The sequence below is a fragment of the Paracidovorax konjaci genome, from assembly GCF_900112675.1.
Lineage (GTDB): Bacteria > Pseudomonadota > Gammaproteobacteria > Burkholderiales > Burkholderiaceae_C > Paracidovorax > Paracidovorax konjaci.
This window is the reverse complement of record NZ_FOMQ01000003.1, coordinates 169543-225786: the sequence shown is the minus strand read 5'-3', so window position 1 is coordinate 225786 and position 56244 is coordinate 169543. Positions and strand designations below refer to the sequence as shown.

At 66.7% G+C, this 56244-nt stretch carries 54 protein-coding genes and 1 tRNA gene (2 of these 55 cut by a window edge); 43 read left to right on the top strand and 12 right to left on the bottom strand.

The window, feature by feature from the left end:
* The 9 genes from BM144_RS05545 to hutG form a co-directional block, all read left to right on the top strand.
* On the top strand, positions 1 to 856 hold the 3' portion of the coding sequence (locus tag BM144_RS05545; RefSeq protein WP_092950301.1) for an ABC transporter permease. Its footprint begins 29 nt before the window's first position; 856 of the gene's 885 nt are visible here — the last part of the coding sequence; its start codon lies beyond the left edge, outside the window; its stop codon occupies positions 854 to 856.
* Positions 856 to 1662 carry an ABC transporter ATP-binding protein gene (locus BM144_RS05540; protein ID WP_092950300.1) on the top strand — a complete coding sequence of 269 codons (807 nt, stop codon included), beginning with the start codon at positions 856 to 858 and terminating at the stop codon, positions 1660 to 1662. Before BM144_RS05545 ends, BM144_RS05540 begins: the two co-directional genes overlap by 1 nt.
* A gap of 112 nt (positions 1663 to 1774) precedes the next feature.
* On the top strand, positions 1775 to 2629 hold the full coding sequence (gene hutC / locus BM144_RS05535) for a histidine utilization transcriptional repressor HutC (protein ID WP_434802647.1): 855 nt from the start codon (positions 1775 to 1777) through the stop codon (positions 2627 to 2629).
* 95 nt (positions 2630 to 2724) lie between these two features.
* Positions 2725 to 4320 (top strand): histidine ammonia-lyase, encoded by a 1596-nt coding sequence (gene hutH, locus BM144_RS05530; protein WP_245783550.1) that lies wholly within the window; start codon positions 2725 to 2727, stop codon positions 4318 to 4320.
* Positions 4321 to 4349: 29 nt separating this feature from the next.
* Positions 4350 to 6089, top strand: coding sequence for a urocanate hydratase (gene hutU, locus BM144_RS05525; RefSeq protein WP_092950297.1), 1740 nt, complete (start codon positions 4350 to 4352; stop codon positions 6087 to 6089).
* Positions 6086 to 6826, top strand: coding sequence for a HutD/Ves family protein (locus tag BM144_RS05520; RefSeq protein WP_245783549.1), 741 nt, complete (start codon positions 6086 to 6088; stop codon positions 6824 to 6826). Before hutU ends, BM144_RS05520 begins: the two co-directional genes overlap by 4 nt.
* A 44-nt stretch (positions 6827 to 6870) precedes the next feature.
* Positions 6871 to 8157, top strand: a complete 1287-nt coding sequence (gene hutI / locus BM144_RS05515) for an imidazolonepropionase (RefSeq protein ID WP_092950296.1) — start codon at positions 6871 to 6873, stop codon at positions 8155 to 8157.
* Between the two features lie 21 nt (positions 8158 to 8178).
* Positions 8179 to 9606: a formimidoylglutamate deiminase gene (locus BM144_RS05510; protein WP_092950295.1), complete on the top strand. Its 1428-nt coding sequence runs from the start codon at positions 8179 to 8181 to the stop codon at positions 9604 to 9606.
* A 49-nt stretch (positions 9607 to 9655) separates the two neighbouring features.
* Complete coding sequence (gene hutG, locus BM144_RS05505; protein ID WP_092950294.1) at positions 9656 to 10480, top strand: N-formylglutamate deformylase; 825 nt, start codon at positions 9656 to 9658, stop codon at positions 10478 to 10480.
* A gap of 120 nt (positions 10481 to 10600) precedes the next feature.
* On the opposite strand, the gene BM144_RS05500 is transcribed toward hutG, so the two are convergent.
* Positions 10601 to 12553: a phosphatase PAP2 family protein gene (locus tag BM144_RS05500; protein ID WP_092950293.1), complete on the bottom strand. Its 1953-nt coding sequence runs from the start codon at positions 12551 to 12553 to the stop codon at positions 10601 to 10603.
* Positions 12554 to 12840: 287 nt separating this feature from the next.
* Between BM144_RS05500 and BM144_RS05495 the strand changes: the two genes are divergently transcribed.
* Positions 12841 to 13098, top strand: coding sequence for a hypothetical protein (locus BM144_RS05495; RefSeq protein WP_092950292.1), 258 nt, complete (start codon positions 12841 to 12843; stop codon positions 13096 to 13098).
* Positions 13099 to 13128: 30 nt separating this feature from the next.
* Here the strand turns inward: BM144_RS05495 and asd are convergent, their stop codons facing one another.
* Positions 13129 to 13986, bottom strand: coding sequence for an archaetidylserine decarboxylase (asd, locus tag BM144_RS05490; protein ID WP_092950291.1), 858 nt, complete (start codon positions 13984 to 13986; stop codon positions 13129 to 13131).
* 506 nt (positions 13987 to 14492) lie between these two features.
* On the opposite strand from asd, the gene infA reads away from it, so the two are divergent.
* From infA to BM144_RS05470, 4 genes are all read left to right on the top strand, one after another.
* A complete protein-coding gene (gene infA, locus BM144_RS05485; RefSeq protein ID WP_092950290.1) occupies positions 14493 to 14744 on the top strand; it encodes a translation initiation factor IF-1 in 252 nt (83 codons plus the stop codon).
* 105 nt (positions 14745 to 14849) lie between these two features.
* A tRNA-Pro gene (locus BM144_RS05480) sits at positions 14850 to 14926 on the top strand.
* A 255-nt stretch (positions 14927 to 15181) separates the two neighbouring features.
* The gene (locus BM144_RS05475) at positions 15182 to 15769 is read left to right on the top strand and encodes a GDSL-type esterase/lipase family protein (RefSeq protein ID WP_092950289.1); all 588 of its coding nucleotides are present in this window, start codon (positions 15182 to 15184) and stop codon (positions 15767 to 15769) included.
* Positions 15770 to 15849: 80 nt separating this feature from the next.
* A complete protein-coding gene (locus tag BM144_RS05470) occupies positions 15850 to 16635 on the top strand; it encodes a heparan-alpha-glucosaminide N-acetyltransferase (RefSeq protein WP_092950288.1) in 786 nt (261 codons plus the stop codon).
* A gap of 207 nt (positions 16636 to 16842) precedes the next feature.
* Here BM144_RS05470 and BM144_RS05465 read toward each other — a convergent pair whose 3' ends face one another.
* From BM144_RS05465 to BM144_RS05445, 5 genes are all read right to left on the bottom strand, one after another.
* Positions 16843 to 17628, bottom strand: a complete 786-nt coding sequence (locus BM144_RS05465; protein WP_092950287.1) for a foldase protein PrsA — start codon at positions 17626 to 17628, stop codon at positions 16843 to 16845.
* 73 nt (positions 17629 to 17701) lie between these two features.
* Positions 17702 to 17941 (bottom strand): BolA family protein, encoded by a 240-nt coding sequence (locus BM144_RS05460; protein WP_092950488.1) that lies wholly within the window; start codon positions 17939 to 17941, stop codon positions 17702 to 17704.
* 38 nt (positions 17942 to 17979) lie between these two features.
* Positions 17980 to 18543 carry a septation protein A gene (locus BM144_RS05455; protein ID WP_092950286.1) on the bottom strand — a complete coding sequence of 188 codons (564 nt, stop codon included), beginning with the start codon at positions 18541 to 18543 and terminating at the stop codon, positions 17980 to 17982.
* A gap of 55 nt (positions 18544 to 18598) precedes the next feature.
* Positions 18599 to 19012, bottom strand: coding sequence for a peptide-methionine (R)-S-oxide reductase MsrB (gene msrB, locus BM144_RS05450; RefSeq protein ID WP_092950285.1), 414 nt, complete (start codon positions 19010 to 19012; stop codon positions 18599 to 18601).
* The gene (locus tag BM144_RS05445; protein WP_092950487.1) at positions 19009 to 20505 is read right to left on the bottom strand and encodes a protein adenylyltransferase SelO; all 1497 of its coding nucleotides are present in this window, start codon (positions 20503 to 20505) and stop codon (positions 19009 to 19011) included. Before BM144_RS05445 ends, msrB begins: the two co-directional genes overlap by 4 nt.
* Positions 20506 to 20687: 182 nt before the next feature.
* On the opposite strand from BM144_RS05445, the gene BM144_RS05440 reads away from it, so the two are divergent.
* The 20 genes from BM144_RS05440 (at position 20688) to BM144_RS05345 (ending at position 43199) form a co-directional block, all read left to right on the top strand.
* Positions 20688 to 22328, top strand: coding sequence for a 3-(methylthio)propionyl-CoA ligase (locus tag BM144_RS05440; RefSeq protein ID WP_092950284.1), 1641 nt, complete (start codon positions 20688 to 20690; stop codon positions 22326 to 22328).
* Positions 22329 to 22477: 149 nt separating this feature from the next.
* The gene (locus BM144_RS05435) at positions 22478 to 23713 is read left to right on the top strand and encodes a branched-chain amino acid ABC transporter substrate-binding protein (protein ID WP_092950283.1); all 1236 of its coding nucleotides are present in this window, start codon (positions 22478 to 22480) and stop codon (positions 23711 to 23713) included.
* Positions 23714 to 23829: 116 nt separating this feature from the next.
* Positions 23830 to 24783 (top strand): branched-chain amino acid ABC transporter permease, encoded by a 954-nt coding sequence (locus tag BM144_RS05430; protein ID WP_092950282.1) that lies wholly within the window; start codon positions 23830 to 23832, stop codon positions 24781 to 24783.
* A 6-nt stretch (positions 24784 to 24789) separates the two neighbouring features.
* A complete protein-coding gene (locus BM144_RS05425; RefSeq protein WP_092950281.1) occupies positions 24790 to 26121 on the top strand; it encodes a branched-chain amino acid ABC transporter permease in 1332 nt (443 codons plus the stop codon).
* Positions 26121 to 26906: an ABC transporter ATP-binding protein gene (locus tag BM144_RS05420; RefSeq protein ID WP_092950486.1), complete on the top strand. Its 786-nt coding sequence runs from the start codon at positions 26121 to 26123 to the stop codon at positions 26904 to 26906. The genes BM144_RS05425 and BM144_RS05420 overlap by 1 nt, the downstream gene beginning before the upstream one ends.
* 1 nt (position 26907) lies before the next feature.
* Positions 26908 to 27603, top strand: a complete 696-nt coding sequence (locus BM144_RS05415; protein WP_092950280.1) for an ABC transporter ATP-binding protein — start codon at positions 26908 to 26910, stop codon at positions 27601 to 27603.
* A gap of 185 nt (positions 27604 to 27788) precedes the next feature.
* Complete coding sequence (locus BM144_RS05410; RefSeq protein WP_092950279.1) at positions 27789 to 29021, top strand: SpoIIE family protein phosphatase; 1233 nt, start codon at positions 27789 to 27791, stop codon at positions 29019 to 29021.
* A gap of 46 nt (positions 29022 to 29067) precedes the next feature.
* The gene (locus BM144_RS05405; RefSeq protein WP_092950485.1) at positions 29068 to 29628 is read left to right on the top strand and encodes a SiaB family protein kinase; all 561 of its coding nucleotides are present in this window, start codon (positions 29068 to 29070) and stop codon (positions 29626 to 29628) included.
* Positions 29629 to 29662: 34 nt separating this feature from the next.
* A complete protein-coding gene (locus tag BM144_RS05400; protein WP_092950278.1) occupies positions 29663 to 30052 on the top strand; it encodes a DUF1987 domain-containing protein in 390 nt (129 codons plus the stop codon).
* Between the two features lie 4 nt (positions 30053 to 30056).
* Positions 30057 to 30809: a GGDEF domain-containing protein gene (locus BM144_RS05395; RefSeq protein WP_092950277.1), complete on the top strand. Its 753-nt coding sequence runs from the start codon at positions 30057 to 30059 to the stop codon at positions 30807 to 30809.
* Positions 30806 to 32677 carry a putative bifunctional diguanylate cyclase/phosphodiesterase gene (locus BM144_RS05390; RefSeq protein WP_245783547.1) on the top strand — a complete coding sequence of 624 codons (1872 nt, stop codon included), beginning with the start codon at positions 30806 to 30808 and terminating at the stop codon, positions 32675 to 32677. The genes BM144_RS05395 and BM144_RS05390 overlap by 4 nt, the downstream gene beginning before the upstream one ends.
* A 226-nt stretch (positions 32678 to 32903) precedes the next feature.
* A complete protein-coding gene (locus tag BM144_RS05385) occupies positions 32904 to 35003 on the top strand; it encodes a 3-hydroxyacyl-CoA dehydrogenase NAD-binding domain-containing protein (protein ID WP_092950276.1) in 2100 nt (699 codons plus the stop codon).
* Positions 35004 to 35046: 43 nt separating this feature from the next.
* Positions 35047 to 36222, top strand: coding sequence for an acetyl-CoA C-acyltransferase (locus tag BM144_RS05380; RefSeq protein ID WP_092950275.1), 1176 nt, complete (start codon positions 35047 to 35049; stop codon positions 36220 to 36222).
* A gap of 216 nt (positions 36223 to 36438) precedes the next feature.
* Positions 36439 to 38301 (top strand): acyl-CoA dehydrogenase, encoded by a 1863-nt coding sequence (locus tag BM144_RS05375; protein ID WP_092950274.1) that lies wholly within the window; start codon positions 36439 to 36441, stop codon positions 38299 to 38301.
* 101 nt (positions 38302 to 38402) lie between these two features.
* Positions 38403 to 39194 (top strand): SDR family oxidoreductase, encoded by a 792-nt coding sequence (locus BM144_RS05370; RefSeq protein ID WP_092950273.1) that lies wholly within the window; start codon positions 38403 to 38405, stop codon positions 39192 to 39194.
* Positions 39195 to 39287: 93 nt separating this feature from the next.
* Positions 39288 to 39704 carry a PaaI family thioesterase gene (locus tag BM144_RS05365; RefSeq protein WP_092950272.1) on the top strand — a complete coding sequence of 139 codons (417 nt, stop codon included), beginning with the start codon at positions 39288 to 39290 and terminating at the stop codon, positions 39702 to 39704.
* A gap of 114 nt (positions 39705 to 39818) precedes the next feature.
* Positions 39819 to 40835, top strand: a complete 1017-nt coding sequence (locus BM144_RS05360) for an NADP-dependent oxidoreductase (RefSeq protein WP_092950271.1) — start codon at positions 39819 to 39821, stop codon at positions 40833 to 40835.
* Complete coding sequence (locus tag BM144_RS05355; RefSeq protein ID WP_092950270.1) at positions 40835 to 41308, top strand: GNAT family N-acetyltransferase; 474 nt, start codon at positions 40835 to 40837, stop codon at positions 41306 to 41308. The genes BM144_RS05360 and BM144_RS05355 overlap by 1 nt, the downstream gene beginning before the upstream one ends.
* Before the next feature lie 35 nt (positions 41309 to 41343).
* Complete coding sequence (locus BM144_RS05350) at positions 41344 to 42297, top strand: glutathione S-transferase family protein (RefSeq protein WP_092950269.1); 954 nt, start codon at positions 41344 to 41346, stop codon at positions 42295 to 42297.
* The gene (locus BM144_RS05345) at positions 42294 to 43199 is read left to right on the top strand and encodes an SDR family oxidoreductase (protein WP_092950268.1); all 906 of its coding nucleotides are present in this window, start codon (positions 42294 to 42296) and stop codon (positions 43197 to 43199) included. The genes BM144_RS05350 and BM144_RS05345 overlap by 4 nt, the downstream gene beginning before the upstream one ends.
* A gap of 58 nt (positions 43200 to 43257) precedes the next feature.
* On the opposite strand, the gene BM144_RS05340 is transcribed toward BM144_RS05345, so the two are convergent.
* From BM144_RS05340 to BM144_RS05325, 4 genes are all read right to left on the bottom strand, one after another.
* Entirely contained in the window at positions 43258 to 44016 is a 759-nt protein-coding gene (locus tag BM144_RS05340) for a 3-hydroxyacyl-CoA dehydrogenase (protein WP_092950267.1), read from the bottom strand.
* A gap of 183 nt (positions 44017 to 44199) precedes the next feature.
* Complete coding sequence (locus tag BM144_RS05335) at positions 44200 to 45255, bottom strand: extracellular solute-binding protein (RefSeq protein WP_092950266.1); 1056 nt, start codon at positions 45253 to 45255, stop codon at positions 44200 to 44202.
* 251 nt (positions 45256 to 45506) lie between these two features.
* Positions 45507 to 45812, bottom strand: coding sequence for an SWIB/MDM2 domain-containing protein (locus BM144_RS05330; protein WP_092950265.1), 306 nt, complete (start codon positions 45810 to 45812; stop codon positions 45507 to 45509).
* A 175-nt stretch (positions 45813 to 45987) separates the two neighbouring features.
* A complete protein-coding gene (locus BM144_RS05325) occupies positions 45988 to 46911 on the bottom strand; it encodes an EamA family transporter (RefSeq protein ID WP_092950264.1) in 924 nt (307 codons plus the stop codon).
* A gap of 93 nt (positions 46912 to 47004) precedes the next feature.
* On the opposite strand from BM144_RS05325, the gene BM144_RS05320 reads away from it, so the two are divergent.
* The gene (locus tag BM144_RS05320; RefSeq protein WP_092950263.1) at positions 47005 to 47496 is read left to right on the top strand and encodes an Lrp/AsnC family transcriptional regulator; all 492 of its coding nucleotides are present in this window, start codon (positions 47005 to 47007) and stop codon (positions 47494 to 47496) included.
* A 20-nt stretch (positions 47497 to 47516) separates the two neighbouring features.
* Here the strand turns inward: BM144_RS05320 and BM144_RS05315 are convergent, their stop codons facing one another.
* Entirely contained in the window at positions 47517 to 48479 is a 963-nt protein-coding gene (locus BM144_RS05315; protein WP_092950262.1) for a DMT family transporter, read from the bottom strand.
* A 66-nt stretch (positions 48480 to 48545) separates the two neighbouring features.
* Between BM144_RS05315 and BM144_RS05310 the strand changes: the two genes are divergently transcribed.
* The 8 genes from BM144_RS05310 to pheT form a co-directional block, all read left to right on the top strand.
* On the top strand, positions 48546 to 48980 hold the full coding sequence (locus BM144_RS05310; RefSeq protein ID WP_092950261.1) for a gamma-glutamylcyclotransferase family protein: 435 nt from the start codon (positions 48546 to 48548) through the stop codon (positions 48978 to 48980).
* A 248-nt stretch (positions 48981 to 49228) separates the two neighbouring features.
* Positions 49229 to 50548: an isocitrate lyase gene (aceA, locus tag BM144_RS05305; RefSeq protein WP_092950484.1), complete on the top strand. Its 1320-nt coding sequence runs from the start codon at positions 49229 to 49231 to the stop codon at positions 50546 to 50548.
* A gap of 287 nt (positions 50549 to 50835) precedes the next feature.
* Complete coding sequence (gene thrS / locus BM144_RS05300; RefSeq protein ID WP_092950260.1) at positions 50836 to 52755, top strand: threonine--tRNA ligase; 1920 nt, start codon at positions 50836 to 50838, stop codon at positions 52753 to 52755.
* A gap of 69 nt (positions 52756 to 52824) precedes the next feature.
* The gene (gene infC / locus BM144_RS05295) at positions 52825 to 53421 is read left to right on the top strand and encodes a translation initiation factor IF-3 (protein ID WP_092950483.1); all 597 of its coding nucleotides are present in this window, start codon (positions 52825 to 52827) and stop codon (positions 53419 to 53421) included.
* Positions 53422 to 53595: 174 nt separating this feature from the next.
* On the top strand, positions 53596 to 53799 hold the full coding sequence (gene rpmI / locus BM144_RS05290; RefSeq protein ID WP_011795946.1) for a 50S ribosomal protein L35: 204 nt from the start codon (positions 53596 to 53598) through the stop codon (positions 53797 to 53799).
* A 23-nt stretch (positions 53800 to 53822) separates the two neighbouring features.
* Positions 53823 to 54185: a 50S ribosomal protein L20 gene (rplT, locus tag BM144_RS05285; RefSeq protein ID WP_092950259.1), complete on the top strand. Its 363-nt coding sequence runs from the start codon at positions 53823 to 53825 to the stop codon at positions 54183 to 54185.
* Positions 54186 to 54295: 110 nt separating this feature from the next.
* The gene (gene pheS / locus BM144_RS05280) at positions 54296 to 55348 is read left to right on the top strand and encodes a phenylalanine--tRNA ligase subunit alpha (RefSeq protein WP_092950258.1); all 1053 of its coding nucleotides are present in this window, start codon (positions 54296 to 54298) and stop codon (positions 55346 to 55348) included.
* Between the two features lie 67 nt (positions 55349 to 55415).
* On the top strand, positions 55416 to 56244 hold the 5' end (the start) of the coding sequence (gene pheT, locus BM144_RS05275) for a phenylalanine--tRNA ligase subunit beta (RefSeq protein ID WP_092950257.1). It continues 1613 nt past the right edge of the window; only the first 829 of its 2442 coding nucleotides appear in the window; the start codon lies at positions 55416 to 55418; its stop codon lies off the right edge, out of view.

The window sequence follows — 56244 nt, the reverse complement described above, 5'->3', positions numbered from 1 at the left end:
CGCCGCTGCGCCGGTGGCGCCGCCTGTCCCGCCAACGCGCCTGGGCGGCGTCACGCTGCCTGCGCGCCGCCGTCCCCGCCGCTTCGCTCCGCTCGAGCCGGTGGCGCCGGGGGCGCGCACGGCGCTGGGCGCGGCCTTCTTCGTGCTGTTCGTGGCCGTGTGGGCGGCCTTCACGCTGGGCGGCTTCGTGTCGCCCACCTTCCTGGCCAGCCCGCTCACCATGCTGCGCGAAGGCTGGCTGCTGTTCACCGAATACGGCTTCCTCAAGGACATCGGCATGACCGTATGGCGCGTGGTGGGCGGCTTCGTGCTGGCCGCCGTGGTGGCCGTGCCGCTGGGTATCTGCATGGGCGCCTGGAAGCCGGTGGAGGCATTCTTCGAGCCCTTCGTGTCCTTCTGCCGGTATCTGCCGGCTTCGGCCTTCATCCCGCTGCTGATCCTCTGGGCCGGTATCGGTGAGGCGCAAAAGCTGCTGGTGATCTTCATCGGCTCGGTCTTCCAGATCACGCTGATGGTGGCCGTCATCGTGGGCGGCGCACGGCGCGACCTCGTCGAGGCGGCCTACACGCTGGGCGCGGGCAGCCGCGGCATCGTGCTGCGGGTGCTCATTCCGGGCGCCGCGCCCGGCATTGCCGAGACGCTGCGCCTCGTGCTCGGCTGGGCCTGGACCTATGTGATCGTGGCCGAACTGATCGGCTCGTCATCGGGCATCGGGCACATGATCACCGACAGCCAGGCACTGCTCAATACGGGGCAGATCATCTTCGGCATCATCGTGATCGGTGTCATCGGGCTCGTCTCCGACTTCCTGTTCAAGGCCGTCAACCGGCGCCTTTTCGCCTGGAGCGCGCTCTGATGAATGCCCATTCTCCGAATCCCGAGCGCGAGTTGCTCTCCATCCGCGGTGTGTCTCGCACCTTCACCGGCACGCGCGGGCAGGCCACGCAGGCGCTGCTCCCCGTGGATTTCGACGTGCGCGAAAACGACTTCGTCACGATCCTGGGGCCCTCGGGCTGCGGGAAATCCACGCTGCTGCGCATCGTGGCGGGCCTGGATTTCCCGAGCGGCGGCGATGTCGTGCTGGATGGCCGGTCCGTCGAGGGCCCCGGCGCCGACCGGGGCATGGTGTTCCAGAGCTACACGCTGTTTCCCTGGCTCACCATCGAGCAGAACATCCGCTTCGGCCTGCGCGAGCGCGGCATGGCGCCTGCCCAGCAAAAGGAGCGCAGCGACTACTTCATCGCCAAGGTGGGGCTGCGCGGCTTCGAGAACCACTATCCCAAGCAGCTTTCGGGCGGCATGCAGCAGCGCACAGCCATCGCGCGCGCGCTCGCCAACGACCCGAAGATCCTGCTCATGGACGAGCCCTTCGGCGCGCTCGACAACCAGACCCGCGTGCTCATGCAGGAGCTGTTGCTGGGCATCTGGGAGGCCGAGCGCAAGACCGTGCTGTTCGTCACCCACGACATCGACGAGGCCATCTTCATGGCCAACCGCGTGGCCGTGTTCAGCGCGCGGCCCGGGCGCATCAAGACCGAGCTGGCCGTCGACCTGCCGCACCCGCGCCACTACACGGTGAAGACCACGCCCGAGTTCATGGAACTCAAGGCCCGGCTGACCGAGGAAATCCGCGCCGAATCGATGGCCGCGGGGCCGCACTGACGGGCGATCCGCGAGAATGCCGTCCCCATGGTTTTCCGCCGGCCCCCGCCGTGCGGGCTGCACCGCAGCAGTGCGCAGCGCAGCACGGAGGTGAATGATTTTGAGTGCCCCAGTGTCCCGGTCCCCGCGGTCTTCCCGTTCTCCCGCGCCTGCGCCGCAGGCCTCTTCGGCGCGGCGCGGCGCGCGCGGAGGGAAGGCCGCGGCCGGCACGCCGCCCGAGGCGGGTGCAGGCACCGGTGCCGATGCCGCCGTGGCCCTCTACCAGCAGGTCAAGGATTTCATCGCGCGCAAGATCCAGGACGGGTCCTGGCGCGCCGGGGACCGGCTGCCCTCGGAGAGCGAGCTGGTAGCGCAGTTCGGCGTGTCGCGCATGACGGCCAACCGCGCGCTGCGCGAGCTGTCGGAGCAGGGCCGCATCGTGCGGGTGGCTGGCGTCGGCAGCTTCGTCGCGGAAGACAAGCCGCAGTCCACGCTGCTGCAGATCGCCAACCTCGCCAGCGAGATCCGCGAGCGCGGCCACGACTACCGGTGCGATGTCCTGACGGTGGAGCGCATCTCCGCCACGCTGGAGATCGCCGCCGCGCTGGACCTGCGCACGGGCGAGTCGGTGTTCCACGCGGTCTGCGTCCACCGCGAGGACGGCGTGCCCGTGCAACTGGAGGACCGCTACGTCAATCCGCGCCTCGTGCCGGCCTTCGCGCGCCAGGATTTCAAGCGCCAGCAGCCCTCCGAATACCTCGTGCGCAACGTGCCGTTCGACCAGGTGGAGCACGTGGTGGATGCGGTGCTGCCCAGTGCCGAGCAGGCCCGCGCGCTGGAGATGGACCCGGACCAGCCCTGTCTGCTGCTCACCCGCCGCACCTGGAGCCGGGGCGTGCCCGTGACGATGGTGCGCTGCCTGCACCCCGCCTCCCGCTACCGGCTCGGAAGCCGCTTCCGCGCCGACGGCAACGCCGCCGTGGGCTGAACCGGGCCGGCGCGCGAAAACGGTTGGAATCCCGCGCGGAATCCACTATCCTTCGACCCGTGCAACTTGTATATACAGGAATGGAAGAACCGACCATGACGCATCCCGGCGAAACGCTTTCCGCCCCCCTCGTGCTGCATCCAGGGCAGGTGACGCTCGGCCAGTTGCGGCGCCTGTCCGCCGGCGGCGGCCTGCGGCTCGCATTGGACCCCGCAGCCCTGGAAGGCCTGCGGGCCTCCGAGGCCACGGTACAGCGCATCGTGGACGAAGACCAGGTGGTCTACGGCATCAACACCGGCTTCGGCAAGCTCGCGAGCACCAGGATCGCGCACGAGCGTCTGGCCGAACTGCAGCGCAACCTCGTGCTCTCGCACAGCGTGGGCACGGGCGATCCGCTGCCGGACCCCGTGGTGCGCCTAGTGCTGGCGACCAAGGCGGTGAGCCTGGCGCGCGGCCATTCGGGCGTGCGGCCGGCGCTGGTCGATGCGCTCATCGCGCTGTTCAATGCCGACGTGCTGCCCGTCATTCCGGCCAAGGGGTCGGTGGGCGCCTCCGGCGATCTCGCACCGCTCGCTCACCTGGCGTGCGTGCTGATCGGCGAGGGCGAGGCGCGCGTGGCGGGGCGGGTGGTCTCCGGGCGCGAGGCCATGGCCGCGGTGGGGCTCGAACCGTTCGTGCTGGGCCCCAAGGAAGGGCTGGCGCTGCTGAACGGCACCCAGGTGTCCACGGCGCTCGCGCTGGTGGGCCTGTTCGGTGCCGAGCGCGTGCTGGCCGCGGGCCTCATGGCCGGCGCGCTGACGCTCGAGGCCATCAAGGGCTCGGTCAAGCCGTTCGACGCGCGCATCCACGCAGCGCGCGGCCAACCCGGACAGATCGCGGTGGCGGCGGCCATGCGCGCGGTGCTCGACGGCAGCGAGATCGATCCGTCGCACCCGCACTGCGGCCGGGTGCAGGACCCGTATTCCATCCGCTGCGTGCCGCAGGTGATGGGCGCCTGCCTGGACAACCTGCAGCACGCCGCGCGCGTGCTCGCCACCGAGGCGAATGCCGCTTCGGACAACCCGCTGGTCTTTCCCGACACGGGCGAAGTCATCTCCGGCGGCAATTTCCACGCCGAACCCGTGGCGTTCGCGGCGGACATCATCGCGCTGGCCGTGGCGGAGATCGGCGCCATCTCCGAGCGGCGGCTGGCGCTGCTGCTGGACACCGGCCTCTCGGGCCTGCCGGCCTTCCTGATCCGCGACAGCGGCGTCAACTCGGGATTCATGATCGCGCAGGTGACGGCCGCGGCGCTGGCCGCGGAGAACCAATGCCTGGCCCATCCGAGCAGCGTGACCAGCCTGCCCACTTCGGCCAACCAGGAAGACCACGTCTCCATGGCCACCTACGGCGCCCGGCGCCTGTCCGAGATGGTGCGCAACACCGCGGTGATCGCCGGCATCGAGGCCATGGCCGCCGCGCAGGGCCTGGAGTTCGATCGCCGCCCCGCCCAGGCCGCCGCGGACGGCGCCGCGCCCTGGCTCCGGTCATCGCCGCTGGTGGAGGCGCAGTTCGGCGCCATCCGCGCGCGGGTGCCGTTCCTGGAGCAGGACCGCTACCTCGCGCCCTACATCGAGGCCATGCGCCTCTGGGCGTTGGAGACGGAGTGGCCCGCGGCGCTCGCCGGCTGCCTGCCCAGCCATTCGGACTGATTCCCCACGCACACCCAGGAGCCTTCGCCATGAACGCCAACGACGCCATCCTCTCCCATTCCGCCGCTGAGGCCCCTGCCACCTCGGACCCGCGCCACGATCCCGCGCGCGTGGTGCGCGCACCGCGCGGCAACCAGTTGCACTGCAAGAACTGGCTGGCCGAAGCCGCCTACCGCATGGTCCAGAACAACCTCGACCCCGAGGTGGCCGAGCGTCCGCAGGACCTGGTCGTGTACGGCGGCATCGGCCGCGCGGCGCGCGACTGGGCGTCGTTCGACGCGATCCTCGAGGCGCTGAAAAAGCTCGAGGCCGACGAATCCCTGCTGATCCAGTCCGGCAAGCCCGTGGGCGTTTTCAAGACCCACGAGAACGCGCCGCGCGTGCTGCTCGCCAACTCCAACCTGGTCCCCAGGTGGGCGAACTGGGAGCACTTCCACGAGCTGGACCGCAAGGGCCTCTTCATGTACGGCCAGATGACGGCGGGCAGCTGGATCTACATCGGTAGCCAGGGCATCGTGCAGGGCACGTTCGAGACCTTCGTGGAAGCGGGCCGCCAGCACTACGGCAACGATCTCTCGGGCCGCTGGATCCTCACGGCCGGACTGGGCGGCATGGGCGGCGCGCAGCCGCTGGCCGCCACGCTGGCCGGCGCCTGCTCGCTGAACATCGAATGCCGGCAGTCGAGCATCGACTTCCGCCTGCGCACGCGCTACGTGGACAAGCAGGCCAGGGACATCGACGACGCGCTGGCGCTCATCGCGCACCACACGGCCCGCAAGGAAGCCGTCTCCATCGCCCTGCTGGGCAACGCGGCCGAGGTGCTGCCCGAGCTGGTGCGCCGCGCGAAGGCCGGCGGCCCCCGGCCCGACATCGTGACCGACCAGACCTCGGCCCATGACCTCATCAACGGCTACCTGCCCGCGGGCTGGACCGTGGAGCAATGGCAGGCCGCAGCCGCCGACCCTGCGCAGCACGGCCGGCTGAAGAAGGCGGCCGCACAGGGCTGCGCCGTGCACGTGCGCGCCATGCTCGACTTCCAGGCGCTGGGCATTCCCACGGTGGACTACGGCAACAACATCCGCCAGGTGGCGCTGGACGAAGGCGTGCAGAACGCCTTCGATTTCCCCGGCTTCGTGCCCGCCTACATCCGCCCGCTGTTCTGCGAGGGCAAGGGCCCGTTCCGGTGGGTGGCGCTTTCGGGCGATCCGGAAGACATCTACAAGACCGACGCCAAGATCAAGGAGCTGTTTCCCGACAACACCCACACCCACCGCTGGCTCGACATGGCGCGCGAGCGCATCGCCTTCCAGGGCCTGCCCGCGCGCATCTGCTGGCTGGGCCTGGGCGAGCGGCACAGGGCGGCGCTGGCCTTCAACGAGATGGTCCGGAGCGGCGAGCTGAAGGCGCCCATCGTCATCGGCCGCGACCACCTGGACACCGGCTCGGTGGCCAGCCCCAACCGCGAGACCGAGGCCATGAAGGACGGCACCGACGCCGTGAGCGACTGGCCGCTGCTGAACGCGCTGCTGAACACCGCGGGGGGCGCCACCTGGGTGAGCCTGCACCACGGCGGCGGCGTGGGCATGGGCTACAGCCAGCACAGCGGCGTGGTGATCGTGGCCGACGGCACCGATGCCGCCGCCGAGCGGCTCGCGCGCGTGCTCTGGAACGACCCGGCCACGGGCGTCATGCGGCATGCCGACGCCGGCTACGAGGTGGCCGCGGCCTGCGCGCGCCGCCAGGGCCTGAACCTGCCGATGCTGCCATGACGCGCGGAGCCATCGGCGCGGGCGAGGCCGCCGCATCCCTGGGGGCCACGGGCAGCGCGGCGGGCGCTGCCGTGCACCGCTTCGACCTGGCGCGCACCGTGCCCATGCCGTGGAAGAACGGCGGAGGCCACACGCGGGAGCTGGCCTGCTGGCCACCGGGCGCCGGGCTCGACACCTTCGAATGGCGCGTGAGCGTGGCTTCCGTCGCCGCGCCGGGGCCGTTCTCGGCCTTCGACGGCATCGACCGGCACATCATGGTGCTGGAGGGCGAAGGCATGCGGCTGACCGCTCCCGGCGCGGGCCTGGACCGCGCCATCGCCCAGGCCTGGCAACCCTTCGCCTTCGCGGGCGAATGGGCGCCCGATTGCGCGTTGCTGGGCGGCGCGGTGACGGATTTCAACCTCATGCTGCGGCGCAGCCGCTGGCGCGGCGCGCTGCAGGTGGTGCATGCCGCGCAGCACCCCGGCACCGCCCCGGCCGGGCTGGCGATGGTGCTGGCGGGCCGGTGGCGGCTGGACGGCGAATCCCTCGCGCCAGGGCAGGGCCTGTACTGGACGGCGCATTCCGACATGGGCCCGCTGCGCCCCGATGCGGCCCCGCCCGAGGGCGCAGGCCCCGCGGAGGCGGGCGGCGGCGCCTGCGCACTCGCCTGGGTGGCGCTGGAGCCGGTTTCAGAGTCAAAAGGCCTCCATGCCGCCGGATCCATTGAAAAGATTGCTATAGATTTAATAGCGTGAGGCAGTTGGAAGCCTGCCCCATCCGCTCACCCGAGGAACAGCCCATGCACGATGACACGCTCCCCGCACCGCACCCCGGCGCGTTCCGCAGCGCCCCCGCGGCCGACGGCGTCTGGCACGGCCTGCGGCTCGCGCCCGGCCTGTGCCTGCCCGACGTGGCGCTGCCGGAGGCCGCCGCCGATGCGGCCATCGTGGTGGAGCAGGGGGCCATCCGATGGGTGGGCCCGCAGGATGCGGTGCCGCCCGCGCACACCGCGCTGCCGCGCCATGCGGGCGGCGGCGCGCTGGCGACGCCGGGGCTGGTCGACTGCCACACCCACCTCGTCTACGGCGGCCACCGCGCCAACGAGTTCGCGATGCGCCTGGCCGGCGCGAGCTACGAAGAAGTGGCCCGCGCCGGCGGCGGCATCGTCTCGTCGGTGCGCGCCACGCGGGCCGCGGACGAGGACACGCTCTTCGCCCAGGCCCTGCCGCGCCTGCAGGCGCTGCTGGAAGAGGGCGTCTGCGCGGTCGAGATCAAGTCGGGCTACGGCCTCGCGCTGGAACACGAGCGCAAGCAGTTGCGCGTGGCGCGGCGCCTGGGCGACGCCTGCGGCGTGACCGTGCGCACCACCTTCCTCGGCGCGCACGCGCTGCCGCCCGAGTACGCGGGCCGCAGCCAGGACTACACCGACCTCGTGTGCCAAGAAATGCTGCCCGCGCTGGCCGCCGAAGGCTTGGTCGATGCGGTGGACGTGTTCTGCGAGCGCATCGCGTTCACGCTGGCCGAGACCGAGCAGGTCTTCCAGGCGGCGCAGCGCCTGGGGTTGCCGGTCAAGCTGCATGCCGAGCAGCTCTCGGACATGGGCGGCGCGCAGCTCGCCGCCCGCTACGGCGCGCTCTCGTGCGACCACATCGAACACCTCTCGGCCCCAGGCATCGCCGCCATGCGCGCGGCCGGCACCGTGGCCGTGCTGCTGCCGGGCGCCTACTACACGCTGCGGGACACGCACCTGCCGCCCATCCAGGCCCTGCGGGAGGCGGGCGTGCCCATGGCCGTCTCGACCGACCACAACCCCGGCACCTCGCCCGCACTGTCGTTGCGGCTCATGGCCAACATGGCCTGCACGCTGTTCCGGCTCACCGTGCCCGAAGCGCTGGCCGGCATCACCACGCACGCCGCGCGCGCGCTGGGACTGCAGGCCACGCATGGGCTCATCGCCGCCGGCCGGCCCGCGAATTTCGTGCTCTGGCCCTTCGCCGACGCGGCCGAGCTGGCTTACTGGTTCGGCCACCAGCCGCCGCGCGCCATCGTCCGGCAGGGCCGCATCGTGCGGCATGCCGGCACCTGAAACCTTGCAGCCCCAGAGTCCATGACCGAACACATCCATCCCCCCGAAGGCCATGGCGGCGCGCTGTTCGCCGCACATGCGCTGCTGCCTGCCGGCTGGGCCGAAGGCGTGCTGCTGCGCTGGGACGACGAAGGCCGGCTCACGGACGTGCAGCCCGGCAGCGGGCCCGCGCCCGGTATGCCGCACGCGCCGGGGCCCGTGCTGCCCGGCATGCCCAACCTGCATTCGCACGCATTCCAGCGCGCCTTCACGGGCCTGACCGAATACCGCGCGGCCAGCGACGACTCGTTCTGGAGCTGGCGCGACCTGATGTACCGCTTCGCCGCGCGCATGTCGCCCGAGGCGCTGGAGGCCATCGCCACCTGGCTCTACGTCGAGATGCTGGAGGCCGGTTACGCGGGCGTGTGCGAATTCCACTACCTGCACCATGCCGAGGACGGCCGGCCCTATGCCGACGATGCCGAGATGTCGCTCGCGCTGCTGCGCGCGGCACGCCGTGCCGGCATCGCCATCACGCTGCTGCCCGTGCTCTACCAGACCGGCGGATTCGGCGGCCAACCCGCGCGCGAGGCGCAGCGCCGCTTCCTGCACGCAACCGATGCGATGCTATTGTTTTTAGAGCGGTTGAAGAAAGAAACACGGCGGCATGGAGGCATTCTGGGTCTGGCGCCGCACTCGCTGCGGGCGGTTCCGCCCGAGAGCCTGCGGGCCGCGCTTGCGGGGCTGGACGCCATCGCGCCGGGCGCGCCAGTGCACATCCACATCGCCGAGCAGACGCAGGAGGTGGACGACTGCGTGGCCTGGAGCGGCCAGCGCCCGGTCGAATGGCTGCTGGACCACGCGCCCGTCGACGCGCGCTGGTGCCTCGTGCATGCCACGCACCTCACCGCGGCCGAAGCCGAGGGCGCCGCACGCACCGGCGCCGTGGCGGGACTGTGTCCCACCACCGAAGCCAACCTGGGCGACGGCCTGTTCGACCTGCCGCGCTGGCGTGCCGCCGGCGGGCGCTGGGGCGTGGGCTCCGACAGCCACGCCTGCGTGAACGCGGCCGAGGAACTGCTGCTGCTCGAATACGGGCAGCGGCTTGCGCTGCGCCGCCGCAACGTGCTGGCCACGGAAGACCACGCCCAGGTGGCCACGGCCCTGCTGCTGCAGGCCGTGCAGGGCGGTGCGCAGGCCAGCGGCCGGCTGCCGTCGGCCGGTGCGCAGGCGGGCCTGGTGCCGGGGCAGCCCGCCGACTTCGTGGCGCTGGACGCGGACCACATCGCGCTGCGCGGCCTGCCGGCCGCAAGCCAGCTCGCCGGGCACGTGTTCGGCAGCCACCGCACGTCGGCCGTGCACGGCGTATGGTCCGCGGGCGTGCAGCGCGTCACGGCGGGCCGCCATGCGCTGCACGGCGAGAGCGCCGCGGCCTTCGCTGCCGTGCGCTCGCGCATCCTGCATGCCTGACCCGACCCCTGCGACCTGCCTGCATCCTTCCGATCCTCCGCACCACGCCATGACCGAAGACCTCGCCCCGCCGCCGTTCCATTTCCATGCCGGCACCGCGCCGCTGCTCATCTCCCTGCCGCACGTGGGCACCCATGTCCCTCCGGACATCGCCGCGCGCCTCACCGAGGAGGCGCGGCAGGTGCCCGATACCGACTGGCACCTGGAGCGGCTCTATGCCTTCGCCCGCGGCCTGGGCGCGTCGCTGCTCGTGGCCACGCATTCGCGCTACGTGGTGGACCTGAACCGGCCACCCGACGGCAGCAGCCTCTATCCCGGCCAGAGCGTGACCGGCCTGTGCCCGCTCGATACCTTCGACGACACGCCGCTCTACACCGACGCCGCGCAGGCCCCCGATGCCCAGGAGGTCGCCGAGCGCCGCAGCCGCTACTGGGACCCCTACCACGCGCAACTGCGTGCCGAACTCGAACGCATGCGCGCCGCCCATGGCGTGGCGATGCTCTGGGACGCGCACTCGATCCGCTCGGTGCTGCCGCGTTTCTTCGATGGCCGGTTGCCCGACTTCAACCTGGGCACCGCGGATGGCGCGAGCTGCGACCCCGGGCTCGCGCGCGAGCTGCTGGCCATCGGCATGGTGGCGCCGGGCTACAGCGCCGTGCTCAACGGCCGGTTCAAGGGCGGCTACATCACGCGGCACTACGGTGAGCCGGCCCGCAACGTGCACGCGGTGCAGCTCGAAATGACCCAGGCCAGCTACATGCAGGAAGCCCTACCGTTCGAGTACCTGCCCGAGGCCGCCGTGGGCGTGCTGCCGCATCTGCGGCGCATGCTGGCGGCCGTGCTGGCCTTCGCGCAGGAGCGGGCGAACGCCTGAAGCGCGACGCCGGCGCGGCCCGCGCGCGCCTGCTTTCCTGGCGCTGGTGCTGTTGTGCACCGGTGCGGGCCGCAACGAAAAAGGCGGCCGGAGCCGCCTTCGTCGGTGCGCCGTCCGGCGTCAGGTGGCGGCGTCGATGCGCAGTTGCACCGCATTGTTCAGATAGATCGGCGTCACGCGGTAGCCCGGCACCGAGACGGCATCGAAGGCGCCGTTCAGGCCCGCGTGGCGCATCAGCGTGATCGTCGAGCCCACGGCAGGGCGCACGCCCTGCGCAAAAGACACCTCCAGCGTGCCGGCCAGCGCGGCCGTGCCGTTCACGGTCAGCGTGCCCGCGGTGCCCGCGGCCGACGCCAGCCGCAGCGACAGCGTGCTGCCGGGGCGCTGGGTGTAGGTGCCGTTCACGGCCACCTCCGTGGCGGCATCCGTGCGCAGCGTGCCGCCGCCCACGTACACCGCGCCGTTGCCCAGCGCGGCGCTGCTGCCGGCCTGCAGCGTGCCGGCCGCCACTTCGATACCGCCCGTGAAGCTGTTCTGGCCCGCCAGCACCAGCGTGCCGGTGCCCCGCTTGGTGAGCTTGCCCGCGCCGGCGATGTCGTTGCGCCACGTGTCCTGCGCGTTGAAGCCGCCCTGCGCGGCGTCCATCGCCACGGCCACGTCGCCGTCGAAGCGGCCGTAGCCATCGGCCGCGGCGAACAGGTTCAGCCGGCCCCAGCCTTCCGCGTCGTCCATCACCGGGTAGCCCGAGGGCACGGCCGTGGTCTTGAGCACCACGCGGCGCTGCGCGGCGTCGAGGTAGGGCAGGCGTGTCTCCAGCAGTACCTCCGCGCCCTTCGGCACGGTGGCCTGGCGCGTGGCGTCGGCGATCTGCGTGAAGCCGAAGGTCATGCGCCGCAGGTAATGGGCCTTGTTTGTGGCGTAGTCCGCGAAGCGGTCCGCGCTGGCGGGCTGCGCGTGCGCGAGCTGCCACAGCTCGCCCGGCGTCTTCGCGCCCGTGGACGCCATCAGCGTGCCGCGGGCCTGCTGGAAGGCGGCCGTCCGGCGCGCCGCATTGGCGCCCGTCGCGATGCTGGCCGCCGCCACGGCCTGGCCGTGGATGCGCCCGCTGATCACGTCCAGCGGCGAATGCATGCCCGCGAGGATCCGGCTCTCGCCCAGCTCCAGCCCGCGCGCCACCAGCTCCTGGAAGCGCTCCGGCACCACGTAGGCCATGGCGATCGCACTGCGCACCGACTCGGCGGTGTGCCCGCTCGTGAAGCCGCCGTCGGTGGCCGGCGTCGTGCTGCGTGCAGGCAACAGCGCGGGCACCACCTGCACGCTGCTGCTCCAGCGCCAGGGGCGGGCGTATTTGTAGAAACGCTTGGCGGGCTCGGTCGAGCCGTTCTCGCCGATGCCGGCGACGAAATCCACCACCGTGCCGAAGGCTGCGTTGGCACTGCCGCCCACGCCGGTGTTGTTGCCACCGTCGTTGTAGAGCACCGTGGTCGCGTCGCCGGGGACCGAGGTGATCGTCGTCGTCTGCTGCGCTGCCTTGCGCCAGGCATCGGCGAGCGGGCCCATGCCGTCGCTCACGCTGTAGGCCTTGCCGCGCCGGTCGTCCAGGTAGGCGAGCAGTTCCTGGGCAGGCGTGCGGCGGGAGGTCGCATCCACCACGTACTGGATGTTGTGCGCGTGCACCTGGGCCTGGAGCACCGTGCCGTCGGTGGCGTCGCCCGGAATGCCGGTCCAGGTGGACGGCACGATCGCCGGAAAGGTGCCGACGGCCGGGGCCGTCACGCCCGCATCCACCAGGGCCGTGGACGGCCGCCAGATCGACAGGAAGCCCGAGAGGACGCGCACGCCGGCGTTCGTCTGCAGCGTGGCGTAGCGCGCATCGCCACGCTGGTTCGTGAAGGCGTTGTCGACGAACGGCGGCACCGCCGTTTCGCTGGGCGCAGGCGCGGTGTCGGCGACACCCAGTCCTGCGGGTGGCGAGGGAATGGCGGGCGCATCGGAGCCTCCACCGCAGGCGGAGAGCGCGAAGGCGGCGGCGAGCGCCAGGATCAGGGGGCGGCGGGAGAAAGAGGTCGTCATGGAGGACGCGAAGGATGAGGAGGAGAGGGCGCCAGGTGCCTCGCGGCACGCCGGGAAGAAGCAGGCCCACAGCAGAGCTTGCCGCGGCGCACTCTAGGGGCGCTGCATGACGCTGGCGTGACGGGTGGGCGCCCGGCTGGTGCGGCGCCATGGCCGCGCGGGCTGCCGGGCCGCCCTCCATGGCACTGTCAGGTCCATCGTCCGGACGCGCTGGCCTGCCTGCTCGCCAGAATGGAAAAATGTTTCAAGGTGTGCGCAGCGTCTTTGCGCCGAGGTAGCATGGAGGCATGGACGTCGCCCCCGTTTCATCCCTCTTGCCCGAAGAGGCCCGGCCCGCACGCCCGGCCGGCTGGGGCGACAGCTTCCGCATGCCCCTCTTCCGCTCGGGCACGCAGGTGCGCCTGGGCGACCGCTGGGAAACCGTCAGCCACGTGTCGATCCGTCGCCAGGACATGAGCGTCCACCTCGTGGGGCGCGACGCACCCGTAGCCCCCGAGCGCCTGGTGCTCGAACCCACCGTCTTCGCGACCCGCCGCATGCCCTGAGGGCGACCGCGGCGTGCCGGCGCCCGGGCCTCAGGGGGCAGACGGCGGCAGGCCCATGGCCTCGCCGAGCCGCACCGCCCGCGCAGGCGCCCAGGCATCGGTGAAGCGCAGCGCGCCGGGTTCGAACAGCAGCACGACGGTCGATCCCAGCATGAAGCGCCCCATCTCCTCGCCTTTGCGCAGCAGGATCTCCGGGCCGTCGTCGTAGGTCCAGTGGCGGGGCTCGGCGGAGCGGGGCGGATTCACCGTGCCGTGCCACACCGTCGCCATGCTGCCCACGATGGTCGCGCCCACCAGCACCAGCGCCATCGCGCCGAGGGGCGTATCGAAGAGGCAGACCACGCGCTCGTTGCGCGCAAACAGCCCGGGAACGCCACGTGCCGTGAGCGGATTCACCGAGAACAGCGCGCCCGGCACATAGGTCATGCCGCGCAGGCGGCCGTCGCATGGCATGTGGATGCGGTGGTAGTCGCGCGGGCTCAGGTAGATGGTGGCGAAACTGCCGTTCGCAAACCGCGAGGCCGCCGCCGCGTCGCCGCCCAGCAGGGCCGTGGTCGAGTAGCGGTGCCCCTTCGCCTGGAAGATCTGGTCTTCATCGATGGCACCGAACTGGCTCACCGCGCCGTCCACCGGGCAGATCGCCGGAGCATCGGCAATGGGACGGGCTCCGGGACGCAGCGCACGCGTGAAGAAATCGTTGAACGTCGCATAGCTGGCGATGTCCGGGTTTTCCGCTTCGGACATATCGACGCGGTAGCGGGCCACGAAGTGGCGAATGGCCGCAGTGGTCTGGCCGCCGGCCTGCGCCGAGGCGAAACGCCCGGCCAGCGCGGTGAGGGCCCGCTTGGGCAGCAGGTATTGCGGAAGAACGGCGAGGCGATCTGACACGGAGGCTCCTGCGGCGAAAGGGCCGGCCATTCTAGGGGGTGTTGGAGCGTTACCGGCGCACTCTGCTCGGCAGCGCAGGGCGGTCCGATGGCCATGGCAATGCCATGGGGGCGGCGCCCGCAAAGCTGCGGCGCGGCACGGCTGCGTTGCCGGTCGGCAGGGCGAGCACGGGACCGTTGGGCGCCGCCTTATGCGAGACAGCTATGGCAGGCATGAACGCATCGCAGTGCAGCGATCCCGCATCCCGGTATCGCGCAGTACAATTGACAGGTTTTGCGCTGTGCCGACCCCGGCCCGCGCTTCGAGAGGGATGCGGCGTCTGCCGGCTCTCCCATGCGTTGCCTCTTCGGCGCCAATTCTGGCACCGGGTCAAAGGCCCCAGCGTAACGAAGCGCATGCGTTTGCATCGCTCGTCTCGGCAGTCCATGCGCGCCGCTCGTGACAGAAGGGTGCGCTTGAGTAATTGCTGCCGTATCGATACGGATCTTTAAATTTTGAGTTGAACCATGGCCAAAGAAGAACTCATCGAAATGCAGGGCTCCGTGACGGAAGTGCTGCCGGATTCACGGTTTCGTGTCACGCTGGACAACGGGCATCAGTTGATCGCCTATACCGGCGGAAAGATGCGCAAGCACCACATCCGTATCCTGGCAGGCGACAAGGTGTCGCTGGAAATGTCTCCCTACGACCTCAGCAAGGGGCGCATCACGTTCCGCCACCTTCCTGGCCGCGGCCCTGGTCCTTCGAGTTCGCGTTGAGCTGCTGCAGCGTGCCTGCTGTCTCAGCCTGTTCTGAATAAATCTTCATAAAAAAGCCATGACTTGCCCGGAGAGTCCTTGAGACCGGGTTAGAATGCTAGCTGTCGGAGCGTAGCGCAGCCTGGTAGCGCATCTGCTTTGGGAGCAGAGGGTCGCGAGTTCGAATCCCGCCGCTCCGACCATTGATCGTCAGAAGGCGCAAACCGTGAGGTTTGCGCCTTTTTTCTTTTCTGAATTCGCATGCCGTATCGCTGCCGAGAAGATGGGCGCCGCGCCCGCTGGCATGCACTGCATACGCGGTGATACAGGTTCGCGCCGCCGTGTGGGGCATGATCGCAGGCCCCACTTCTGCCTGCGCTGTGGGAGCCTGCCACGTTTGCGCTGTGCCCTGCAGCGTGGCATGGGATGCAGCGCAAGCCCCTCGCAGTCAAAGCACTATGTCCATTGAAACTTTCGGCGACAGCATTCTCCGTGGTCCTGGAATTGCCATGCCAATTCCTGAAACGATGATGTCCCTGCGCCCCGGTTGGGCCGTCGAAGACCGCTCCGCGGTCGGTCTGCTGATGCAGGATCTGCTCCTCGGGTACACGGAGCCGTATCCTGGCGCCCCGGCCGACGCCTTTCCCTTGGGACCGCAGCCGCCCTTCAACGCAGTACGCCGGGATGGCGAGATCATCGTGCTGGGCCTCGGGCTCAACGATGCGCTGGAAATGCGTTCGCCTGCCGACTACGAGGCGAATCTGCGCGACGCCCTTCGCATCATCCATGCCGAGTGGCGCACACCGATCCTCACGGGCATCGTCGATGTGCCGGTGGCCGATCTGTTCACCGCGGAACGGGTTCAGCGCCGGCGCGAACTCAATGCCGTCACGCTGGCGGTGGCTGCCGACCTGCGGGTGGAGCATGCGGGTTGGGGAGAGGACTACCGTGGGGTTGCGGACGTGATCGACAACGTTCACCGCACCCAGGCGGCAAGTGACCGATTGGCTGCGCTGCTGGTAGCAGCCATCGAGCGCACGTTCTGAACGGCGCGGCCGCAGGCAGCGGCTCCCGCCATACCATTGCTGGGCTGCGCACATCTGGCGCAGCCTTTTCTTGTTGAGCCATGGCCACTCTTCACGCGTCTTCCGATCACCCTCGCTCGCAGCCCCGCGTGCGGATGGAGGCTGTGGATGCCCTTCGGGGATGCGCCATGGTGTGGATGACCATCTTCCACTTCTGCTTCGATCTGAGCCATTTCGGCTACTGGCCACAGGATTTCCGGGCCGATCCTTTTTGGACTTTGCAGCGGACCGCCATCGTGAGCATGTTCCTGGTCTGCGCGGGACTGGGTCAGTCGCTGGCATGGCGGCAGGGGCTTGGCTGGCACCGGTTCGGTCGCCGCTGGGTGCAGATCGCAGCCTGCGCATTGCTTGTCAGCGCGGGCTCGTACCTCATGTTTCCTCGCAGCTTCATCCATTTCGGCGTGCTGCATGGCATGGCCGTGATGCTGGTGATTGCCCGCTGCACTGCAGGCTGGCGGGGGTGGCTCTGGCCTGCCGGTGCCTTGGCGATGGCCGCGCCCTGGTGCGCAGCGTGGCTGCTGGCGGGGCCGGCCGCCGAATGGGCGCCCTGGTTCAATGGCCGTGCACTCAACTGGTTGGGCCTCGTGTCACGCAAGCCGTTCACCGAGGACTATGTGCCGCTGCTGCCCTGGTTGGGTGTGATGTGGTGGGGCATCGCTGCGGGACAGGCCATGCTGGACCACCGTCCGCAATGGCTTGCGCTGGCACTGCCGCGCACCCTGAAACCGCTTGCCGTACTGGGGCGCTGGAGCTTGAGCTATTACATGCTCCACCAGCCGATCCTGATCGGTGCGCTGTTGATCGTGGGGGCGGCGAGGGCGATGTAGAGAGCAGGCTGGAAGGTATTTCACCGGGCAGTGTCCGGCCCGGTACATCCGCTCGGAAATGGGTCGGCAAGCACCTCTCGATTGCCTGCACGGCCTGATGCGCAACCACCCCTCTTGCCGGCAGCCACAAAGAAAAAACGCGGCACCAGGCCGCGTTTCCATCGTGAAGACGAAGCCGGCAGACAGGCCACGGCTCCAAGTCGTTGCTTACTCGACCTTGGCCTTGGCGCGCAGGTCTTCCTGGAACTTCGCCAGCTTCTGCTGCTGCAGTTGCTGCGCGACCTGTGGCTTGACTTCTTCCAGCTTGGGCAACTTGGCTTCGCGGACATCGTCCAGGCGAATGATGTGCCAGCCGAACTGCGTCTTGACGGGGGTCTGCGTCATCTTGCCCTTGTCGAGCTTCACGAGTGCTTCGGTGAACTCGGACACATAGCTGCTCGGAGTAGCCCAGTCGAGGTCGCCGCCGCGCGCGCCGGATCCGGGATCCTTCGACTGCTTCTTGGCGATGTCTTCGAACTTGGCGCCCTTCTTGATGGACGCGATGATGGCCTTGGCCTGGTCTTCCTTTTCCACCAGGATGTGGCTGGCCTTGTATTCCTTGCCGGTATTGGCGGCAACGAACTTGTCGTATTCGGCCTGGATCTCGGCGTCGGAGACAGGGTTGGCCTTCTGGTAGTCGGCGAACAGTTCACGGATCAGGATGGTCTGGCGGGCCAGTTCCATCTGGGCCTTGACGTCCGCAGAGCCTTCCAGGCCGCGCTTTTGCGCTTCCTGCAGGAAGATCTCGCGAGCGATGACTTCTTCCTTGATCTGGTTTTCGATCTCGGGGGTGACAGGGCGGCCGGAACGCTCCACTTGCTGCTTCAGAACGTCGACGCGTTCCTTGGGCACGGCCTTGCCGTTCACAACGGCAATGTTTTGCGCGAAGGCGGGCAGGGCGGACGTGCCCAGCACGGCTGCGGCCACGAGGCCGGTCAAGAGCTTTTTCTTCATTGGGAAATCCACAAAAAGGAATGGGCCGGCTGGGCGGGGTACGCCGCTGTGGCCCCTGGACGTGGGAATCTGATCAGAGAACTTCTATCGCGATGGCGTGTGCGCCCTGGTCAATGAACTCCTGCAGCGCATCATACACAAGGCGATGGCGCGCCACCCGGCTGCGGCCGGTAAACAAAGGTGACGAGATGCGCACGCGGAAATGCGTGCCGAAGCCGGTGCCGTTGGCTCCTGCGTGGCCCGCATGGGCCGCGCTCTCGTCGAGCACTTCCAGGGTGGACGGGGCGAGCGCGGCGTGCAGCTTGCGCTCCATGGCTTGCGCAGTGATCGGCAGGTCCGGCTGCACGTCGCTCATGGCTGGGGATCCTCTGCCGAGGGCTTGTTGTCGGCGTCCTTGATGTAGCGGCTGAGATAGAGCGCCTGCCCCACGACGAACACGGCCATGAGTCCGAGACCGCCGAACAGCTTGAAGTTCACCCACGCGTCGGTGCTGAAGGTATAGGCCACCCACAGGTTGACGACGCCCATCACCACGAAGAAGGCGGTCCAGCTCCAGTTCATCGCGCGCCATGCGGCATCCGGCAGCTCCATCTGGCCGCCCATGAGGCTGCGGATGAGGTTCTTGCGGAAGACGAGCTGGCCGATCAGGAGCGCTGCAGCCATCAGCCAGTACAGCACGGTGGGCTTCCATTTGATGAAGGTGTCGCTGTGGGAGAGCAGCGTGGCGCCCCCGAAGACGACGATCACACCCAGGCTCACCCACTGCATGGGTTCGACACGGCCATGCCGCACGCGCAGGTAGCCGATCTGCAGAATGGTGGCGCCAATGGCCACGGCCGTGGCGGTGTAGATCCCCCAGACCTTGAAGGCCACGAAGAACAGGATGATGGGAAAGAAATCGATCAGCAGTTTCATAGGTGCGATGGCTGTTCCGTGAAGCTCTTGCGCAGAGCGCCGGGCGGCTCTGCCGTCAGGCGCCGCCGGGCTCGAAGTCCAGGGAGGCGGAGTTCATGCAATAGCGCAGGCCGGCAGGGGCCGGACCGTCCTCGAACACATGGCCGAGATGCGCCCCGCATTGTGCACATACCGTTTCGGTACGGACCATGCCATGGCTGCGGTCCACGATCTCCTGGATGGCGCCGGGCACTGCCTGGGAAAAGCTGGGCCAGCCGCAACCCGCGTCGAACTTGGTCTCCGCATCGAACAGCTTGGCGCCACAACAGATGCAGTGGTACGTGCCGTCGTCCCAGTGGGCTTCGTATTTCCCCGTGAAGGGGCGTTCCGTGGCGGCATGGCGCGTGACCTGCCAGGCGACGGGTTCCGCCCCCTTGTCTTTGAGCAGGGCCTGCCATTCGGCGTCGGTCTTCTGGATGGGAAAGGTCATGATGAGCAGCTGATCTCGATGGAGGAGGCCCAGTCGGGCGGAAAGCCCGCCCACTCGGCGTGGTCGGGGTGGTCGTCGAAGGGGTGGGCCAGCACGCCCTGCAGCGCGTGCAGCGGCCGGAAGTCTCCGGTTTTCGCGGCCCGGATGGCCTGCTCGCCCAGGTGATTGCGCAGCACGAACTGCGGATTGGTCAGGAGCATGCCTGCGGCCGCTTCGCCGTGGGTCCGGTCCTCCCGGGCCTGGCGTGCGGTGTACCGCGACTGCCAGGCGTCCCACGCGGACCGGTCGATGAAAAGATCCTGCACCGGAGCGAAATCCTGTGCTTGCACGGCCTGGGATAGGCGCCGCCAGAAGATGGTGTAGTCCACCGCGTCCTGCGCCAGCAGCGCCAGCAGATCGTCCAGGAGCGCGGCATCCCCCTCGGCGGCAGAGGCCAGCCCGAGTTTCTCCCGCATGCGCCGCAGGTATTCGGCAGGAAAGACGGAGCGGTAGGGTTCCAGCGCGGCCTGGGCGGTCTCGGGGTCGCCGATGAGCGGCATCAATGCCTGCCCAAGGCAGAACAGATTCCAGTAGGCCACCTGGGGCTGCCGATTGAAGGCATAGCGGCCCTGGCTGTCGCTGTGGTTGCAGATGTGGCCGGGCACGAAAGCGTCGAGGAACTGGAACGGGCCATAGTCGATGGTGAGCCCCAGGATGCTCATGTTGTCGGTGTTCATCACTCCATGGCAGAAACCTACGGCCTGCCATTGGGCGACCATCGCGGCCGTGCGCTCGCCCACGGCGCGCAGCAGCGCGGCGTACGCATTCCTGCCGGGCATGCCGTCGGTTTCCCGGCATTGGGGGTAGTAGCGGTCGATCACGTAATCGGCGAGGGTGCGCAGCGCCTCTATCTGGTCGCGGGCGGCGAAATGTTCGAAGTGGCCGAACCGCACGAAGCTGGGCGCTGTGCGCGTGACCACTGCCGCAGTTTCGACTTCCTCGCGAACGATGGGCGCGGGCGAGCCGGTAAGGGCCAGTGCCCGGGAGGTCGGGATGCCCAGCGCATGCATGGCTTCGCTGCAGAGGAATTCACGGATCGATGAGCGCAGCACCGCGCGGCCATCGCCCATGCGTGAATACGGCGTGCGGCCGCTGCCCTTGAGCTGTACCTCGTACCCGCTTTCCGTTTCGCCGAGCAGGATCGCGCGGCCGTCCCCGAGTTGCCCCGCCCAGACGCCGAACTGGTGGCCGCTGTACACGCTGGCCAGTGGTTCCATGCCGCGCAGCACCGCATTGCCGGAGAGCACCTGCAGTGCCGCATCGCTGCCCAACCATTCGGGCTCCAGCCCGATCAGGGCCGCGGTATCGGGGCTGCCCGCGATCCAGTAAGGGTCGGGCAGCGGCGTGGGCACGAGTTCGGTGAAGAATTGCGGGCCCAGTGCAGCGAAGCCGTTGCGCCATGCCAGGCCCGAGCGGACCTCGGCCGGAGCGGCGGAAGAGGCGGTGGATATCATCGCCGCCATTGTGTCCGAGCGCCTTTTCCACGGCCAGGCGCAGGGGCTTGGAGCGCGGTGCCAGGGTACTTGTCAAGCGCGCGACAGTGGTGCCGCGCTGCAGGGTTGCCGAGCAGCCGCCGTGCGCGACCGCAGGGTTAGGATAAGAAATCACCCTATCCACCCCTATGAGGAGACAACACATGCTGGGCCTGATGCAGAGCCAACCCCTGCTGATTTCCACGCTCGTCGAGTTTGCGGAGCGCCACCACGGCGACGCGCAGATCGTTTCGCGGCGCGTGGAGGGAGACATCCACCGCTATACCTACCGCGATATGGCCGCCAGGGCGCGCCAGCTCGCCAATGCGCTGGACGGGGACGGCCTCGCGTTCGGCGATCGCGTCGCCAGCCTGGCGTGGAATGGCTACCGCCACCTCGAGATGTATTACGGCGTGAGCGGTTCGGGCCGCGTGCTGCACACCATCAACCCGCGCCTGCATCCGGAGCAGGTCGCCTGGATCGTGAACCATGCCGAAGACCAGGTCCTGTGCTTCGACCTGAGCTTTCTGCCGATCGTGCAGGCAGTGCATGCCAAGTGCCCCACGGTGCGGCGATGGGTGGCGTTGTGCGATGCGGACCGTCTGCCGGCCGACACGGGCATCCCCCATCTCACGAGCTATGAGTCCTGGATCGGGGCTTCGCCGGACCGCTACGACTGGCCGGTGTTCGACGAAAACTCGGCCTCCAGCCTCTGCTACACCAGTGGCACCACAGGGCACCCCAAAGGCGTGCTCTACAGCCACCGGTCGTCGCTGCTGCACGCCTATGCGGCGGCGCTGCCGGATGTGATGGGCCTGTCGGCCAGCGACGCGGTCCTGCCCGTGGTGCCGATGTTCCACGTCAACGCCTGGGGTATTCCGTATTCCGCACCGCTCACGGGCTGCAAGCTGGTGTTCCCCGGCCCTGCGCTGGACGGCAAGTCGGTGTACGAACTCATGGACGCCGAGGGTGTGACCTTCGCGGCGGGCGTGCCCACGGTCTGGCAGATGCTGCTGCAGCATGCCAAGGCCACGGGCGTGCGGTTCGGCAAGCTCCAGCGCACGGTGATCGGTGGCTCGGCCTGCCCCCCCGCCATGATCGAGGCCTTCCAGGACGAGTACGGCGTGCGCGTGCTGCATGCCTGGGGCATGACGGAGATGAGCCCGCTGGGCACGCTGTGCTCGCTCAAGAACAAGCACCAGGACCTTCCTGCCCAGGAGCGCATGAAGATCCTGCTGAAGCAGGGGCGTGCGATCTTCGGCGTGGACATGAAGATCGTCGACGGCGAGGGCCGCGAACTCCCCTGGGACGGCAAGACCTATGGCGATCTGCTGGTCAAGGGGCCCTGGATCGTGGACCGCTACTACCGTGTCGAGGGCAGCCCGCTGGTTCCCGATGCGCAGGGCCGCGGCTGGTTCCCCACGGGCGACGTGGCCACCATCGACGCCGACGGCTACATGCAGATCACCGACCGCAGCAAGGACGTGATCAAGTCCGGCGGCGAATGGATCAGCTCCATCGACATCGAGAACATCGCCATGGCGCACCCTGCCGTGGCAATGGCCGCATGCATCGGCATGCCGCATCCCAAGTGGGACGAGCGGCCCGTGGTGGCGGTCGTGCTGCGCCAGGGCGCTCAGGCCACGCGTGAAGAACTGCTGGCGTTCTATGAAGGCAAGACCGCCAAGTGGCAGATCCCGGACGACGTGCTGTTCCTCGATGCCATACCGATCGGCGCGACGGGCAAGATGCTGAAAGCCCGCCTGCGGGAGCAACTGCAGGACTATCGCCTTCCCGGCCTTTGACCGCTGGCCGCACGCCGGTGCAGGCGTGCGGCCAGCCTGCGCGAGTCGCCTGCGGGATAGGCGCTAGGGTGAATCCCTGAACGCCGGCGCAGACCTCGCCTGTACGCTGCGGCGTGTTCGGTGACCCCCAATACGCAAGGAGACAGGCGATGAGATTTGCTATCAAAGTAGTAGCGGCATCTGCAATGTTCGCGACGGCATGCGGCGCATTCGCTCAAAAAGGCGAGACCGTGAAGATCGCGTGGCTCGACCCGCTTTCCGGCCTCATGGCGGCGGTGGGCACCAACCAGCTCAAGAGCTTCCAGTTCCTGGCGGACGAGTTCAGCAAGAAGAACGCCTCGGGCGTGAAGTTCGAGATCATCGGCATCGACAACAAGCTGAGCCCGCAGGAGACCACCAGTGCGCTGCGCTCCGCGATGGACCAGGGCGCCCGCTATGTGGTGCAGGGCAACGGCTCGGGCCCTGCGCTGGCCATCATGGATGCCCTGGAGAAGCACAACGCGCGCAACCCGGGCAAGGAAGTGGTCTACCTCAACTATGCGGCCGTGGACCCGGACCTCACCAACAGCAAGTGCAGCTACTGGCATTTCCGCCTCGATGCCGACACGTCGATGAAGATGGAAGCCATGACCACCTTCATGAAGGACCAGCCCGAGATCAAGAAGGTCTACCTCATCAACCAGAATTACGCGCACGGCCAGCAGGTTTCCAAGTACGTCAAGGAAAACCTCGCCCGCAAGCGGCCCGACGTGCAGATCGTGGGCGATGACCTGCACCCGCTGGCCCAGGTGCGCGATTTCGCACCCTACATCGCCAAGATCCGCCAGTCGGGCGCCGATACGGTGATCACCGGCAACTGGGGCTCCGACCTCGCGCTGCTCATCAAGGCGGCCAACGATGCGGGCCTCTCCAACGTCAATTTCTATACCTACTATGGCGGCGTGACCGGATCGCCCACGGCCATGGGGTCGGCCGCGGCAGGGCGCGTGTACATGGTGTCGTACAACCACCTGAACCTGCCCGGCGACATCGGCCGCGTGGTGACCGAGTACAAGAAGAAGTTCAACGACGACATGTACACCGGTGCCGTATACCACGCCTTCGCGATGCTCGATGCCGGCTTCGTCAAGGCCAAGAGCACCGACCCGGTGAAGGTCGCCGCCGTGTTCGAAGGGATGAAATTCACCAGCTTCAACGGCGAGGTGGAGATGCGCAAGACCGACCACCAGCTCCAGCAGGGGCTGTTCGTCTCCAAGTGGGAAAAGGCGGGCGGCAAGTACCCCAACGACGCGGAGAATACGGGCTACACCTTCGTGCCCGTGAAGTATTACGAGCCCTACGTGGCCAGCACGCCCAGCTCCTGCCAAATGAAGCGCCCGTCCTGAGCGCTGGGCCGCCGCAGCCCCCGGCTGCCGGCGGCGCCACTGTCTGACGGTGGCCCGGCCGGCGCCGGGCCTTTTTCCAATCGGCCACTCTCCAGCGCCGCGGGGCGTTCATTGCGATGAATCTTGAGTTTTTCGTCATCTCGCTGCTGAACGGGGTGAGTTACGGCCTGCTGCTGTTCATGCTCAGCTCCGGGCTGACGCTGATCTTCAGCATGATGGGCGTGCTCAATTTCGCGCACACCAGCTTCTACATGCTGGGCGCGTATTTCGCCTATTCGATCTCGGGCGTGCTGGGTTTCTGGCCCGCGCTCTTCGTCGCGCCGCTGGCCGTGGGCCTGCTGGGCGCGGCGTTCGAGCGCTACGCGCTGCGCCGGGTGCACAAGTTCGGCCACGTGCCCGAACTGCTCGTCACCTTCGGCCTGTCGTACCTCGTCCTGGAGATCGTGCAGTTGGTCTGGGGCCGTTCCACCGTTCCCTACGCCTTGCCGGCGCAACTGCAAGGGCCGCTCTTTTCCCTCTACGGAACGCAGTTCCCCAAGTCGCGCTCCTTCGTGATGCTGGTGGCGCTGCTGATGCTGCTGTCGGTGTGGCTGGTCCTGACCCGCACGCGCATCGGGCTCGTGATCCAGGCGGCACTCAAGCAGCCCGAGATGGTCGAGGCCCTGGGCCACAACGTGCCCCGCGTGTTCATGCTCGTGTTCGGCGGCGGTTGCGCGCTGGCGGGGCTGGCGGGCGTGATCGGGGGCAACACCTACGTGACGGAGCCGGCGATGGCGGCCTCGGTGGGCTCCATCATCTTCGTCGTGGTGGTGGTGGGGGGCATGGGATCGCTCGCGGGGGCTTTCCTGGCGTCGCTCATCATCGGGCTCGTGCAGACCTTCGCCGTGGCGCTCGACTACTCGATGGTGCACGCGCTGCGGGCCCTGGGCATGGCGGTGACCGAGCAGACCTTCGGCTACCCGGTGCTCAAGCTCACCATCTCGCAGGTCGCGCCGATCCTGCCCTACCTGTTCCTCGTGCTGATCCTCATCTTCCGCCCCAAGGGGCTCCTTGGAACCCGGGAGGATTGATCCACCATGCCAACGACTTCCTCTTCCAGCGCGGGCCGGCACTACAGCTTCCGGCCGCTCAACATCGGCCGCGCCGTGGTGTGGAGCGCGTTCGCGCTCGTGCTCATCGTGGCGCCCAAGGTCTTCACGAGCAGCCTGGCGCTCACCATGCTCGCGCAGATCGGCTACCTCATCATCATCTGCCTCTCGTACAACATCCTGCTGGGGCAGGGCGGCATGCTGAGCTTCGGGCATGCGGTCTACACCGGCATGGGGTCGTTCCTGGCGGTGCACGCGATGAACTGGGCGAGCCAGGGCAAGCTGCCCATTCCGCTCGTGCTGATACCGCTGGTGGGCGGGCTGGCGGGCATGCTCTTCGCGGTCCTCCTGGGCTTCGTCACCACCAAGAAGTCGGGCACCACTTTCGCGATGATCACGCTCGGCATCGGCGAACTGGTGGCGTCCATGGCGCTGATGTTCCCCGAGTTCTTCGGCGGCGAGGGCGGCATCACGACCGACCGCGTGTACGGCAAGGGCTTTCTCGGCATCACCTTCGGGCCGGCCCTGCAGGTGTACTACCTGATCGCGGCCTACTGCTTCGTCTGCACGGCGCTCATGTTCGCCTTCACGGGCACCCCTTTGGGCCGCATCCTGAACGCGGTGCGGGACAACCCCGAGCGCGTGGAATTCATCGGCTACAACACGCAGCGCGTGCGCTACTACGCCTTCATCATCGCGGGCTTCTTCGCGGGCATCGGCGGGGCGCTGGCGGCCATCAATTTCGAGATCGTCACCGCCGCCGACAGCGTGAGCGTGATGCGCTCGGGCTCCTACCTGTTGTTCACCTTCCTGGGCGGCGCCACGTTCTTCTTCGGCCCCATCATCGGCGCGGTGCTGCTGGTGTTCGCGTCGGTGCTGCTGTCGGAGCTGTCCAAGGCCTGGCTGCTCTACCTGGGGCTCGTGTTCCTGTTCATGGTCATGTATGCGCCGGGCGGCATCGCCAGCCTGATCATGATGAACCTGCGCGTGGCGCGCTACGGCCGCCTGCGGGCGCTGCTGCCCAGCTACCTGGCACTGGGCAGCACGGCGATGGTGGCCGTGCTGGGCGCCGCCGCGATGATCGAGATGACCTACCACCTGCAGCTCAATGCGGCGCTCGGGCCGCACATCGGATTCCTGGGCGCCACGCTCGATGCGCGCAGCCCATCGACCTGGATCGCCACCGGCCTCGTCTTCGCCGTGGGGCTGGTCCTCTTCGAGCTGTGCCGGCGAAACTTCGCCAGGCGGTGGGGCGCCACGCAGGAAGCGATCGAGCGCGACATGCAACGGGGCGTGGCCGGCAAAGGGGGGAACGCATGATGGCGGCCGCAGAAGGCACTCCGGCGCTGGAACTGCGCGACCTGCGCAAGCGCTTCGGCAAGACCGAGATCATCCGCGGCGCCAACCTGGCCGTGAAGGCGGGCGAGCGCGTGGCCATCATCGGCCCCAACGGCGCGGGCAAGTCCACGCTGTTCAACCTGGTCAGCGGCCGCTTCGGACCGTCGAGCGGCGAAGTGCTGCTCAATGGCCAGCGCATCGACGGCAAGGCGCCGTATGAGATCAACCGCATGGGCCTCTCGCGCAGCTTCCAGATCACCAACATCTTCCCCAAGCTCAGCGTGTTCGAGAACCTGCGCTGCGGCGTGCTCTGGAGCCTGGGCTACCGCTACAGCTTCTGGCGGTTCCTCTCGCGGCTGCACGACGCGAATGCACGGGCCGAGGAACTGCTGGATCAGATCCATCTGGCGCCCAAGCGCGACACGCTGGCCATGAACCTCACCTATGCCGAGCAGCGCGCGCTGGAGATCGGCATCACCATCGCGGGCGGCGCGAACGTGATCCTGCTGGACGAGCCCACGGCCGGCATGAGCAAGAGCGAGACGGCCCGGTTCATCCAGCTCATCCGCGAGGTGACGCAGGGGCGCACCCTGCTCACCGTGGAGCACGACATGGGCGTGGTCTTCGGCCTGGCCGACCGCATCGCGGTGGTGGTGTACGGCGAGGTGATCGCCTTCGACACCCCCGAGGCCGTGCGGGCCAATCCGCGCGTGCAGGAGGCCTACCTCGGCTCGGTGGTCGCGTCGCAACAGGCGGAGGGGCACTGACATGCTGCACATACGGGATCTGCACGCCTATTACGGCAAGAGCCATGTGCTGCACGGCGTGTGCTTCGACGTGGCGCCGGGCGAAATCGTGGCGCTGCTGGGGCGCAACGGCTCCGGCCGGTCCACCACGGCCAAGGCCATCATGGGCCTCGTGCAGTGGGAAGGCACGCTCGACTGGAAGGGCCAGCGGCTCAACGGCCGCAAGCCGTACGAGATCGCCCACCTGGGGCTGGGCTACGTTCCGGAAAGCCGGGACGTGTTTCCCAACCTCACGGTGCACCAGAACCTGCTGCTCGGCCAGAAGGGGCGGGGCAAGGGCAGCCGCTGGGGCTTCGACGACATGTACGCGATGTTCCCGCGGCTCAAGGAGCGCCAGCACACCGAGGCCGGCGTGATGTCCGGCGGCGAGCAGCAGATGCTCACGCTCTGCCGCACGCTCATGGGCGATCCGGACCTGATCATCATCGACGAGCCCACCGAGGGCCTGGCGCCCAAGATCGTCGAGCTGGTGGGGGACTACCTCACGAAGATCCGCGAGCGCGGCGTGTCGGTGCTGCTCATCGAGCAGAAGCTCACCATCGCCATGCGCATCTCCGACCGGGCCCTGGTGATGGGCCACGGTAGCATCGTGTTCGACGGCACGCCCGAAGGCCTCCGTGAAAACACGGCGGTGCGCAAGGAGTGGCTGGAGGTCTGAGCGGGCATCGGCCGCACGGCAGGCGGTGCGCGGCCGATCGGTGGGGCGGCCGCGGCCTCGGGCGGCTGCAGGGAGGGAGAGGGGGGCGCGCCGCGGCGCGGCTTCGCGCAGGCCGGCGATAGTTGTCATCAAACGGAAATGTTGAGCCATTAACATTTCCTGACATTATTTCCGGCGCCGCAGGCATGTCCGAATCCCGTGCGTATTTGACCGAGTTCCGCCCCCGTTTCCGTTCCCCCAGCGCCGCGGACCTCTGCACACCTGTCCCGTGCATGACCACCGGCCAGACCAACGAAGAAGTGCTGGACGTGTTCAGCCGGCACCGCGACCTGGTGGCGCTTCCGGTTCTGGAAGGCGATCGCCCCATCGGGCTCATCAACCGCAATATCTTCCTCTCCCAGATGAGCAAGCAGTTCCGCATGGAGCTGTACGGCCGCAAGAGCTGCATCGCCTTCATGGACAAGGAGCCCCTGGTCGTGGATGCGGCCATGGACATCGACACGCTCACGCTGCGCACGGTGGAGTACGGCGAAAAGGCGCTGGCCGACGGATTCATCATCACGCGGGGCGGAGCCTTCGCGGGCGTGGGTAACGGGCTGCAGCTCATGCGGGTGGTGGCGGACATGCAGGCGTCCCGCAACCGGCAGATCATGCACAGCATCGAGTACGCCAGCGTGATCCAGCAATCCACGCTGCGTGCTTCGCGCGACACCCTGGCGCGCGCCTGCGCCCAGGCCGATCTGGTCTGGGAGCCGCGCGATGTGGTGGGCGGCGATTTCTACCAGTTCTGCCTGGCCGACGGCGGCTGGTTCGGTGCGGTGGCCGACTGCACCGGCCACGGCGTGCCGGGCGCCTTCATGACGCTGATCGCGTCCACCAGCCTCGGCAAGGCCATCGAGAGGCATGGAGCGCAGGACCCGGCCGGCCTGCTGGGCAGCGTCAACCAGAGCATCAAGCAGGTCCTGGGGCAGGTGGGCGGCAAGGACGAGACCCCCGGCTCCGACGACGGCATGGACGCCGCCTTCTTCTGGTTCGAACCGGCCGCCGAGCGGCTGGTGTTCGCCGGCGCGCGGCTGTCGCTGCTGGTGCTGCGTCCCGGCGCCGACGCCGTGGACGTGGTCGAAGGCCAGCGCAAGGGCGTGGGCTACGTGGACAGCGCGCTCGACTACGCGTGGGAGAACCAGAGCGTGCCGCTGCCCGCGGGCAGCCTGGTGTTCATCACCACGGACGGCCTGACCGACCAGGTAGGCGGCCCGCGCGCCATTGCCCTGGGCAAGCGCCGCATCCGGGAGCTGTTGCTGCGCCACCGCGATGACAGCCCCGAGCAGATCAATCGCGCCGCGCTGGAGTGCCTGCGCGAGTGGCAGGGCGACCATGCCCGGCGCGACGACGTGACCTTCCTGAGCTTGCGCACCTGATGCGGCCCCTCCACACCAGCCCCCGTTACCGATGATGCACTCCGCCATGATTTCCGCCAAATACGGACCGTTTTTCAGCGTGGCCCGCGAACACCAGGTCATCTTCTATTACGTCGGCTATTTTTCGCAGCACATCGTGGCCGCCATGGCCGATGCCGTGAAACTGCAGCTGGAAGTGGCGGGCGTCGCGGGGCCCACGCGCCGCAAGCTGTTCTCGTCCTTCATCGAGATGGCGCAGAACATCATCCATTACTCGGCCGACGCGCTCACGCCCGCCAGCCAGGCCGATGGCGAGCTGCGGCACGGCTCGGTGTGCATCCGCCGCGAGGCCGATGGCCGCTTCCTGCTGTTGTGCGCCAACCCGATCGAGTCTGGGCTGGCCGACGATCTCCGCAGCAAGCTCGAACAGCTGCGCAGCATGACGCTCGAGGAGATCAAGCAGGCCTACCGGCAGACCTTGCGCGAGGAAACGCCCTCGGGCAGCAAGGGCGCCGGCATGGGATTTCTCACCGTGGCGCGCGACGCGAGCGAGCCGCTGGAATTCGACTTCGATGCCTCGCAGGGCATGGCGGGCGCACCGGTCTTCTACCTGAAAGCAGCGATCTGACCCGCCGCGCACGGACCCAGAGAAGAGAACACGCATGGACAATCTTTACATCGCACCCACCCCCAGCTCTCCCGAGGTGGATTTCCAGTTCGACAAGCACACGCTGAGCCTGCGCGGAGAGTCCTACCCCGAGAACGCCGCGGCTTTCTACGGCGACGTCATCGCGCGGCTCAAGGACTACCTGTCGCGGCAGCGCGGCCAGCGCATCGAGATGCACATCGCGCTGGCCTACTTCAACAGCTCCAGCACCAAGATGCTCTTCAACCTCATCGATGCGCTCAACGATGCGGTCGAGGCGGGCAACCCGGTGGCCCTGCACTGGTACTACGACGAAGAGGACGACACCATTCTCGAGTTCGGGCAGGAGCTGAGCGACGATTTCCCCGATCTCGATTTCACCGGCCACCCCGTGACGCCGTCCTGATCCGATGGAATCCATCGCCACCCCTCCGGACCTCTTCGAGTCCGAGCACCGCGCGTTGCTCGCCGGCCGCGCGGCCTACGACGCACCGTGCGCCGAGGCGCACCCCGCCGGATGCCGGCAGGCCCTGGGCGACCTGCTCGCGGCCTATGAGCGGCTGCTGCGGGAGACCCGGAGGCTCGTGCGCCGCAGCGACCGTGCCGAGCTGGAGATGAACCAGCTGAACCAGCGCCTGACGGAACTGGCGGACCAGCTGCACTACCGCGCCACGCACGATCCGCTGACCGGCGTGCTGAACCGCTCGGCCATCATCGAGCAGGTCAACCACCGGTTCGCCACGGATGGCGTGGCGCTGATCGTGCTGGACATCGACCACTTCAAGCAGGTGAACGACAGCTTCGGCCACCCGACCGGGGACCAGGTGATCCGCGGCGTGGTGGAGTGCCTGCAGTCCGTCGTGCCCGACATCGCGCAGATCGGCCGGGTGGGCGGGGAAGAGTTCACGGTGCTCCTGCCGGGGCACGGCGGCCCGGCCTGCGAGCAGGTGGCCGAGGCCGCGCGCGAGGCCATCGCCGCCTGCGATTTCGGATTGCCCGACGGCAGCCGTGTCACCGCCAGCTTCGGCGTGAGCTGGCTGCCCGTGGGCGGCGGCTTCGACGAGGCCTACGGCCTGGCCGACGAGGCGCTCTACGGCGCCAAGCGCGGCGGCCGCAACCGCGTGGTGTGCGCGCAGCCGGCAGGGCACGCGCCCATCCCATGAGCACCCGGATCGCGCAGGGCGGGCCCATCGCGGAGGTGGATCGCCTGCCGCCGACTGCGCGCGGCGCGGAACTGCCGCTGCCGCAGTGGCAGGCCCTGGTGGCCGATGGCGATCCGCAGGCGCATGCTGCAGCCCACGCGGCGCTGGACGGGCTGGAGCTGATCGTGCGCTCGGGTGCGGCGCTGCTGGCCGAGCCGGACCTCGAAGCCGTCGCCGCCGGGGTCATCGCCCAGCTCACCGCCTTGCTGGGCGGCGGCGACCGGGGCATGGTCTGCGTCCTGCACGGCGGCGGCGCCGAGGGCTGCCGCGTGCTGGCGGTCACGGGACCGTTCGCTGCGGCCGCGGCCGCGGCACCGGCGCCTGGCGCGCTGCCCGGGCCGCGCGGGCATCCCTTGCTGGCGCGAGCGCTGGAGCTGAGCCGGAACGTCCATGGCGAAGAGGGCGGCATCGCGCTGCATTTCGGCAATCCGGGTGAGCGGGGCATGGCCGTCTTCGTGGACACCGCCGGCCCGCTCGGCGCGCTGGAGCGGCAGCTGCTGGACGTGTTCGCGGCCAGCATGCGCACCATGCTGCACAACCGCGACCTGCTGGACCGCCTGCGCCGCTTCGCCTACTACGACCCACTGGTGCGCCTGCCCAACCGCGCGCACTTCGTGGAGCAGGTGGACGAATGCGTGCGCCATGGCGGCGCGCAGGGCCATGTGCTGGCATTGATCGACATCGACGATTTCAGCGCCACCAACGACGTGATGGGGCACACCTTCGGTGACCGGCTGCTGGAGGCCGTGGCCCGCCGGCTGGCAGAGGCCTTGCCCAGCGGGGTGCTGCTCGCGCGTGTCGGCTCCGACACCTTCGGGGTGCTCGGCGAGGCGCACCAGGTGGCACTGCCGCAGCTGCTGCAGTGCATGCGCCCACCGCCTGTCGTGGACGGCGTGCCGCACAAGGTCTCGCTCACCTGCGGCTATGTGCACCTTCCGTTCCGGGCGCAGACCGGTGCCGACCTGGTCAAGGACGCGACCATCGCCCTCAAGCGCGCCAAGCGGGACCACCGCGGGCAGCACCTGCAGTACCTGGAGCACATGGGCACGGAGGCGCGCGAGCGTGCCACCCTGCTGTCCGATCTGCGGGCCGCCATCGACAACGACCAGCTGTTCCTGGTCTACCAGCCGCAGCTGCGCTTGGACACGGGCGCGCTGGTGGGGCTGGAGGCCCTGCTGCGATGGCGCGCGGGCAACGGGCGCTTCGTCTCACCGGACGATTTCATTCCGATGGCCGAGCATTCGGGGCTCATCGTGCCGCTCGGGCAGTGGGTGCTGTCCACGGCCTGCCATGCCATGCGGACGCTGGTCGATGCGGGCCAGGCCCCGGCGCGCATCGCCGTGAACGTGTCGGTGGTGCAGTTGCAGGACCCCGGCTTTCTCGATGCGGTGCGCACGGCCCTCTCGGCGAGCGGCCTGCAGGGCAGCCACCTGGAGCTGGAAATCACCGAATCCGTCGCCGCGGTGCCGACCCAGCTGCTGCAGTCCACGCTGGCGTCGCTGCGCACCGACGGCGTCAGCATCGCCATCGACGACTTCGGCACCGGCTACTCGTCGCTCAGCTACCTCGAGCAGCTGCCGCTGGACCGCATCAAGATCGACCGCAGCTTCGTGCGCAAGCCCACCGGTGCCCAGGGCGCGCGGATCGCCGAGATGGTCGTGAAGCTGGGGCACCAGCTGGGCCTGCAGGTGATGGCCGAAGGCATCGAGGACGCCGCCAGCTGGGAGGCGCTGCTGCGCATGGGCTGCGACGAGGGCCAGGGCTACCATATCGCCGCGCCCATGGGCCTGCCGCAATTGCAGGACTGGCTGCAGGCGCGCAGGTCCTGAACCTGCGCCTGCCGGGCCCGGCGCGCGCCGCCCGCGCACTGTGCCTGCCCGATCACCGAAACCGTTCGAAAACGATGTGACGGAGCGTCCGCCGCGGCCATGATCCGCCCCCGGGCCGCAGCGTTTTCTGTCCCAGCCGGGACAACCCTGGCTGGCATCCGCGCCCGGACTCTCTAGAATCAAAAAGCACGATCGTTCTTTTCTAGATCAAACCAAGGGACAAGCAATGACCGCTGAATACCAAGTCCACGGCGATGTGGCCGTGATCACCCTGGCCAACCCGCCCGTGAACGGGCTGGGCCATGCCACGCGCAAGGGCATCACCGACGGGCTGGCCCGCGCGAATGCCGATGCGGCCGTGAAGGCCATCGTCATCACGGGAGCGGGCGGTGCCTTCTCCGGCGGCGCGGACATCAAGGAATTCGGCACCGACAAGGCGCTGCAGGAGCCGAACCTGCATTCGGTGATCCGCGCGGTGGAGCAGTCGGCCAAGCCCGTCGTCGCAGCCATCCACACCGTGTGCATGGGCGGCGGCCTGGAGCTGGCCCTGGGCTGCCATTACCGCGTCGCCGCGCCCGGCTGCAGCATGGCGCTGCCCGAGGTGAAGCTGGGCCTGCTGCCCGGAGCGGGCGGCACGCAGCGCCTGCCGCGCGTCGTCGGCGTGGAAGCCGCGCTCAACATGATCGTGAGCGGCGAGCCCGTGAAGAGCGAGCTGATCGGCGGCATGCCCGGCCAGAAGCTGTTCGACAAGATGGCCGCGTCGCCCGAAACGCTGGCCGAGGAAGCCCTGGCCTTTGCCCGCAGCGTGGCCGATGCGCGCCCGCTGCCCCTGGTGCGCAACCTGCCGGCCAAGCACCCGCAGGGCGATGCGTACTTCCAGTTCGCGCGGAACATGGTCAAGGGCATGGCGAAGAATTTCCCCGCGCCGCTCAAGTGCGTGGATGCGGTCGAGGCCGCCACCAAGCGCAAGTTCGAGGACGGCCTGGCCCATGAGCGCGAGCTGTTCGTCAACCTGATGTGGACGCCCGAATCGCGCGCGCTGCGCCACCTGTTCCTGGCCGAGCGCGCCGCGAGCAAGATCCCCGACGTGCCTTCCGATACGCCCAAGCGCGACATCCGCAAGGTGGGCGTGATCGGTGCCGGCACCATGGGCGGCGGCATCAGCATGAACTTCCTGAACGCCGGCATCGCCGTCACCATCCTGGAGACGAAGCAGGAGGCGCTGGACCGCGGCATCGCCACCATCCGCAAGAACTACGAGGCGCAGGTCGCCAAGGGCAAGCTCAAGCAGGACAAGTACGAGCAGCGCATGGCCCTGCTCACGCCCACGCTGAACTACGACGACCTGAAGGACGTGGACCTCGTCATCGAGGCCGTGTTCGAGGAGATGGGCGTCAAGGAAGCGGTGTTCAAGAAGCTCGACGAGGTGGCCAAGCCCGGCGCGATCCTGGCCTCCAATACCTCCACGCTCGACGTGGACCGCATCGCATCGTTCACGAAGCGCCCGCAGGACGTGGTGGGCATGCACTTCTTCAGCCCCGCCAACGTGATGAAGCTGCTGGAAGTGGTGCGCGGCAAGGAGACCGCCAAGGACGTGCTGGCCACCGTGATGGCGCTCGCCAAGAAGATCAAGAAGACCGCCGTGGTCTCCGGCGTCTGCGACGGCTTCATCGGCAACCGCATGATCGAGCGCTACAGCCAGCAGGCCGGCTTCCTGCTCGACGAAGGCGCCACGCCCGCTCAGGTGGACAAGGCGGTGGAGAAGTTCGGCTTCGCGATGGGCCCGTTCCGCATGGGCGACCTCGCGGGCAACGACATCGGCTGGGCGATCCGCAAGCGCCGCGCCGTCGAACGCCCCGACATGAAGTACAGCCGCACGGCCGACAAGCTCTGCGAGCTGGGCCGCTACGGGCAGAAGACGGGCGCGGGCTGGTACGACTACCAGGCCGGCAAGCGCGACGCGATCCCCAGCGAGCTGGTGAACAAGATGATCGAGGACCACCGCAAGGAGGCCGGCATCACGCCGCGCAAGATCAGCGACGAGGAGATCGTGCAGCGCCTGGTGTACGCGCTGGTGAACGAGGGCGCGAAGATCCTGGAAGAAGGCATCGCGAGCAAGTCCGGAGACATCGACATGGTGTACCTCACGGGCTACGGATTCCCGATCCACCGCGGCGGCCCCATGCACTACGCGAGCGAAGTGGGGCTGTTCAACGTGGCGCAATCGATGCAGCGCTTCGCGCAGAACCCGCTGGACGATGCGTCCGCGTGGGAGCCCGCGCCGCTGCTCGCCCGCCTCGCCGCCGAGGGCAAGGCTTTCGCCTGAGCCCCGCCGTCCGCATGTTTGCAAAGAACCAGGGAATCCGCACATGACCTCCGCAGTGATCGTTTCCACCGCCCGCACCCCGCTCGCCAAGAGCTGGAAGGGCTCCTTCAACATGACCCACGGCGCCACGCTCGGCGGCCATGCGGTGCAGCACGCCGTGCAGCGCGCGGGCATCGACGGCGCCGATGTCGACGACGTCATCATGGGCTGCGCCAACCCCGAGGGCGCCACGGGCGCCAACATCGCGCGCCAGATCGCGCTGCGCGCCGGCCTGCCCGTCACCACCTCGGGCGTGACCGTGAACCGCTTCTGCTCCTCGGGGCTGCAGACCATCGCGCTGGCCGCGCAGCGCATCATCGCGGGCGAGGCCGACGTGTTCGTGGCCGGCGGCGTGGAGAGCATTTCCTGCGTGCAGCAGGAGATGAACTTGCACATGCTGCGCGATCTGGAGCTGGCCAAGGCCAAGCCAGAGATCTACTGGAGCATGCTGGAGACCGCCGAGCAGGTCGCCAAGCGCTACCACATCGGCCGCGACGCCATGGACGAGTACGGCGCCGCCAGCCAGCAGAAGGCCTGTGCCGCGCAGGCCGCGGGCAAGTTCGACGACGAGATCGCGCCCATCACCGTGACGGCCGGCGTGGCCGACAAGGCGCTGGGCCTCATCACCAAGCAGGTCACGGTCTCCAAGGACGAGGGCACGCGCGAAGGCACCACCAAGGAAGGCATCGCCGGCATCAAGCCCGCGCTGCCGGGCGGCGTGATCTCGGCGGGCAACGCGAGCCAGTTCTCCGACGGCGCGGGCGCCTGCGTGGTCGCCAGCGAAGAGTACGCCAGCCGCAAGGGCCTCAAGCCCCTGGGCCGCTTCCTCGGCTTCGCGGTCGCGGGCTGCGAGCCTGACGAGATGGGCATCGGCCCCGTGTTCGCGGTGCCCAAGGTGCTCAAGAAGCTGGGCCTCACGGTGCAGGACATCGACCTCTGGGAGCTGAACGAGGCCTTCGCCGTGCAGGTGCTCTACTGCCGCGACAAGCTCGGCATCCCGGCCGACCGGCTCAACGTGAACGGCGGCGCCATCGCCCTGGGCCACCCCTACGGCGTGAGCGGCCAGCGCCTGACCGGCCACGCGCTCATCGAAGGCCGGCGCCGCGGAGCCAAGCGCGTGTGCGTGACGATGTGCATCGGCGGCGGCATGGGCGCCGCCGGCGTGTTCGAAGTGTTCTGAACCGCACTGGCCGGGGCGCGCAAGCGCTGCGCCCCGGCCCCTCGCCCGCGCCAACCCTGGCAGAGCCGCCTGCGGGCGCGGGCCGGCATACCGGGGTTGCCGCGCCCGCCACCGTGCGCCGTCACCACGCACGGCGCACTCATTTGCTATGAATTTAATAGCTGCAAGCCCAATGGAATCGGCGGCATGCGGCACTTTTGAAGCGGAATTGCTCCCATGCGCCTGCGCTCCACCCTCGACTTCCTGCTCCACGACTGGCTCGATGCCTCCGCGCTGACGGCCCGCGAGCGCTTCGCCGACCATTCGCGCGAAACCTTCGATGCGGTGCTGGACACCTGCGAGCGCATCGCCCGCGAGAAATACGCGCCGTTCAACCGCCTCGTCGATACCGAGGAGCCGCGCGTGGAGAACGGCCGCGTGGTGCTGCCCCGCGCCACGCACGAAGCCCGCAAGGCCTATGCCGAATCCGGCATGCTGAGCGCCGCGCAGGACTACGCGGTCGGCGGCATGCAGCTGCCCTACACGCTGGAGGCGGCCGCCAACAGCTTCTTCGCCGAGGCATCGATCAGCATCGGCTCCAACCTGCTCACCGTGGGCAACGCCAACCTGCTGATGGTGCACGGCACCGCGGCGCAGCGGGAGGTGTTCGCGCTCAATGAATTCAACGGCCGCTGGTCGGGCACCATGTGCCTGTCGGAGCCGCAGGCCGGCTCGTCGCTCTCCGACATCGCCACGCGCGCGGTGCCGGACGGCGAGGGCGCCGAGGCCGACCCGCTGGGCCCGCGCTACCGGCTGGCCGGCAACAAGATGTGGATCTCGTCCGGCGACCACGAGATGACCGAGAACATCGTCCACCTCGTGCTGGCCAAGATCCCCGGGCCCGACGGGCGGCCCGTGCCGGGTGTGAAGGGCATCTCGCTGTTCATCGTGCCCAAGCACCTGGTGGATGCGCAGGGGGCGCTCACCGGCGAGCGCAACGACGTGGCGCTGGCCGGCCTCAACCACAAGCTGGGCTGGCGGGGCACCACCAACACGCTGCTCAACTTCGGCGAAGGCGCCTACCCGGTGCGCGCGGAGCAGGGCGCGGGCGGCCTGGACGGGCGCGGCGCGGGGGCCATCGGCTACCTGGTCGGCCGGCCCGGCGAGGGCCTGAAATGCATGTTCCACATGATGAACGAGGCCCGCATCGGCATCGGCATGGCGGCCACGCTGCTGGGCCTGGCGGGCTACCACGCGAGCCTGCAGTATGCGAAGGACCGCACGCAGGGCCGGCCCGTCGGCAAGACGGGCAAGGATGCCGCGGCCGCGCCGGTGCGGCTCATCGAGCACGCCGACATCCGCCGCATGCTGCTCGCGCAAAAGAGCTACGGCGAAGGCGCGCTCGCGCTCAACCTCTACTGCGCGCGCCTGGTCGACGAGCAGCACACCGGCACGCCCGAGGCCGCCGACGAGGCGCGGCTGCTGCTGGAGGTGCTCACGCCCATCGCCAAGAGCTGGCCCAGCGAGTGGTGCCTGGAGGCCAATTCGCTCGCCATCCAGATCCACGGCGGCTACGGCTACACGCGCGACTTTCCCGTGGAGCAGTACTGGCGGGACAACCGCCTCAACATGATCCACGAGGGCACGCACGGCATCCAGGCGATGGACCTGCTGGGCCGCAAGGTGGTGATGGAAGGCGGCCGCGGCCTGCAGCTGCTGGCCGGCCGCATCAACGCCACCATCCAGCGCGCGATGGAGCAGCCCGATCTGGCCGGGCACGCCAACCAGCTCGCACGTGCCCTGGCCGAGGTCGGCGCCGCCACCAAGGCGGCCTGGGCCACCGGCGAGCCCGCCGAAGCGCTCGCCAACGCCGTGCCCTACATGCAGGCCGCCGGGCACATGGTGATCGCGTGGATCTGGCTCGACATCGCCGTCGCCGTGCAGGCCCGTGCGGCGCAGTCCGCCAGCGCGGCGGACACCGGCCGGCTGGGCGCCATGCGCTACTTCTTCCACTACGAGCTGCCGAAGACCGGCGCCTGGCTGAACGTGGTCCGCACGCGCGACATGACCTGCGCGGAACTGCCCGAAGAGGGCTTCTGAGCGACCCGATCCGCGGCCCGGAGTGATCGCGCAGGCGACAAGCCCCGGGCCCGGCACCCACCACAATTTCCGCAACCGACAAGCCCGACAGGAGACAACCCATGACCCGCACGGTCCAGCAACTTTTCGACCTCACCGGCAAGACCGCCCTCGTCACCGGCGGCTCGCGCGGCCTGGGGCTGCAACTGGCCCAGGCCCTCGGCGAGGCCGGCGCCAAGATCATGCTGACCTCGCGCAAGGCGGCCGACCTGGAGGAGGCCGCCGCCAGGCTGCAGGCCGCCGGCATCGATGCGCGCTGGATCGCCGCCGACTGCGGGCAGGAGGCCGATATCCGCCACCTGGCGCAGGAGACGCTGCAGCGCATGGGAGACGTGGACATCCTCGTGAACAACGCGGGCGCCAGCTGGGGCGCTCCGGCCGAGGACCACCCCGCATCCGCGTGGGACAAGGTCATGAACCTCAACGTGCGCGGCTATTTCCTGCTCTCGCAGGCCATCGCCAAGCACAGCATGATCCCGCGCCGCAGCGGCCGCATCATCAACGTGGCTTCCATCGCGGGGCTGGGCGGCAATCCGATCGAGATGAAGACCATCGCCTACAACACCTCCAAGGGGGCGGTGATCAATTTCACGCGCGCCCTGGCGGCCGAGTGGGGCGTGCACGGCATCAACGTGAACGCGATCTGCCCGGGCTTTTTCAAGACCAAGATGGCCTCGGTTCTGATCGAGACGCTGGGCGAGGAAAAGATGGCCCGGCACGCGCCGCTGCGCCGCTTGGGCGACGAGGAAGACCTGAAGGGCCTGTGCCTGCTCTACGCGTCGGACGCCGGCAAGCACATCACCGGGCAGTGGCTGGCGGTCGACGGCGGCGTGAGCGTGGTGACAGGTGGCTGAGTGCGCTGCGCGGTGCCCGCGCAGCGGCGCCGGCACGCGGGCGTTCGCTATGCTGGCGGTTTCCCCACCACCCCCTGACTGGAGTGCCTGCCCGTGTTGAGCTTCGGCGTCGAAATCCCCTTTGTCAGCCACCTCGGCTTCACCCTGCACCGCATGGAAGGCGGCGAGTCCGAGCTGCGCTACACCGCGCAGGCGGAGCACCTGAATTCCTTCGGCGTCACCCACGGCGGCGCCACCATGGCGCTGATCGACGTGGCCATGGCCACGGCGGCGCGCAGCGACGTGCCTGCCGACATGGGCGTGGTCACCGTCGAGATGAAGACGAGCTTCATGCAGGCCGCGCGCGGGCCCCTCGTGGCACGCGGCAGGCTGTTGCACCGCACGACCGCGCTGGCCTTCACCGAGGCCAGCGTGTACGACGCCGAAGGGCGCCTGTGCAGCCACGCCACCGGCACCTTCAAGTACATGAAGCGGCCCGCGCAGCCCGCGGCGGCCGTGCCCACCGACTGACACCGGAGCTTGGAGCGTTTTGTGCTCCATGCCGCCGGATTCATTGAATAGTTTGCTATTAAAAATATAGCGTTTGAGGGATGCACCCATCCCGCCGTTGAAAAGGAGACCTCCATGCCCCGCAACCAGCAGATCGTTCTCGACAACCGCCCCGAGGGCGAAGCCACCGCCGGCAACTTCAAGCTCGTCGCCACCGACACGCCCGCGCTGCAGGACGGCCAGATCCTGGTGCGCCACCATTACCTGAGCCTGGACCCCTACATGCGCGGCCGCATGAACGACAGCAAGAGCTACGCGGCCTCGCAGCCGCTGGGCGAGGTCATGATCGGCGGCACGGTCGGCGAGGTGGCCGAGAGCCGCCACCCGAAGTTCGCCGTGGGCGACAAGGTAGTCGGCATGGGCGGCTGGCAGGAATACAGCGTGGTGGACGGCAACACCCCCGGCATGCTGCGCAAGGTGGACACCACGCACGTGCCGCTGTCGCACTACCTCGGCGCCGTCGGCATGCCGGGCGTGACGGCGTGGTACGGCCTCGTGAAGATCATCGAGCCCAAGGCCGGCGAGACGGTGGTGGTGAGCGCCGCCTCGGGGGCCGTGGGCAGTGCGTTCGGCGCCCTCGCCAAGGCGCGCGGCTGCCGCGTGGTCGGCATCGCGGGCGGGCCGGACAAGTGCCGCTACGTGACCGAAACGCTGGGCTTCGACGCCTGCATCGACCACCGCGAGCACGGCGACCTCAAGGCCATGTCCAAGGCGCTGAAGGAAGCCTGCCCGAACGGCATCGACGGCTACTTCGAGAACGTGGGCGGCTACATCCTCGACGCCGTGCTGTTGCGCGCCAACGCCTTCGCGCGCGTGGCGGTCTGCGGAATGATCGCCGGCTACGATGGCCAGCCGCTTCCGCTGCAGAACCCGGCCCTCATCCTGGTCAACCGCATGAAGGTGCAGGGCTTCATCGTGAGCGAGCACATGGAGATCTGGCCCGAGGCGCTCAAGGAGCTGGGCGGCCTGGTCGCCAGCGGCAAGCTGCGACCGCGCGAGACGGTGGCGGAGGGCCTGGCCGCCGCGCCCGAGGCCTTCCTGGGCCTGCTGAAGGGCAAGAACTTCGGCAAGCAGCTGGTCAAGCTCGCCTGATGTCCGCTGCCGACCTGCGCTGGCAGTGGTCCCGCTTCGAGGACCTGGGCGTGCATGCCCTGCATGACGCGCTCGCGCTGCGCTGCCGGGTGTTCATCCTGGAGCAGGGCCCCTACCAGGACCCCGATGCGGCCGATGCATCGTCGTGGCACCTGCTGGGGCGCGACGGCGCGGGCCGGCTGCTGGCCTACCTGCGCGCGGTGTACCCCGGCGTGAAGTACGCCGAGCCCGCCATCGGCCGCGTGGTGACGGCGCCCGAGGCGCGCGGCACCGGCGCGGGCCGCGCGCTGGTGGCCGAAGGGCTGGCGCGCTGCGCCGCCACCTGGCCGGGGCAGGCGGTGCGCATCAGCGCGCAGGCCCACCTGCAGCGCTTCTACGGCGATGCCGGCTTCGCCACCGTGTCGCCCGAATACCTCGAAGACGGCATCCCCCACGTGGAGATGCTGTGGACACCCCCGCCGCCGCCGGCGTAGTGTCCGCCTGCCCCCTTGTCGCACCAGGAGATGCCATGGCCACGTCGCCCGAACCCATCCTGCACCACTACCCGTCCTCGCCGTTCTCGGAGAAGATCCGCCTCGCGCTCGGCTTCAAGCAGATCGCCTGGAAATCGGTGATCGTGCCCAGCATCGCGCCCAAGCCCGACGTGGTCGCGCTCACGGGCGGCTACCGGCGCACGCCATTCCTGCAGATCGGCGCCGACGTGTACTGCGACACGGCGCTCATCTGCGACGTGCTGGAGCACCTGCAGCCCGAACCGGTACTGTATCCGCCGGCCCTGAAGGGCGTGGTGCGGGTGTTCTCCCAGTGGGCCGACACCACGCTGTTCTGGGCCGCGATGGCCTACAACCTGCAGCCTGCCGGCGCCGCGGCGCTCTTCGCCAACCTGCCACCCACGGCCGCGCAGGCCTTCGGCGCCGACCGGCGTGCGATGAGTGCCGGCATGAACCGCCTGCGCCCGCACGACGCCACGGCCGCCTACCGCTCCTACCTGCGCCGCATCGCCCACATGGTCGAAGAGCACGAGTACCTCTTTGGCGCCGAGCCCTGCGTGGCCGACTTCGCGGCCTACCACCCGCTCTGGTTCACGCGGCAGTGCGTGCCCGTGATGGCCGACATCTTCAAGCCGACGCCCGCCGTGCTGGAGTGGATGGACCGCCTCGCGGCCATCGGCCACGGCCGGCTGGAGAAATTCAGCGCGCAGGACGCGATCACCGTGGCCGCCAACGCCGAGCCGCTGCCGCTGGTGGACGACGTGTTCCAGGACGAGCACGGCATCCCCCTGGGCGCGCGCGTGGCGATCGCGGCCGAGAGCTTCGGCACCGAGCCCACCGAAGGCCGGCTCGTGGCCGCCACGCGCACGCGCTACACGCTCGCCCGCACCGACCCGCGTGCGGGCGCGCTGCACGTGCACTTCCCGCGCATCGGCTACACCCTCACCCCGTTGGAGACCCCCGCACCATGATCGAAGACTTCCAGGGCAAGACCGCCGTGCTGACCGGCGCAGGATCGGGATTTGGGCTCGAATGCGCCCGCATCGGCGCGCGGCACGGCATGCGCCTCGTGCTGGCCGACGTGCAGCAGGACGCGCTGGACCAGGCCGAGGCCGAGATGCGCGCGGCCGGTGCCGACGTGCTGGCGCGGCGCGTGGACGTCTCCGACGCCGCCGAGATGGAGCGCCTGGCCGCCGACGTGCGCGAACGCTTCGGCGCGCCGCACTTCGTCTTCAACAACGCCGGCGTGGGCGCGGGCGGGCTCGTCTGGGAAAACTCCGTGGCCGACTGGAACTGGGTGCTCGGCGTGAACCTCATGGGCGTGGTGCACGGCGTGCGCCTCTTCACGCCGATGATGCTGGACGCCGCCCGGCAGGACCTCGCGTGGCGCGGGCACATCGTCAACACCGCGAGCATGGCGGGCCTGCTCACGCCGCCCAACATGGGCATCTACAACGTGAGCAAGCATGCGGTGGTGAGCCTCACCGAAACGCTGTTCCAGGACCTGGCGCTGGTCACCGACCAGGTCGGCGCGAGCGTGCTGTGCCCGTATTTCGTGCCCACGGGCATCGGCCGCAGCGAACGCAACCGCCCCGATGCGCCCGCATCCGCGCCCACGCGCAGCCAGCTCATCGGGCAGGCCATGACCGACAAGGCGGTCGGCAGCGGCAAGGTGACGGCCGCCGAGGTGGCGCAGATGGTGTTCGACGGCATCGCCGCGAACCGCTTCTACCTCTTCAGCCACCCACAGGCCCTGGGCAATGTGCAGAGCCGCATGGAGAGCATCGTGGCCGTGCGCAATCCGCCTGATCCGTTCGGCGAGCGCCCGGAGATCGGCGAGCGCCTGCGCGCGCAGCTGCGCGAGAACGCCTAGGGCGACGGCGGGCCGTGGGGCTGGCGAGGGCGGGGCGGCGCGGCCGCCCCTGCCGCTCTCAGCGCGGTGCGAGGCGGATGGCGCCGTCCAGCCGGATCACCTCGCCGTTGAGCATGTCGTTCTCGAAGATGTGGCGCGCAAGGCGGGCATAGTCCTGCGGCGTGCCCAGGCGGCTCGGGAAGGGTACCCCGGCGGCCAGCGCGTCCTGCACCTCCTGCGGCATGCCGAACAGCATCGGCGTGCCGAAGATGCCCGGTGCGATGGTCATGTTGCGGATGCCGTTGCGCGCCAGATCGCGCGCGATCGGCAGCGTCATGCCGACGATCCCGCCCTTGGACGCCGCATAGGCCGCCTGGCCGATCTGCCCGTCATAGGCCGCCACGCTGGCGGTGGAGATCAGCACCCCGCGCTCGCCCGTGGCCTCGGGCTCGTTGCGCGCCATGGCTTCGGCGGCCAGGCGGATCATGTTGAAGCTGCCGATCAGGTTCACGGTGACGGTCTTGGAAAACAGCGCGAGGCTGTGCGCGCCGCTCTTGCCCACCGTTTTTTCGGCCGGCGCGATCCCCGCGCAGTTGACGAGGCCCACCAGCTTGCCCTGCGCCACCGCCTGCGCCACCACGGCCTGACCGTCGGCCTCGTTCGTCACGTCGCAGCGCACGAACGTGCCGCCGATGTCGCGCGCCACGGCCTCGCCCTGCGGGACCTGCAGGTCCGCGATGACCACGCGGCCGCCCTGCGCGGCCAGCATGCGCGCCGCGCCTTCGCCCAGCCCCGATGCGCCGCCCGTGACGATGAAAACCTTGCCTTGAATCTCCATGAAACTGTCTCCTTGATGGTCTGACGTTGACGTAAACGTCAATTATCGTGGAAGAACTCCGGCGGCCAGACGCACGAAAGCCCGGCAAGCCGGGCTTTTTGCGGGGAGAGGGCAGGGCGGCGCAGCGCTTCGGCGCGCTCCCCGCCAGCCTGCGTGTCTGTTGTTGCTGCCGCTATGCGGTGCTTACTTGAAACCCACGCGGTCCAGCATCTGCTGCACCTTGGGCATGTGTTCGCCCACGGCGCTGATCGGGATCGTCTCGCTCTTGAACGGTTGGCCGCCCGTCATGCTGCGCAGCGCCGGGTTGTCCGACGTCACGCCCTTGGCGGCAGGCCACTCGTTGTTGCCGTTGGCGAAGTAGTTCTGTGCCACGGGGCTGGCCAGGTACTCCAGGAACTTGACCGCGTTGGCCTGGTTCTTGGTGTGGCGGGCGACCGCGCCGCCAGCGATGTTCAGGTGCGTGCCCCACGATTGCTGGTTGGGGAACACCACCGCGACCTTGCTCGCCACGTCCTTGTCCTCGGGCTTGTCGGAACGGAGGATGCGGGCCAGGTAGTAGCTGTTGGTGACGGCGATATCGCATTCGCCAGCCGCCACGGCGCGGATCTGGTCGGTGTCGCCGCCCTTCGGCGCGCGCGCCAGGTTGGCCACCACGCCCTTGAGCCAGGCTTCGGCCTTCTGCTCGCCCAGGTGCTCGGTCACCGCGCCGAACAGGCTCAGGTTGTAGGGGTGCGAGCCCGAGCGGATGCAGATCTTGCCCTTGTTCTTCGGGTCTCCCAGTTCCTCGTAGGTGTCCACGTCGTCCTTGTTCACCTTGGCCTTGTTGTAGACGATCACACGGGCGCGGGTGGACAGGCCGAACCAGGTGATGCCGCCGTCGGCGGTGGGCTTGGCATGCAGGTTGGCGGGAATCGCATCCTCCAGTACCTTGGACTTGATGGGCAGGAACAGGCCGTCGGCTTCGCCGCGGTAGAGGCGGGCGGCATCCACGAGCAGGATCACGTCGGCCGGCGATGCCGTGCCCTCGGCCTTCAGGCGCGCCATGATGCCGGCGTCGTCCGCGTCCACGCGGTTGATCTTGATGCCGGTGGCCTGCGTGAATCCCGTGTAGAGCGCCTCGTCGGTAGCGTAGTGGCGGGCGGAGTACAGGTTCACGACCTGTTCCTGTGCAGACACGGTGCCGGCGGCCGCGGCCAGCAGGCCTGCGGACACGATGAGATTCAGAAAGCGGATGCGCATACGGGCGGTCTCTTGTAGGTTCTCGGAAAGGATGGGTTGCCTGGCGGCCCGGGCATGATATGGCAGACGCGAATCATTCGCGATAAAGGCCGGGGATCGTCCATGGCATTGCCCTGCGGCTTGACGCCGGCCGCCGGCTGCCTGTGCCACCGGAGAAAAAGCCCGCCCCAAGAAAAAAGCCGGCATGTGCCGGCTTTTTCCAGAGCTGCAGACCGGGCGGGCCGGCCATCAGCGATCGATGCGCTGGGGCTTCACTTCACGTGCTTGCCGATCAGGCCGGCCATCTCGAACATCGAGACTTGGGGCTTGCCGAACACTTCCTTGAGCTTCGCGTCGGCGTTGATCATGCGCTTGTTGGCGGAGTCCTGCAGGTTGTTGGCTTTGATGTAGGTCCACAGCTTGCTGATGATCTCCGTGCGGGGCAGCGGGTCAGAGCCCACCACGGCGGCCAGCGCGGGGCTGGGCGTCAGGGCCTTCATGAAGGCGGCATTGGGCGTACGCTTCTTGGCGGGCGCCGCGGCCTTGTCGGCAGCCGGAGCTTTCTTTGCAGTTGCCATGTTGGTTTTCCTTGTTGGGAGTGAGATAGCGGTCGCCAGCGAAAATCTGCGCTTCCGCCGGCTCGCCGAATGCTAATGGCAAAAAAACGCCTTTCCAAGGGAAAGCCGCGTTTTTTTGCCTCCAGTTGTTGCGACCCGGCTGCTCTGCGGTTCCTTGCGTTTCGAGGTGCGGAACTCAGCCGCGGCTGCGCCGATTTTGCGCAAGGATCATTGCCACCGCCAGCAGGATCACTGCACAGGCCCCTCCCTCCTGCGCGGTGACGGCTTCTCCAGCCGCCATGCTTCCGAGGGCCAGTGCCACTGCGGGATTCACGAACGCATAGCTGGACGCGAGGGCAGGGCTCGCGCGGGCCAGCAGGTAGAGATAGGCGCTGAAGCCGATCAACGAACCGAACACCACCAGATAAAGCCATGCGGTGATGGCGGCAGGCTGCGGCGGCCATGCGGGCTGCTCGCCGATACCGAGAGAGATGGCCAGGAGCACGGCACCGCCGCACAGCATTTCGCTCGCGAAGCCGATCGGGCCCGGCGCGAGCGGCATGCGCGTGGTCGACAGCACCGAGCCCAGCGACCAGCAGGCGGTGGATGCCAGCGCACAGGCGATGCTGGCTGGCGATGCGGAAAAGCTCTCGCCCCGCACCAGCAGCAGGACCCCCAAGGCACCGATGCCCATGCCCGCCAGATCCAGCCGCCCGGGACGCCGCCCCCACAGCAGGCCCCATCCAGTGATCATCATCGGCACCACGGCCACGCAGGTCGCGATGAGGCCGGAGCCGATGTTCACGCTGGCCGTGGCGATGAGACCCATGCCGCCCCCGAGCATCAAGGTGCCCACGACCAGCGCATTGCGCCATTGCACGGCCGTGGGAAGAACGCTGGCAACACCGGCGCTGCGTTTGCGCCACAGCACCCACAGCGCGAGCAGAGCGCCTGCGACCAGAAAGCGGGAACCCATCTGAAAGAACGGCGGAAGGCTCACGAGCGCCACGCGGATGGCTAGGTACGTGGAGCCCCAGATGACGTAGCAGGCCGCGAGTGCCAGCACGACCCCTGCAGGCAGGCGGGGGGCGGTGGACAAGGAAACCGAAGGTGTTTGCATTCCCCCGATGCTAGGCAAGCTCTGAGTACAACGACATGGGAATTCAATGGTCGTTCTGGTGATCTGCCGTTACTTTCATGGTGAAATCGACCAATGACGGAAACCAGTGAATTCGATGCCTACGATGCCCGGATACTCGCGGCACTGCAGCGCGATGGCCGCATCACCATGGCTGAACTGGGGCGGCAGGTGCATCTCAGCCAGCCGGCCGTGACGGAGCGCGTGCGCAAGCTGGAAGCGGCAGGGGTCGTTCGCGGATATGGCGCCAAAGTGGACTACGCCGCGCTGGGCTACGGCATCCGGGCGATCATCCGGGTGGGGCGCGCGGAGTACGCGCGGGTGGTCAAGCTCATCGAGCAGACGCCGGAGGTGATCAATGCCTACAACGTCACAGGCGACGACAGCTGGATCCTCGAAATCGCAGTGATCGACGTCAGCCACCTCGATGCCGTCGTGACCGCGTTTTGCCTGTTGGCCGAAACATCGACCTGCATCGTGCTCAACGCACCGCGCGAAAACGCGCCCGTACTGCCCGCGCGCCGCGAGAGCATCAAGCCGCCGATACGCAAGGTGACCGGGCGCTGAAGCCGCTGGAACCGTGGTGGTCAGCGGCGCCCGGAAGACAGCGTGTCCCCGGCCCGTCCTGTCTTGCTCCGCGCGGGCAGGGTAGCGAGCACCACGCTCGCAATCGCGATTCCGAAGGCCACCAATTGCAGGGGCGTGAAGCGTTCCCCCAACACCACGACGCCGACCAGAGCCGCACTGACCGGCAGCAGAACGGTGAATACGCCGCCTTGCGCTGCAGGCACTACTTTCAACCCCGTCATCCAGAGCCAGACCGTCCAGACACTGGCTGCCAGCGCATAGAAGACCAGCAGCCACCACGTGCCAGGCTTGAGTGCCGTGAAATCGAACTGGAATGCCGCGTAGAGCCCCAGAGGCGTGGCCAGCACGAAACCCCACAGATTGATCAGCGAAGTGATGCGGCGCGGGCTCAGCGAACCCGTGAGCTTCTTGCCGATCACCGAATACGCCGCTTCGCAGATGACCGCGCCAACCAACAGCAATTGACCGAGCCAGGCCAGGTGATGGGGGTGCGGGCCTGTGGGGGCGGTGGCTGTGCCATGGGCGTCGGGTCCTGGTTGCGCCACGGAAAACAACGCAATGCCCGCTACGGCGAGCGCCACAGCCGCCCAGGTTCTGCGCGGGACATGCTCTTTCAAGAAAAACCAGCTCATGACGGCGACCGCGGCAGGAATGCCGGCCATGGTGACTCCGGCGGTGACGGCGCTGGTCAGACTGACCCCGGAAATCATGCAGAGCGTGAACAGGAAATTGCCTAGAAAGGATTCCAGGAACAACAGACGCCGCACTTGCGGCGTCATGGGCGGCTCGCCAGCGGGTTTGCGGAGCCAGGTCAGCATTCCCAGCCCGCCGATGCCAAATCGCAACCAGGCCAGCAGGAACACGGGAAACGCCTGGGCCAAAGGTTTGGACAGGGCGACGTAGCTGCCCACCAGAACCATGCTGAGGGCGAGACAGAAATAGGCAACGGGACGGCTGGGCATGCAAAAAGATCGGTGGTCCCCGCCGATAGACTGCGAGGTCCACACTGATTTCAAGGACGGCGCATCATGCCTGAGCCTCTGCGGCCCCTTCCTCAACGCCACGTATTCGTCTACGGAACACTGCGCCGAGGAGGCAGTAACGACATCACTGCCTTGTCTCCTGCGCCTCTTTATCTGGGAACCGCCGCCGTCGTCGGAGTCCTCTACGACCTGGGAGCCTATCCTGGCATTGCATTGTCCGGTCCCGCGTCTGAAGGTGAAGGAAGCGTGCCAGTCCTGGGCGAGGTCTATGCGATCACATCGGAACTCGAGCAACGGCTGGACCAGATCGAAGAGATATGGCCGGAACCCTCCGGAGAATATGTGAAGCGGGAGGTGACCGTCACGCTCAAAGAGGAGGGTACGGTGCTTTCCTGCCTGGTGTATGAGATCAATCCTGTGATCCTGCGGGGCGCTCCAAGGCTTATGCACGGAGACTGGATGCAAAAACGAGTCACCTGACTTTTCGTGGATGAAATGCATGTTTCATATTGCGAAAAAATCAAATGTTGCAGCGCGGAAAAATTTCCCGATACGAGAAAGTGCTTTTCTTAATGCGGGATTTGTTCGCAAGTCATTGATTTTGAATGATTAAATTTATGTCTTATATAAGACATAAGAGCTTGGCATGGTCTTGTGTAAGACCTAAAGTTGTCTTCAAGGACGGCAGACGCTGTTCCGCGTTTTCCCCTCAACTCCCGGAGATGACCATGCCCCAATCTTTCAATGAGCAACTGAGTCGTGAACAGCAAATTGCCGCCCTCGAAAAGGACTGGGCGCAAAACCCCCGTTGGAAGGGAATCAAGCGCGGATACAGCGCTGCCGACGTTGTCCGCTTGCGCGGCTCGTTCCAGGTGGAGTACACGCTGGCCCGCCGAGGCGCCGAAAAACTCTGGGACTTGGTGAACAACGAGCCTTACGTGAATTGCCTTGGCGCTCTCACGGGCGGCCAAGCCATGCAACAGGTGAAGGCTGGGGTCAAGGCCATCTATCTGTCAGGCTGGCAAGTTGCGGCCGACAACAACGAGTACGCAGCCATGTACCCCGACCAGTCGCTGTACCCTGTGGACTCGGTGCCCAAGGTGGTGGAGCGCATCAACAATACCTTTACCCGTGCCGATGAAATCCAGTGGTCCAAAGGCGTCAATCCAGGCGATGCCGGGTTCATCGACTACCACGCGCCGATCGTGGCGGACGCAGAGGCAGGCTTCGGCGGTGTGCTCAATGCGTTCGAACTCATGAAAGCCATGATCCGTGCGGGTGCGGGTGGAGTCCATTTCGAAGACCAGCTCGCGTCGGTCAAGAAGTGCGGCCACATGGGCGGCAAGGTGTTGGTTCCTACGCAGGAAGCCGTCCAGAAGCTGGTTGCAGCCCGCATGGCGGCCGACGTCTATGGAGTACCTACCCTGGTGATCGCGCGTACGGATGCCGAGGCTGCCGACTTGATCACCAGCGACTACGACGCCAACGACCAGCCCTTCCTGACGGGCGAACGGACTGCAGAAGGTTTTTACAAAACCCGAAAGGGCCTGGAACAAGCCATCAGCCGCGCAGTAGCGTATGCCGACTACGCCGATCTTGTCTGGTGTGAGACGGGTACGCCGGACCTCGAATTTGCCAAGAAATTCGCCGAGGCAGTCCATGCCAAGCATCCGGGCAAGCTGCTGGCTTACAACTGCTCGCCTTCGTTCAATTGGAAGAAGAACCTGGACGATGCCACCATCGCCAAATTCCAGCGAGAACTGGGTACGATGGGCTACAAGTACCAGTTCATCACGCTGGCAGGCATCCACAGCATGTGGTTCAACATGTTCGACCTGGCGCAAGACTATGTGAAGCGCGGCATGTCTGCGTACGTGGAGAAGGTCCAGGAGCCCGAATTCGCGGCCCGCGAGCGTGGCTACACCTTCGTATCGCATCAGCAGGAAGTCGGCACTGGATACTTCGATGAAGTCACCACGGTGATCCAAGGCGGAAAATCCAGTGTGACGGCGCTTACAGGATCCACGGAGGAAGAGCAGTTCCACTGATTCAAGTGGGGGCGGCCTTGCTGATCGGCCGGCCTGCAACACCCCCATTGCAGGCCGGCCGTTGGTCAAGGGTAGAATGCGCACTTCTTACATCCAGCAAGAGCGAGAAAGGCATGATGGTTATGACACCGCGAACTACGGAGACTTCCGCCGGCCGGTAGGCTGAATGTTCGCGTCTGCACGTCAAGACTACTTGCTTGCACCCCACCAAAAAGCGCGGACCACGTTCCGCGCTTTTTTGTTTTCGTTTTCCTGTTGTGCGCCCCTGTCGACACAAGGCATTTCAAATGATCCGGATCACGCTTCCCGACAATTCCCAACGCGAATATCCCGGCCCTGTGACCGTGGCTGAAGTAGCCCAGTCGATCGGCCCGGGTTTGGCCAAAATGACTGTGGCTGGCAAGGTTGACGGCCGGCTGGTTGATGCTTGCGACCTGATCGACCGCGATGCACGCCTGCAAATCATCACCCCCCGTGACCAGGAAGGTGTCGAGATCATCCGGCATTCATGTGCGCACTTGGTTGGCCATGCCGTGAAGCAACTCTATCCGACTGCCAGGATGGTGATCGGTCCGGTGATCGAAGAAGGCTTCTACTACGACATCGCCTACGAGCGCCCGTTTACGCCTGACGATCTGGCTGCGATCGAGCAACGCATGAAAGAGTTGATTGCCCAGGATTACGACGTCGTCAAGAAAATGACGCCGCGCGATGAAGTCCTGGCTGTTTTCCGGGAGCGTGGCGAGGAATACAAGCTTCGTCTCGTGGAGGACATGCCGGATGAAAAAGCCATGGGCCTGTACTACCACCAGGAATACGTGGACATGTGCCGTGGCCCGCACGTGCCCAACACGAGGTTCCTGAAGGTGTTCAAGCTCACTCGCGTGTCTGGCGCCTATTGGCGTGGCGATGCCAAGAATGAGCAATTGCAGCGTGTCTATGGCACAGCCTGGGCTGACAAGAAGGATCTGGAAGCCTATGTCAAGCGCATCGAGGAGGCAGAGAAGCGCGATCACCGGCGCCTTGGCCGTGAGCTGGACCTTTTCCATATCGACGAGCATTCGCCTGGCACGGTTTTTTGGCATCCGAAGGGGTGGACCATTTGGCAGGGGGTGGAGCAGTACATGCGGCAGGTCTACCGCGACAACGGCTATCAGGAAGTGAAAGGGCCGCAGATCCTTGATAAGCACCTGTGGGAGAAAACGGGTCATTGGGACAAGTACCGCGAAAACATGTTCACGACGGAGAGCGAAAAACACGATTACGCGCTCAAGCCGATGAACTGTCCCGGACACATCCTGATCTTCAATCAGGGTGTGAAAAGCTATCGTGATTTGCCGCTGCGCTACGGAGAGTTCGGCCAATGCCACCGCAATGAGCCTACTGGTGGCCTGCATGGCATCATGCGTGTGCGCGCCTTCACGCAAGACGACGGCCACATCTTTTGTACGGAAGACCAGATTCAGCAGGAATGCATTCAGTTCACTGCGTTGCTGCAGAGGGTCTACAAGGATTTTGGCTTCGACGACATCATCTACAAGGTGGCGACACGTCCTGAGAAGCGCATCGGATCCGAGGAAAGCTGGGACAAGGCAGAAAATGCCCTTATTGAAAGCTTGAAAGCATCAGGTTGCGAGTACCAGATCGCTGCGGGAGATGGGGCCTTCTATGGTCCCAAGCTGGAATACACGCTGCGTGATGCCATCGGACGCCACTGGCAGTGCGGGACCATTCAAGTCGATCCCTCCATGCCGGAACGGCTTGGCGCCGAGTATGTAGGGGAAGATGGGCAGCGCCATCGCCCCATCGTCCTGCATCGAGCCATCGTGGGCAGCCTTGAGCGCTTCATCGGGATCTTGATCGAACAACATGCCGGAGCGCTGCCGATCTGGTTGGCGCCCATCCAGGTAGCTGTGCTCAACATTACGGGCGCTCAGGACGACTACTGTCGTGAAATCGCTGCAAAACTGCCAAAAGCATTGCCGAATCAAGACCTTAGGGCGGCACTCGATCTGCGTAACGAAAAGATTACGTATAAAATACGAGAGCATTCGTTGCAAAAACTGCCTTACATCCTTGTCGTGGGTGACAAGGAGAAGGCAACAGGAACCGTTGCGGTGCGCGCTCGGGGCAACCGGGATTTGGGTGTGATGACGCTCGAGGCTTTTATCTCATTGATCGAGCAAGATATCGTCGCCAAGGTTTGATGTTCTACACGTTGAACTGCCACTGCGCTGCACGGATTGGCTACTGCCGTAGCTTTTGGATTGAAGGAAATAGTCATCGCTACTGAATTTCGTGATCGTCGCCAGCGTGAAGAGCGTAAGCATCGCCTGAATCGTGAAATCATGGCCCCAGAGGTGCGCCTCTCCGGGCCTGAAAATGAGCCGATCGGTGTGGTCAGCCTCATGGAAGCCCTGCGCATGGCGGGCGAGTTGGACGTGGACTTGGTGGAGATTGCTGCTACGGCCAACCCTCCCGTGTGCCGCCTTGTGGACTATGGAAAGTTCAAGTACCAAGAGCAGAAGCGCGCGGCCGAGGCCAAGGCCAAACAAACGGTCATCGAGATCAAGGAAGTCAAATTCCGTCCAGGAACGGACGATGGTGACTACAACATCAAGATGCGGAACATCCGCCGTTTCCTGGCAGAAGGTGACAAGTGCAAAATCACCCTGCGTTTCCGCGGGCGTGAAATTACCCATCAGGAACTCGGTCTTGCCCTGCTCAATCGCATCCGAGACGATTTGGGTGACTCTATCTTGATCGAGCAGTTTCCAAAGCTTGAAGGTCGGCAAATGATCATGATGATCGCCCCTGGTCGAAAAAAGCCTGGGGTCAAGGCTGTGGCAGAAGGTACTGCACCTTCCGCTTGAAAACGCCGCATCGTCAAAAGATGTTTTTCGAGGTGCAGATATAAATGCACCTCGAAGCATGGCAGGAGTTCATCTTGCCGCAGCACTTTGAAAGTGCTGCTAAAAGTGGCTCGGGGCTAACAAGTTTGCAATGGTTCGCAAACGCCTCACGAGCACAATAAAAGGAGCATTCACATGCCCAAAATGAAGACCAAAAGCAGCGCTAAAAAGCGTTTCCGTGTTCGTCCTGGTGGCACCGTCAAACGTGGTCAGGCCTTCAAGCGCCACATCTTGACAAAGAAGACTACCAAGAACAAGCGCCATCTGCGTGGCGCAGTCTCCGTGCATGAGACCAACATGGGTCACATGGCACAGATGCTGCCCTTTGCTGGCCTTTAATCAGACGAACAAGGAGTACACACATGCCTCGCGTCAAACGTGGTGTAACGGCCCGTGCCCGTCACAAGAAAGTTCTGGCCCTCTCTAAGGGGTTCCGTGGTCGCCGCGGTAATGTCTTCCGCATAGCCAAGCAGGCGGTGATGAAGGCGGGCCAATACGCTTATCGTGACCGTCGTACGAAAAAGCGGGTTTTCCGTCAATTGTGGATTGCCCGTATCAATGCGGCATCTCGTGAGTTGGGGCTGACCTACAGTCAATTCACGAACGGTCTGAAGAAGGCTGCTATCGAAATCGACCGCAAGATGCTGGCCGATCTCGCGGTGCACGACAAGGCTGCTTTCGGCAGCATCGTGGAGCAGGTCAAGGCCAAGCTGGCAACCGCTTGATTCAGTGATCGGTAGCTACTACTCCGGTGGTTGCCTCCGTGACGACAGCAAGGGCTAGGCTTGAAAAAGCGCTAGCCCTTGTTTCTTTCTCAAGACGACAAAGAGTTGGTATGAACGAATTGGATTCCCTGGCGGATGATGCTCGCCGTATGTTTGCGGACGCGACCACGCCTGCCGACCTCGAAAATGCCAAAGCCCAATTTCTTGGCAAAACTGGGCGGGTTACGGAACTGCTGAAGGGGCTGGCTCAGTTATCCATTGAGGAGAAGAAGTCGCGTGGCGCTGCTGTAAACGTGGTGAAGCAGGCTATCGAACAGGCGCTTAACGCGCGTCGCCAAGATTTGGCGGATGCCGAGTTGCAAGCCCAATTGCAGGCAGAAGCTCTTGACGTCACTCTTCCTGGTCGGCGTAGAGGGCCGGGCGGACTGCACCCTGTATCACTAACTTTGGAGCGCATCGAAGGCATTTTTGGATCCATGGGTTTTGATGTCGCTGAAGGCCCGGAAATCGAATCTGACTGGTTCAACTTCACTGCTCTGAATACTCCGGAAGATCATCCTGCGCGTTCGATGCACGATACGTTTTATGTGGAAGGTGGCACAGCAGCGGCGCCGTTGCTGCTACGTACCCATACGAGCCCAATGCAAATTCGCCATGCAGTTCAGCATGTAAAGAAACATCGCTCGCTTTTGGATGCCGGACTATCTATGCCAGAAATTCGTGTGATTGCCCCGGGTCGCACTTATCGAGTCGACAGCGATGCCACGCACTCTCCGATGTTTCACCAGTGCGAAGGTCTTTGGATTGGGGAGAACGTCAGCTTCAAGGATCTGAAGTTCGTGTTCACGGCTTTTTGTCGCACCTTCTTCGAGAGCGAAGATTTGGTGTTGCGCTTCCGTCCTAGCTTCTTTCCGTTCACTGAGCCAAGTGCTGAAATCGACATTCAATTCCAAGATGGACCGCTGGCAGGTCGTTGGTTAGAAGTGGCAGGTTCAGGTCAGGTTCACCCGAATGTCGTACGCAACATGGGGCTTGATCCGGAGAAATATATTGGATTTGCTTTTGGCATGGGACCCGATCGATTGACTATGCTTCGTTATGGCGTTAGCGATTTACGGCTGTTTTTTGACGGCGATATCCGATTTCTTTCGCAATTTCAATAAAACAGAATTCTTTGGCTCATTCGCTGCCGGGCATGGCGGTGACGCCGACCGCCTTCACTAATAAATTATGCAATTTCCTGAATCCTGGCTGCGCGAGTTCTGTAATCCACCTTTGTCCACTGTAGAGTTGGCTGAAACCCTCACAATGGCGGGCTTGGAAGTTGAGGAGCTTTCATCCGTAGCACCCCCTTTCCAGGGTGTTGTTGTGGGTGAAATCAAAGAAGCAATACAGCATCCTAATGCGGACCGTTTGCGTGTATGTCAAGTCGATGTTGGAGAGGCGGAATTTCTCAATATCGTGTGTGGGGCACCTAATGCACGCGTTGGCATCAAAGTGCCGTGCGCCATCGTTGGCGCTCAACTACCGCCAGGAGAGGACGGCAAACCTTTCGTAATAAAGATTGGCAAGTTGCGGGGGGTGGAGAGTCAGGGCATGTTGTGCTCAGCCCGTGAACTGAAGCTGGCGGAGGACCATGAGGGTCTTCTCGAGCTTTCTTCTGATGCACCGGTGGGCAAAAGTATCCGTGAATATCTAGCCCTGGACGATACGCTCTTCACGCTCAAACTTACCCCGAACTTGGCTCACGCGCTGAGTGTTTATGGAATCGCTCGCGAAGTTTCCGCACTGACAGGAACACCGTTACGCGAACCAGCTTTCTCTGCCGTCCCGGTGGGCATTTCCGATGTTCTACCGGTGAAAATCAGCGCGCCGGATCTCTGCGGCCGATTTTCAGGGCGTATTGTTCGCCAAATAAACGTAAAGGCGGCTACTCCACGTTGGATGCTCGATCGGCTTGCCCGGTGCGGTCAACGCGGAGTTTCTCCGCTCGTGGATATATCCAATTATGTGATGTTCGAATTGGGTCGGCCATCTCATATCTTCGATTTGGAAAAGA

Excerpts from the sequence above, each read along its gene's own strand:
- BM144_RS05500 (WP_092950293.1), bottom strand. The coding sequence starts at position 12,553 with ATGACGACCTCTTTCTCCCGCCGCCCCCTGATCCTGGCGCTCGCCGCC.
- BM144_RS05455 (WP_092950286.1), bottom strand. The coding sequence starts at position 18,543 with ATGAAACTGCTGATCGATTTCTTTCCCATCATCCTGTTCTTCGTGGCC.
- BM144_RS05410 (WP_092950279.1), top strand. The coding sequence starts at position 27,789 with ATGTCCGAATCCCGTGCGTATTTGACCGAGTTCCGCCCCCGTTTCCGT.
- BM144_RS05355 (WP_092950270.1), top strand. The coding sequence starts at position 40,835 with ATGTCCGCTGCCGACCTGCGCTGGCAGTGGTCCCGCTTCGAGGACCTG.
- BM144_RS05340 (WP_092950267.1), bottom strand. The coding sequence starts at position 44,016 with ATGGAGATTCAAGGCAAGGTTTTCATCGTCACGGGCGGCGCATCGGGG.
- BM144_RS05360 (WP_092950271.1), top strand. The coding sequence starts at position 39,819 with ATGCCCCGCAACCAGCAGATCGTTCTCGACAACCGCCCCGAGGGCGAA.
- BM144_RS05385 (WP_092950276.1), top strand. The coding sequence starts at position 32,904 with ATGACCGCTGAATACCAAGTCCACGGCGATGTGGCCGTGATCACCCTG.
- BM144_RS05465 (WP_092950287.1), bottom strand. The coding sequence starts at position 17,628 with ATGAAGAAAAAGCTCTTGACCGGCCTCGTGGCCGCAGCCGTGCTGGGC.
- hutG (WP_092950294.1), top strand. The coding sequence starts at position 9,656 with ATGACCGAAGACCTCGCCCCGCCGCCGTTCCATTTCCATGCCGGCACC.
- BM144_RS05325 (WP_092950264.1), bottom strand. The coding sequence starts at position 46,911 with ATGCAAACACCTTCGGTTTCCTTGTCCACCGCCCCCCGCCTGCCTGCA.
- msrB (WP_092950285.1), bottom strand. The coding sequence starts at position 19,012 with ATGACCTTTCCCATCCAGAAGACCGACGCCGAATGGCAGGCCCTGCTC.
- BM144_RS05425 (WP_092950281.1), top strand. The coding sequence starts at position 24,790 with ATGCCAACGACTTCCTCTTCCAGCGCGGGCCGGCACTACAGCTTCCGG.
- BM144_RS05540 (WP_092950300.1), top strand. The coding sequence starts at position 856 with ATGAATGCCCATTCTCCGAATCCCGAGCGCGAGTTGCTCTCCATCCGC.
- BM144_RS05495 (WP_092950292.1), top strand. The coding sequence starts at position 12,841 with ATGGACGTCGCCCCCGTTTCATCCCTCTTGCCCGAAGAGGCCCGGCCC.
- BM144_RS05510 (WP_092950295.1), top strand. The coding sequence starts at position 8,179 with ATGACCGAACACATCCATCCCCCCGAAGGCCATGGCGGCGCGCTGTTC.
- BM144_RS05310 (WP_092950261.1), top strand. The coding sequence starts at position 48,546 with ATGCCTGAGCCTCTGCGGCCCCTTCCTCAACGCCACGTATTCGTCTAC.
- BM144_RS05320 (WP_092950263.1), top strand. The coding sequence starts at position 47,005 with ATGACGGAAACCAGTGAATTCGATGCCTACGATGCCCGGATACTCGCG.
- infA (WP_092950290.1), top strand. The coding sequence starts at position 14,493 with ATGGCCAAAGAAGAACTCATCGAAATGCAGGGCTCCGTGACGGAAGTG.
- BM144_RS05460 (WP_092950488.1), bottom strand. The coding sequence starts at position 17,941 with ATGGAGCGCAAGCTGCACGCCGCGCTCGCCCCGTCCACCCTGGAAGTG.
- BM144_RS05345 (WP_092950268.1), top strand. The coding sequence starts at position 42,294 with ATGATCGAAGACTTCCAGGGCAAGACCGCCGTGCTGACCGGCGCAGGA.
- BM144_RS05395 (WP_092950277.1), top strand. The coding sequence starts at position 30,057 with ATGGAATCCATCGCCACCCCTCCGGACCTCTTCGAGTCCGAGCACCGC.
- BM144_RS05370 (WP_092950273.1), top strand. The coding sequence starts at position 38,403 with ATGACCCGCACGGTCCAGCAACTTTTCGACCTCACCGGCAAGACCGCC.
- thrS (WP_092950260.1), top strand. The coding sequence starts at position 50,836 with ATGATCCGGATCACGCTTCCCGACAATTCCCAACGCGAATATCCCGGC.
- pheS (WP_092950258.1), top strand. The coding sequence starts at position 54,296 with ATGAACGAATTGGATTCCCTGGCGGATGATGCTCGCCGTATGTTTGCG.
- BM144_RS05475 (WP_092950289.1), top strand. The coding sequence starts at position 15,182 with ATGTCCATTGAAACTTTCGGCGACAGCATTCTCCGTGGTCCTGGAATT.
- BM144_RS05380 (WP_092950275.1), top strand. The coding sequence starts at position 35,047 with ATGACCTCCGCAGTGATCGTTTCCACCGCCCGCACCCCGCTCGCCAAG.
- BM144_RS05430 (WP_092950282.1), top strand. The coding sequence starts at position 23,830 with ATGAATCTTGAGTTTTTCGTCATCTCGCTGCTGAACGGGGTGAGTTAC.
- BM144_RS05520 (WP_245783549.1), top strand. The coding sequence starts at position 6,086 with ATGACGCGCGGAGCCATCGGCGCGGGCGAGGCCGCCGCATCCCTGGGG.
- BM144_RS05390 (WP_245783547.1), top strand. The coding sequence starts at position 30,806 with ATGAGCACCCGGATCGCGCAGGGCGGGCCCATCGCGGAGGTGGATCGC.
- BM144_RS05315 (WP_092950262.1), bottom strand. The coding sequence starts at position 48,479 with ATGCCCAGCCGTCCCGTTGCCTATTTCTGTCTCGCCCTCAGCATGGTT.
- BM144_RS05335 (WP_092950266.1), bottom strand. The coding sequence starts at position 45,255 with ATGCGCATCCGCTTTCTGAATCTCATCGTGTCCGCAGGCCTGCTGGCC.
- BM144_RS05470 (WP_092950288.1), top strand. The coding sequence starts at position 15,850 with ATGGCCACTCTTCACGCGTCTTCCGATCACCCTCGCTCGCAGCCCCGC.
- BM144_RS05375 (WP_092950274.1), top strand. The coding sequence starts at position 36,439 with ATGCGCCTGCGCTCCACCCTCGACTTCCTGCTCCACGACTGGCTCGAT.
- BM144_RS05405 (WP_092950485.1), top strand. The coding sequence starts at position 29,068 with ATGATTTCCGCCAAATACGGACCGTTTTTCAGCGTGGCCCGCGAACAC.
- BM144_RS05415 (WP_092950280.1), top strand. The coding sequence starts at position 26,908 with ATGCTGCACATACGGGATCTGCACGCCTATTACGGCAAGAGCCATGTG.
- hutU (WP_092950297.1), top strand. The coding sequence starts at position 4,350 with ATGAACGCCAACGACGCCATCCTCTCCCATTCCGCCGCTGAGGCCCCT.
- BM144_RS05350 (WP_092950269.1), top strand. The coding sequence starts at position 41,344 with ATGGCCACGTCGCCCGAACCCATCCTGCACCACTACCCGTCCTCGCCG.
- BM144_RS05440 (WP_092950284.1), top strand. The coding sequence starts at position 20,688 with ATGCTGGGCCTGATGCAGAGCCAACCCCTGCTGATTTCCACGCTCGTC.
- BM144_RS05445 (WP_092950487.1), bottom strand. The coding sequence starts at position 20,505 with ATGATATCCACCGCCTCTTCCGCCGCTCCGGCCGAGGTCCGCTCGGGC.
- hutH (WP_245783550.1), top strand. The coding sequence starts at position 2,725 with ATGACGCATCCCGGCGAAACGCTTTCCGCCCCCCTCGTGCTGCATCCA.
- BM144_RS05435 (WP_092950283.1), top strand. The coding sequence starts at position 22,478 with ATGAGATTTGCTATCAAAGTAGTAGCGGCATCTGCAATGTTCGCGACG.
- rplT (WP_092950259.1), top strand. The coding sequence starts at position 53,823 with ATGCCTCGCGTCAAACGTGGTGTAACGGCCCGTGCCCGTCACAAGAAA.
- BM144_RS05420 (WP_092950486.1), top strand. The coding sequence starts at position 26,121 with ATGGCGGCCGCAGAAGGCACTCCGGCGCTGGAACTGCGCGACCTGCGC.
- hutI (WP_092950296.1), top strand. The coding sequence starts at position 6,871 with ATGCACGATGACACGCTCCCCGCACCGCACCCCGGCGCGTTCCGCAGC.
- BM144_RS05400 (WP_092950278.1), top strand. The coding sequence starts at position 29,663 with ATGGACAATCTTTACATCGCACCCACCCCCAGCTCTCCCGAGGTGGAT.
- aceA (WP_092950484.1), top strand. The coding sequence starts at position 49,229 with ATGCCCCAATCTTTCAATGAGCAACTGAGTCGTGAACAGCAAATTGCC.
- rpmI (WP_011795946.1), top strand. The coding sequence starts at position 53,596 with ATGCCCAAAATGAAGACCAAAAGCAGCGCTAAAAAGCGTTTCCGTGTT.
- BM144_RS05330 (WP_092950265.1), bottom strand. The coding sequence starts at position 45,812 with ATGGCAACTGCAAAGAAAGCTCCGGCTGCCGACAAGGCCGCGGCGCCC.